Raw genomic sequence first — 57,671 nt, forward strand, 5'->3', positions numbered from 1 at the left:
GAACGGTCCGTCCGGCACGACGTGGAAGTCGAAGGCACCGCTTTAGCGGCGCGAGGACGGCCCAGAGGGGGCAGTAGTGGCGGCAGAGCCCGCACAGAAAAGAAAGGACACTTATCAATAAGCAGCCTGAGTTCTTAACTAAAGAGTATTACGCCACTTATGGCGACCTTCAGACAGGTGCGTCGTGATACACACCCGTCAATTTCAACCCCGGCGCTTCTTCACCAGTGGCCACGCCAGCAACAGCAGCACAATCCAGCCAAAGCCCGCATACAATGACACGCGCGTATCCGGGAAATAGCCAATCAGCGCGATGATAAACACCAGAAACGCCACGCCGATCCACGCCGTTGCGCTGCCGCCTGGCAGGGCAAACTGCAGCTTACCGGCCTCCTGCGCACCAATTTTGCGGCGGAACGCAATCTGCGACAGCAGAATCATGATCCACACCCACACCGTGGCAAAGGTCGCCAGCGAAGCGATCACCAGGAACACTTTTTCTGGCATCAGATAGTTGAGATAAACCGCCATCAGCAACGCCACCATCATCACTACCACTGTCACCCACGGCGCACCGCGCTCGCTGGTATTAGTGAAGACTTTTGGCGCATGGCCCTGCTGCGCCATACCGTGCAGCATACGTCCGACACCAAACACATCGCTGTTAATCGCCGACAGGGACGCGGTGATCACCACAAAGTTAAGAATGGATGCCGCCGCCGCAATGCCGAGATGCTGGAAGGTCAGCACAAACGGGCTGCCCTGCGTACCGACCTGGTTCCAGGGATAGATCGACATAATGACGAACAACGTACCCACGTAGAACACCAGAATACGCAGCGGTACAGAGTTGATGGCACGAGGAATCGACTTCGCCGGATCTTCCGCTTCACCGGCGGTGATCCCGATAATCTCAATCCCACCGTAAGCGAACATCACCATCTGCAGTGACAGCAGCATACCGATGATACCGTGCGCGAAGAAACCGCCATTGGTCCACAGATTGTGAATACCGGTTGGCTGACCGCCGTTGCCGATGCCCCAGAAAATAATGCCGAAACCGGCGAGAATCATGATGATGATGGTGGCGACTTTGAAGAAAGAGAACCAAAACTCCACTTCGCCAAACACCTTCACGCTCATCAGATTAATACCGCCGATGATCAACACCACGCTGAGTACCCAGATCCAGTGCGGCACTTCCGGGAACCACACGCCCATGTAGATGCCGAACGCCGTGACGTCGGCAATCGCCACAATCAGGATTTCAAAACAGTAGGTCCAGCCGGTGATGTATCCCGCCAATGGGCCGAGATAATCCTGCGCATAACGCGAAAAGGAGCTGGCCTGCGGGTTATTCACCGACATCTCACCCAGCGCACGCATGATGATATACGCCACGGCACCGCCGATAATGTAGGCCAGCAGCACGCTGGGTCCTGCCATCTTGATCGCATCCGCCGAGCCGTAAAACAGCCCGGTGCCAATCGCCGATCCCAGTGCCATAAACCGGATGTGGCGCGTGCTCAGTCCGCGTTTGAGCTTGTTGGTTTCTTGCATAACCACCTGTACCTTGAAAATGAAAAACCACGGGCAAGCCCGTGGTTGAAATTAACAGCAATGTTGCTTACTGATGAACAGCGACCTGTTCGCGTCCTTTTGCGCGATCCACCACCGCAGCAATCACCAGCATCACCAGCGATGGCGGCAACCAGGAAAGTCCCTGATCCGCCAGCGGCAGATGCTGACTAAACAGCGGCAGTGCATCTTTAAAGTTAGTAGTTTTAATCGCATCCACAATACCAAACAGCAGGCTCACCAGCATGGTTGGCGCAATGATACGGGTGCTTTTGTTCCACCACTTCAGCGTAAAGCTCAACACCACCAGCACGATGCACGGCGGATAAATGGCCGTCAGCACCGGAATGGAGATCTGAATCAAATGGCTCAGGCCGAGGTTCGACACCACCATGGAGAACAGACCCAAAATAAACACCAGCGTCTTATACGACAATGGCAGGTATTGCGCAAAGAATTCGGCACAGGCGCAGGTCAGGCCAACTGCCGTCACCATACAGGCCACGAAAATCAGCGCCGCCAGGAAGAAACTCCCCATACCGCCGAAGGTCTGTTGCACATAGGCGTGCAGAATCGCCGCACCGTTCGCATTCTGATCGACCAGGCCCGCACTACCGGAACCCAGTTTAAACAGGCTGAGGTAAACCAGCGTCAGGCCGACACCGGCGATCACGCCCGCCAGCATGGTGTAACGCGTCAGCAATTTGGCATCTTCCACACCGCGAGAACGCGCGGCATTGACAATAACGATACCGAACACCAAGGCGCCCAGTGTATCCATGGTCAGGTAACCATTGACGAAACCGCTAGAGAACGCAGCACGCTGGTAATCAGCTGTCGCAGGTGTAATACCGCCCGCAGGCCACAGCAGTGCAGCCACGCCCAGAATAGTGAGCGCAACGATTTTCAGTGGTGCGAGGAAATGACCGACGGTGTCGAGCAATTTGCCTGGGTACAGGGAGATACCAATCACCAGCGCAAAGTAAATCAGGCTGTAAATGAACAACGGCAGCGCGCCATCACCAGTCAATGGCGCAATCCCGACTTCGAAGGAGACGGTCGCAGTACGCGGTGTGGCGAACAGCGGGCCCACGGCCAGATAGCAAACGGTGGCTAACAGCAGACCTGCCGCCTTGCCAATCGGTGAGCTCAGGGCATCAATGCCGCCGCCAACACGTGCCAGGGCGATAACGGTCATCACCGGCAAGCCAACAGCCGTGATCAGAAAGCCAAAAGCGGCAACCCAGACGTGTTCGCCAGACTGAATCCCCACCATCGGTGGAAAGATAATGTTTCCTGCGCCAACGAACAGGGCAAACGTCATGAAGCCCAGCGCCAGGATATCCTTGGAGGTTAAACGATGTGTCATAAACTTCTGTACTGCCTGTAGCTGATGTTGCGGTGGAAGTTGAGTTCGTGTTGTCCTCTGGATACGCGTAAACAAGGGCTTAACTGATGGAATCAGTGTGTTATGCGGGCCTAATCGTTAAAGCGCAGGTGATTTAAACTACTTTTCTTCTGTTCACAGAGGGATAAATCGACAACGGCGCAAATTAAAACGTTTATAGCGAAGAAAGGCAATACGGGATCGGAAAACCAGAAGGATATAGCAACAAAGTGACACAAAGCAGTTAATCAGCGGGGAATAGGCGTAAAACACCTCAGATGATTTGCTTAAAGTTTCCGCATCGCGGGAGATCTCCTTGCAAAAATTGTCTTATGGATGCACAAAAGGCGCGATTTACGCGCCTGTTTGCACAAGTTTACAGCATCACCACACTTGTTTAGCGATATCGACCACCAGACGAATCTTCTGCCACTGCTGCGCTTCGCTCAGGCTGTTGCCCTCTTCGGTCGACGCAAAGCCACACTGTGGGCTCAGGCAGATCTGGTCAAGGCTCACGAACTGCGATGCTTCTTGCAGACGGGCTTTCACCTGAGCAGGATCTTCCAGCTCACCGTTTTTGGTGGTGATTAAACCCAGTACCACTTGCTGATGACCCGGCTTAATAAAGCGCAACGGCTCAAAACCGCCTGAGCGCTCGTTGTCATATTCGAGGAAGTACGCATCGATATTGACCTGACCAAACAGAATCTCGGCCACTGGCTCGTAGCCGCCTTCGGAAATCCAGGTTGAGCGGAAGTTACCGCGACAGACATGCAAGCCAATGGTCAAATCGGCAGGTTTATCTTCCAGCGCTTTATTCAGCACCCCGGCGTAGATACGTGCCAACTCTTGCGGATCTTCACCGCGTTCACGGATCTGCTGCTGCTGATCCGTCGAGCAGAGATAGGCCCACACGGTGTCATCCAGTTGCAGGAAGCGACAGCCTTCGGCGTAAAACGCACTGATCGCATCTTTATAGGTCTGTGCCAAATCAGCGAAGTACTCTTTTAAATCAGGATAGACGGTGGCATCAATCACCTTACGCCCACCGCGAAAGTGCAGCACGCTTGGGCTTGGAATGGTCATTTTCGCTACCGCATCACCGGCAATGCTCTTCAGAAAACGGAAGTGTTCCAGCATCGGGTGGTTGGGATTGAAACCCACTTTGCCAGTGACTTTGACGCCGTGCGCTTTGGTCTGCACGCCATTAAATTGAATGCCCTGCTCGGCTTCAAACAGCTCAACGCCCTGCAGATCGCCAAAGAAGTCGAAGTGCCACCACGCGCGACGGAATTCACCGTCTGTCACCACCTGCAAACCGTTGGCACGTTGCTGTTCAACCACATGACGGATCTCAGTGTCTTCCACCTGACGCAGCTGCTCCGCGGAGATCTCACCGTTGGCAAACTGCACGCGCGCCTGCTTGATGGCCGCGGGACGGAGAAAACTGCCGACGGTATCGGCACGGAACGGATGATGATGTGACATATGCACTCCTGGCTAAACGCATAATTGCGTCAGGGTATAATTTCGCGTGGTTATTTTTAGCCATCTGGACGGCTACATGTCCATGAGAGTGACACGCTATGCCCCGAAGGGCAATGGAAGAAAATTCAGCTGACGTGAATATAATTCATGATCGGCGACTACTGCTTCAATTTCCTTCGATGGCGGCGCGTGCCTGCGCCATTTGGCTTTCTGAAAGCGGCAGGTAGCCCGCTTCAGTGACGCGTCGTTGCCCTGCTGGCGATAACACCTGATGCAGGAAAGCACTGACCAAGGGTGGCAAGGGTTTGCCTGGCGCTTTATTCACATAAATGTAGAGAGGACGAGACCACGGATAGTGGCCGCTACGAATAGATTCGGCATCGGGCATCACGCTCGCGCCGCTGGCCGTCTTGATCGGCACCATTTTTACGCCGCTCAGATGGAAACCGAAGCTGGCATAGCCAATGCTGTTGGGGGTACTCGCCACCGCTTGTACCACGGCAGCCGAACCCGGAAATTCCGCGACGTCAGCGCGAAAATCGCCTTTACACAGTGCCTGTTGTTTAAAGAATCCCCAGGTGCCCGAGGCTGAGTTACGACCAAAGCGCTGAATGCTGCGTTTTGCCCAGCCATCCTGATTCAATCCGAGATCGCCCCAGCGCTGCGGTACACTGTGCGCGCCACATAAGCGGGTGACGGAGAAGAGTGCATCGAGTTGCGGTTGATCAATATCGGGCAGCGGGTTGTCCTGATTCACCACCACCACCAGCGCATCCATGGCAACAGGAACAGCCAATGGAGGATAACCATAGCGCGTGGTGAACAGTTGGCGCTCATCAATCTGCATCGGGCGGCTCATCGCCCCCAACTGGGCGGCACCGGCCGCCAGCGCGGTGGGCGCGGTGGAGGAGCCCGCCGCCTGTACCTGAACGTTAACGCCAGGTGACTGACGGCTAAAATCCTCGCCCCACAGCGTCATCAGATAGCCGAGGGTATCAGAACCCACGCTGCTCAAATTGCCGGTGAGCATGGTTTGTTGGCCCTGCGCCAGCGCAGAGCACAACAGCAAAGTGAACAGCAACAGCGATTTCATCAGGTTATCCGGTGGCGTTTACTGCGCCACATTCTCGCGGATTCCCTTTGCCACAATCAACCGTGGCGGCAGAAGAAAACTAAAACAGGTTTCCTGATGCGGGATACTGGTGATCTCCAGCCGCGCATTGTGATGGCTTAACGCATGTTTCACGATCGCCAGCCCCAGCCCACTACCACCTGTGGCGCGTGAGCGGGCTTTATCCACCCGATAGAAGCGCTCTGTCAGGCGTGGCAAATGCTCTTCACTGATCCCCGGCCCGTTATCACAGACCTTAAACTGCGCGCCCTCTTTCGTGCGCAGCCAGCTGATGTCGAGACGCGTGCCATCTGGCGTGTGATTCACCGCGTTGTAGACCAAATTGGAAATGGCACTCCGCAGTTGCTCATCATTACCAAACACTTTGAGATGCGGATCGGTGTGGAAATGGATACTGTGACGGCCCTGGCTCAGGGTTTCTGCCTCACGCTGCAACAACAGCAGCATACCTGGCACATCCACGGTTTCTTTCAAATCGATGGCCGGTGCCGCTTCGATACGCGACAGCGTCAGTAATTGTTTCACCAGGCTATCCATACGACGCGTCTGTTCCTGCATGGTGTGCAATGCTTTGCCACGCGTGCGCTCGTTCATCGTCGCATCGTCCATCATCTCCAGATACCCCTGCAACACCGTTAACGGGGTGCGCAGTTCGTGGCTGACGTTAGCGAAGAAGTTACGCCGCGCGCCTTCCAACTGGTGCATCTGGGTCACATCACGCGCCACCATCAGCCACTGCCCTTCACTGTAGGGCATCACGCGGAATTCCATATGATGCTGGTTGTTAAGCACCAGCGTCAGTGGCTTATTAAAATCGCGCTGACGGATATAGCGAGAAAACTCAGGATAGCGCAGCAAATTGAGGATGTTCTGACCGTTATCCTCCGGCCAGCGCAAGCCCAAATGCTGTTGAGCCAGTCCGTTACACCAGAAAATCGTGCCCTCTTCGGTGGTCAACACCACCGCATCGGGGAGCGATTCCGCACCGCTGCGAAAACGCTTAATCAGATTACCGAGTTCACGACGGCGACGTCGGTTACGCAGTTGCATCTGGTACAGACCGTAAAACAGCGGCTCCCAACTGCCGCGCCCGGAAGGCGGCGTCATGGAGCGATCAACCCACAACCAGTGCGACAGACGCATCAGGTTTCTGAAGTGCCAAAACAGCACGCTGGATACGGCAATCAGCAGCAGCCAGGGCAGATAACCGAACAACAGACCCAGCACCAGCGCAGGCAAGCAGACCAGCGCCAGCTCGGTCATTAATCTCTTCCAGGAGAGTCGTTCCAGCACGGTAAAAGACTCCGTTTAGTAGCGGGCAGAGAAACGATACCCTGTTCCGCGTACGGTTTGAACCATGCGATCGTGACCAGAAACTTCCAAAGCTTTACGTAAACGACGGATATGCACATCAACCGTACGATCTTCGACGTACACGTTGGTGCCCCAAACGTGGTTTAACAGCTGCTCACGGCTGTATACACGCTCTGGATGCGTCATAAAGAAGTGCAGTAATTTATATTCCGTTGGGCCCATTTCCAGCGGGGTGCTCTCGGCCATCACACGGTGTGAGGAGGGATCCAGGCTCAAGCCCTGCATCTCAATCACCTCTTCCACTGCCATCGGCGAGATACGACGCATCACCGCCTTGATACGCGCCATCAGCTCTTTCGGTGAGAAAGGCTTGGTGATGTAGTCATCCGCGCCCACTTCCAGACCGCGTACGCGATCCTCTTCTTCACCACGCGCCGTCAGCATCATCACCGGGATATCGCGCGTCATCGCTTCACGTTTCAAATGTTTAATAAACTGAATACCGCTGCCACCCGGCAACATCCAGTCCAGCAGAATCAAATCAGGCCACGGCTCGATCAGCTTACCAATCGCGCTGTCGTAGTCTTCGGCCTCAATAGGCTGGTAATCATTCTGTTCCAGCACGAAACATAACATTTCACGGATGGGAGCTTCGTCTTCCACAACCAAAATGCGCTTAGCCATTATAACTCCTGCTGTTGTGACGGCTTGTCACGGGGATTTGCGGCGTCATTATGCGTCAGTTTTATGACACTTTTATGAAAAACCCGACCTATGATAAATAGTTAAAAAACAGAAATGTGACAACGATTAGCGCTTTTTTTTCTTTGCGATCTGAAGAGGTTATACTTCTCGCTCGCTTAACTAAGCACGGAGTTTTCATGCGCATCATACACACGGCGGATTGGCATCTCGGTCAGTTCTTTTACAGTAAAAGCCGCGCGGCAGAGCATCAGGCCTTCCTTGAGTGGCTACTGGACCAGATCCAGCAGCATCAAGTCGATGCACTCATCGTCGCCGGAGACCTGTTTGATACCGGTTCGCCACCCAGTTATGCGCGTGAAATGTTTAACCGCTTTGTGGTGGCATTGCAGCCCACTGGGTGTCAGTTGGTGGTGTTGGCAGGAAACCATGATTCCGTTGCCACCCTCAATGAATCGCGTGAACTCCTTGCCTGCCTGAATACCCGCGTGATCACCAGCGCCACGCCACAAGGCGAGCAGCAGGTGCTGACGCTGCATCAGCGTGATGGCACGCCGGGCGCGCTACTGTGCGCCATCCCTTATCTTCGTCCACGGGATATTCTGCGTAGTCAGGCCGGGCAATCAGGCCGTGAAAAGCAAATCTCATTGCTGGAGGCGATAGAGCAGCACTACCAGCAGTGTTACGCGGCAGCCCTCACGCAGCGTGGCGATCAGCCACTGCCGATCATCGCCACCGGGCACCTCACCACGGTGGGGGTCACCAAAAGCGACTCGGTACGCGATATCTATATCGGCACGCTGGATGCCTTCCCGGCGCAGGCTTTTCCCCCTGCGGATTACATCGCGCTTGGCCATATCCATCGGGCGCAACGTATCGCCGATAGCGAGCATATCCGCTACAGCGGTTCACCGATCCCACTCAGTTTTGATGAACTGGGCCGCGATAAGAGTGTGTTCCTGCTGGATTTCAGCCGCCAGTTAGACGCCGTTACCCCGCTCACCATTCCGCTGTTCCAGCCGATGCAGATGCTCAAAGGATCGATGGCGGAAATTGAGCAACAGCTGACGCAATTCAATGAGGGCGATGGCGAAAAACCGGTCTGGCTGGATATTGAAATCACCACGCAAGAGTACCTTAGCGACCTGCAGCGTCGCGTCGAACAGCTCACCGAAGCGCTGCCCGTGGAAGTGCTGCTGGTACGACGTAGCCGTGAGCAGCGCCAGCGCAGCCTGGCACGCATGGACAACGAAACCCTGAGCGAGCTGAAAGTAGAAGAGGTGTTTGCCCGCCGTCTGGCGCAGGAAGATCAGCTGGATGCCGAACAAGCCGATCAACTCACCCAACTGTTTCGCACCACCCTCGCCGCGCTGGAGAACCCGTCCGCATGAAAATTCTGACGTTACGCTTTAAGAATCTCAATGCGCTGCGCGGTGAGTGGTTTATTGATTTCCGCCGCGAGCCCTTTGCCAGTAACGGTTTGTTTGCCATTACCGGCGCCACCGGCGCAGGAAAAACCACGCTGCTGGATGCGATTTGTCTGGCGTTGTATCACCAGACGCCACGCCTCGGCGTGCTATCGCAGACGCAAAATGAATTGATCACCCGTGATACCGCAGAGTGCCTGGCTGAAGTGGAGTTTGAAATCAAAGGTGAAGCCTGGCGCGCGTTCTGGAGCCAAAACCGCGCACGTGGCCTGGCCGATGGCAAATTGCAGGCGCCGCGTGTCGAACTGGCCCGCGTGGCTGATAACCAAATTGTTGCCGATAAAGTCGGTGACAAACTCAAAGCGATTGAAACCCTCTCCGGGCTGGATTTCGCGCGCTTTACCCGTTCGATGATGCTGTCGCAAGGGCAGTTTGCCGCCTTCCTGAATGCCAAACCGGGAGAACGCGCCGAGCTACTGGAAGAACTCACCGGCACCGAGATTTACGGGCAAATCTCGATGCAGATTTACGAGCGTTGGCGCAGCGCCCGCAGCGAGTTAGATACGCTGCGCGCCCGCGCGGGCGGTATGCTGCTGCTGGATGAAACCCGTCGCGATGAACTTACCCAACAGCTACACACGTTAGCCACCGAGGAGAAAACCCTCAGCGAACGGCTGGAGCAAGCGCAACAGCAGCAGCAGTGGTTAACGCAATCTCAGCAACTGACGCAAGAGCAGCAGCAAGCCGAGCAGGCAGGACAGAGCGCTGAGCACGTATGGCAGCAGGCCGAAGGGGATCGCCAACGCTTGTCACGCGCCGAGCCGGCAGAAAAACTGCGCGATAAGCTTCAGCAGCGCGAGCAACTGCAACGTGATCAACAGGCGTTGACGCAGCAGGCTCAGCAGTTACATGCCCAACAGCAACAGGCTCAGGCGGCGCTGCAGCAGGGTGAAACACAGTATCAGGCGGCGCAGCAGGCACGTGAGCAGGCCGTTTCCGACCAGCAGCAGTTGGAAACCTTGCTGACCGAACAGGTTATCCCGCTTGATCAACAGCTTGCCAGCGGTGCGCGGCAAATTGCCGATCAACAACGCCTGCACACCCAGCAACAGCAGGTGGTACAACAGAGTCAGGCCGCGGTGAGCCAGCATCAACAAGCGAGTGAACGCTTACAACAGCAATTCGCGCAGCAGCAGGATTTTCGAGAACGCGAAGCGGCGGTGGCCAGCTGGGGAGCGGAACTGACGCGTTGGCAGGCGGATATCGCACGCCTTGAAGAGCGTGAGCAGTCGCTGGCACAGCTTACTGCCCAGCAGAAACAGCAGCACACGCAGGTCACGCAGCAACAACAGGTGATTACCGAACATGCGCAGGCGCTGCAACCCTTGCAGCAGGCTGAAGCACAAGCCAGCCAGCAACGCCAACAAGCGGAGCAGGCACTCACTTCACTGGAAGCCGAGGCCGCGAGTAGCCAACTGCGTGAAGCCCTGGCTCTGCATCAACAGCAGCGCCCTGCCCGCCAGCAACTCAGCCTGCTGGCGGCACGCTGGCAATCCCTGCAACCGCAGCGTCAACAGCGACAACAGAAACTGACGCAGTTGCAACAGCAGCATCAGCAGCAGGAATCGGCTTTACAGGCGCTGCGTGACGACTACAAGCGTGAAAATCAAACGCTGCTCGATATCCGCAAGATTTGCGAACTTGAGCGCACTATCGCGCAGTTAGCCGACGAACGCGCCAAACTGCAACCCGACCAGCCCTGCCCGTTGTGTGGCTCCTGTCAGCATCCGGCCATCGCGCAATATCAGCAACTGCAGCCCGGTGAAAACCAGCAGCGACTGGCAGCACAGGAAGCATTGGTCGCCAAACTCAAAGAGGACGGCACCGCCCAAGGCGAGCAGCAGAAACTGTCATTACAGCAGCAGCAGGTTTTGCAGCAGGAGATCGATGAGTTCGACCAGCAAATTGCCACCGCCAACCAACAGTGGCAGCGTTTGAGCAGTGAGCTGGCACTTACCTTCACGCTGGAGCAGCAGGATGATTTCACCGCCTGGCAGCAGCAGCAAGACACACAGGAGAACTCACAGCAGCAGCAACTCCAGCTACGGGAACAGGCGGCGCTGGCACTGCAACAGGCAAAAGAGGCTCATCTGCTTCAGCAACAGCAGCTGCAACATCAGCAGAATGCCCAGCAGCTGGCACAACAACGGTTGCAAAGCGCGCAGCAAACACTTGAAGAGCTCAATCAGCGTGAGGGGCGAGAACGCAGCGCCTCACAGCAATTGGCACAGCAGCTGGAAAATCAGCTGGCCGCACATCAGCTTGCACTACCCGCGCGTGATGTGCGGACTTCATGGCTGGAAGCGCTACAACAGCGCTGGCAAGCCTGGCAGCAGAGCGAAAGATTACTCAGCGAGTTGCAACCGCAATTAGCCAAAGCGGAGAGCGAGCAGGGTAACCTGCAACAAAATTCGTTGCGTGAGCAACAACAGCTGGATGCATTGCAGCAGACTCTTCATACCCTGCAACAACAGCAAAGCGAGCAGCAGCAACAGCGCCATCGGCTGTTTGGCGATCGTTTGGTTGCAGATGCCCGTCAGCAGCAACATGCCGCGCTACAGCAAAGCGAACAGAATCTGGCGCAGCACCTGCAACAGTGGCAGCAGGCGCAAAGCCATTTACACAGTCTCAACGGACAGTGCGAGCAGATAGACAGCCAACAGCAGAGCAAGCTGACGCGGGTGCAGACGGCGGAAACCGCGTTCCTCACCGCGTTGCAGCAGAGTGATTTTAGTGACGAACCAGCCCTACGTGCTGCGCTGCTGGATGAACAGGCGTTCCTGCAGTTACGTCAACGTCTGCAAACGCTGGAGCAACAGCGCCAACAGCAGCAGACATTGCGCCAGCAGCTGGCACAGCGTGTTGCCGCCCATCAGCAGCAACGTCCTGCCACCTTGAGTGATGACGTTGCCGCCGGGCTGGTTGAACAGTTAGCCTCTCTGCGCCAGACACTGCGCGAGAATGCCCGCCAGCAGGGTGAGGCGCAGCAGCAGCTTCACAGCGATGCACAACAGCGTCAGCAGCAGCAATCCTTGCTGACACAAATTGCAGATGATGAGGTGTCACTGGCGCAGCTTGGGCGGCTGAATGATTTAATCGGTTCAGCCAAGGGCGACAAATTCCGCCGCTTCGCCCAGGGATTAACGCTGGATCATCTGGTGTGGTTGGCGAACCGCCAACTGGACCGTTTACACGGCCGTTACCTGCTGCAACGGCGCGCCAGTGAAGAGCTGGAGCTGGAAGTCGTCGATACCTGGCAAGCCGATGCCACCCGCGACACGCGCACGTTGTCAGGTGGCGAAAGCTTCCTGGTGAGTCTGGCACTGGCGCTGGCCTTGTCCGATCTTGTCAGCCATAAGACGCGCATCGAATCCCTGTTCCTCGATGAAGGCTTCGGCACCCTTGATGCCGAAACCCTCGATACCGCACTGGATGCCCTGGACGCGCTCAACGCCAGCGGTAAGACTATCGGAGTGATCAGCCACGTTGAGGCCATGAAAGAGCGCATTCCGGTGCAAATCAAGGTGCGTAAGATGAACGGGTTGGGCTACAGCAAGCTGGAATTACCGGGGGAATAAACCTGGGGGTGCGATAAATAGCGCCGTTAGTAGGGTGCGCATTTATGCGCACTTTTTGCTGGGGTTGCTGTGAATCTCGTGCATAGCCCCATAAAGGTCAGCCCGATCGCAAAGGAATCACGCATCCATGCAGATCGGCCGCCGCATCCCTGCGGCGGACGCTTTGCTCTTCGGGCTGACCTTCACGGGGCATTTAGCATGATCGCTGCTGTTGTCCGTGATGGCATCAATATTTTCTTTCAGCGTAGCTACCGTCATGAACGTCCAGCCATAGGGGCGCAATTTATTGCGCAAGTTAAGAGTCAGAGAAATGCCATAGCATTCCCCTGCCCGCCAGGTAAACTGGCTGCAACTCCCTGAACAGCCAGGCAAATTAATGAACTTCTTAACCCGCATCGCAGGTTTGCTCGCGTTAGTGACGCTGCTCAGCGCCTGCCAGCACGCAACTTCTTCTGCCCCCGCCCCTGTCGCTAACCTGTGTCAGCCGCAAACTCAACCCGGCAGTGCATCCTGCAAATGGGCTGATGAGATGCAGCATCACCTTAATCGGCAGTTTCAGGACGCTGAACGTTACGCGGGTCAACAATGTCTGGTGCAGTTGGAGTGGCAAAACAGCGGACGTTATGCGGTGACGCAAACACAAGGTGACGAAACCCTGTGCCTGCGCGCCTGGCAGTTGATTGGTCAGTCGAAAGGTTTACCGCCCCCGCCGGATCGGACGCAACCGGCGTGGTTCGGTTTTGCACCGCGCAAGGCTAGCTCGCCAGCCCATCCTGCCGCCACTGGCGCGGGCTGATGCCGAACCAACGGCGGAAGGCGCGGGAAAAGGCGCTGACTTCGGAATAGCCCAACAACAGCGCCATTTCGGAAATCGGTAGCTGCTTCTGCTGCAAATAGTGCGTCGCCATCTCGCACCGCACTTTGTCCACCAGCGCGGTGAAACTGATGCCCTCTTCACGCAGTCGCCGTTGTAGTGACCAGCTCGACAAGCCCATTTTCTCCGCGATCTCTTCCAATACGGGTTCGCCCTGCATCAGCGACAAATTCACCTGTGAGCGCGCCTGTTCCACCACACTCTGAACGGATGCATTGCTGTTCAGGCGTCGGATCGCATCCTGCATCACCATCAACAGCATCGGGTCCTGTTCCGGCATGGTCCGCAGCAGGTCACGTTTGGGGATCAGCAGCGAATTAAAAGGTTGATCGAACCACACCGGTGCATCAAACACTTTGCAGTGCTCATGCCACTGTTCAGGGCGCGGGTGCTCGAAATGCACTTCGCGCGGTGCCCAGTTTTTCCCAGCAACGTGGCGGATCAGATTGAGGAACATGCCCAGCGTCAGTTCGGCATCCTGGCGGCGTGAAAGGATCGCGCCATGCCGCACCTGATAATCCAGTCGCCAGCAGTCGCCTTTATCCACCAGTCGCGTCAGGGTATCGTGCTGATGCCACGGAAAGGCGTTCACCAAATTATGCAACGCCTGTTCAAGCGTGGGTGAACACAGCCCGATGTAGCCAATCAGACCTAATGACTGCGGTTTGAACTGCCTGCCGTAGTGCAAACCGAAGTTATCAAAACCTGAGTGACGCGCCGCCTCTTCCATCACACGGCAGTAGTTGACCAATCCCAGGCTGAGCGTGGGACTCGCCAGCACTTCGGAATCAATCCCGCTGATGCCAAAGATACGATCGACATCACCGCCCTTGTCAGTGATAAAAGTGCTCAAACCTGTCGCCGCAGCCGCCAGCACGCCGCGATTGTTGGCCTGAGCCGAGAGCGTGCTCAATGCTTCAGAAGGGGTTATCAGTGATTGCATGGGAACCTCACAAGGAACGCGCGAGTGGAACATAGGGAGGGATCCAGCAATTTTCGTACCAGGCGTGGAAAATGATAATAATTCGACACGAGGTTGTAGCGGCGCGATTTATCGCGCAATACATTGCGCCGCTACGATGCATAACTGATCATTCGTGGTGCAAATACACCCCAACCGGCAGCTGATTAGTTTCCAGATAGCGGCGACACAGACGCACAGAGTGATCGGCCCAGCGCGGCCCAAGACTCTGCGCCATCTCTGTCTCCGCGTGCGTGCCCATCCACGCGGTCATTTGAATACGGCGCTGAATCAGCAACGTCGGCACCAGCGCCATCTCCTCATCGCTAATGTGCGCGACGCGCTCGTAACCCTGGATCCAGTTATCAACCCATTCAGCGGCACGTGGATGATGCTCGACAAAGCTGATCGCCGCCGCCAGATCGTGCAGATACCAACCCATGCCGCAGTCATCAAAATCGATCACTCGGGTTTCGCCCTTGTGCAACAACAGGTTGGTGAGACGAAGATCGGCGTGGATCAGGCCATAGCGATCGGTGCCTTTGCCGAAGGTTTGCAGCTCTTGCCCGACACGTGCCACCGCTTCCGCCACGATGCCGTGATCGGCTGGATTGAGGTTAGGCGCATCCTGCCAGCGCCCCCAATGGCTGTGATCGCTCACCATGGTGTGATGATCCCAGATGATGCGCTGAAAACCGGCAGGTTTCTGCCAGTTGCGGCTGTGTTGATGCAAGCGTGCGGTGATGTGCCCCAGTTGCTGAAACGCTTTGGGATCGACATCGGTGGTCGGCATGTCACCTTCGATCCAGTGGAACAGCACCGCATGACGCACGCTCCCTCCCGCCATGCTCAGCGACAGCACGGTTTCGCCATCTTTGGCGGGAATGGCCTGCGGTACCATGATGCCAATATCACGCAGCGCATCCAGCCACAGTAACTCACTCTGAATATCGGCTTTGCTGTGATAGTTAGGACGATGCAGACGCAGCGCGTAGCGTTGGCCGCCCGCCAACAGCAGGAAAGTGGCGTTTTCGGAACGGCACAGGAGTTTCAACTCGCCCTGCAATGGCGCGGGATAACAGGCCAGCGCCTGCTGCGCCAGCACGGTGATTTCTACGTCAGTAAGGGTATCGGCTTGTTCGGCGCTCATTCATCAATCTCCAGCATCAATCTCAAGGGTAGCAAGTGTTATCAGCATGGGATGACCTCGTCCTGGCTGCTTGACCGCAGACAACCCAAAGTTGACCGCAGCGTGCATCTGGCACTTTTTTTGCCTGTAAGTTGACAGTGGATGACAAAACTCACTGCGCTCGCGTCAAGTTTTCCCGCCACCGGCAGCGGCATTATCCATTCACTGTAGTGCATAGAACAAAACAGCGCGGTGCAGCCGCCGCATAACAATCACGACGGGGAGACGATTATGACGAGTAAGCTCAAACCCACGCTGGGCACTCTGCATTTGTGGGGTATCGCGGTTGGTCTGGTAATTTCCGGGGAGTATTTTGGCTGGAGTTATGGCTGGGGCGTGGCGGGCACGCTGGGGTTTCTGATCACCACCGCGCTGATTGCCACCATGTACACCTGCTTCATTTTCAGCTTTACCGAGCTGACCACTGCTATCCCGCATGCCGGTGGTCCGTTTGCTTATAGCCGTCGCGCCTTTGGTGAAACCGGCGGTCTGATTGCCGGCCTGGCCACGTTAATTGAATTCGTGTTTGCCCCACCGGCCATCGCCATGGCCATCGGTGCGTATCTCAATGTGCAGTATCCCGACCTTAACCCGAAAACGGCGGCAGTTGGCGCTTATCTGGTGTTTATGACGCTGAATATCCTCGGAGTGAAGCTGGCCGCGATGTTTGAGCTGGTGGTTACGGTGCTGGCGGTGCTCGAACTGCTGGTGTTTATGGGCGTGGTTTCGCCAGGCTTCAGTATCGCGAACTTTGCGGCCAATGGCTGGGCAGGCAGCGATCATTTCGGTATGCCTGCACTCTCAGGCATCTTTGCCGCGATCCCGTTTGCCATCTGGTTCTTCCTCGCCATTGAAGGGGCTGCCATGGCCGCTGAAGAGGCGAAAGATCCGAAACGCACCATTCCAAAAGCCTACATCACCGGGATTTTGACGCTGGTGGTCCTGGCGATTGGTGTGATGCTGCTGGCCGGTGGCGCTGGCGACTGGCGCAAACTGTCGGATATCAATGATCCGCTGCCGCAGGCGATGAAGATGATCGTGGGCGAGCACTCAAACTGGATGCACATGCTGGTGTGGATTGGTTTGTTTGGTCTGGTCGCCAGCTTCCACGGCATTATTCTCGGCTATTCACGCCAGTTTTTTGCTCTGGCTCGCGCCGGCTATCTGCCGCCAGGCCTGGCGAAGTTGTCACGTTTCCAGACACCTCACCGCGCGATTATAGCGGGTGGCGTGATTGGCATCGCGGCGATCTACAGTGATGGGCTGATTAACCTGCAGGGTATGACACTGACTGCTGCGATGATCACCATGGCGGTGTTCGGGGCCATCGTGATGTACCTGATGAGCATGCTGAGCCTGTTTAAGCTGCGTCGCACGGCACCGGATATGGAACGTAGCTTCCGCGCACCAGGTTATCCCATTATCCCAGGTATCGCGCTGGTTCTGTCACTGGTGTGTTTGATTGCCATGCTGTGGTTCAACCCGGTGATCGGCGGGCTGTTCGTGGCGATTATGGTAGTGGGATATCTTTACTTCCTGGCCACGAAGACCCAGCGTGAGAACGCACCGCAGGATGCCATGTTGATGGGAGAGTAACTTTCTCCCTCACCCTAACCCTCTCCCACAAGCGGGAGAGGGGATTTATCCAGCACCGTTCACCTCTGTCATTTACCCTTGGCAGCCTTCTGCCGTGCGAGAGGACTGCGGCGAGGGCATTAGGCCTCACACTATCCCTTCAGCGGCCATAACCACGCCGCGCCGCGCACGCCGCTGGAATCACCATGAACCGCTTTCAACACTGGCGTTTCACATTCGCGACCAAATACCCACTGCTTCATCAGGGCAGGCACTGTCTGGTAAAGACGGTCGTTGTTGCTCATGCCGCCGCCCAGCACTATCACATCGGGATCGAGCAAATTCACCACCTGCGCCAGCGATTTCGCCAGTCGCATCTCGTAGCGGCTCATCGCCAGTTCTGCCACGGGATCCTGCTGCTCAATCAACTTAATGATCTCCGCCCCTTTCAAGGTTTTGCCACTCAAACGCTGATAATCGATAGCAAAGCCGGTGCCCGAAACAAAGGTCTCAATGCAGCCTTGTAAGCCGCAATAGCATGGCACTTCAGCCCGATGGCGTAGCTCGTCTTCGTCCATCCATGGCAGTGGATTATGGCCCCACTCGCCGGCGTTACCGTTGCCACCAATCCGCGACTCACCGCCAATTGCCACGCCCGCGCCGGACCCCGTTCCAATAATCACGGCAAACACCAGCGGCTGCCCTGCTCCAGCACCATCCACCGCTTCAGAAACCGCTAAACAATTCGCGTCGTTGGCAATGCGCACGTCACGATTCAGCGCCTGTGCCAAATCCTTGTCCAGCGGCTGACCATTCAGCCAGGTTGAGTTGGCATTTTTTACTCGCTGGGTATAGGGCGAGATCGTCCCCGGAATGCCGATGCCTACCGTGCCCTTTTCGCCGGTTTTCTCTTCTGCCAGCAGGACTAAATCGACAATCGCCTTTACGTTGGCTGCGTAGTCATCGCGCGGGGTATTGACGCGGTGGCGAAACAGCTCTTGCCCCTGATCAGAGAGCGCAATCACTTCAATCTTGGTACCGCCTAAATCAATCCCAATACGCACGATTTATTCCTCATTATTCGTTCAGGTGACAGATACAGTAGAAGGCTGAATCGGGAAAGGCAATGAAACCAATCCGATGTTTCGCTATCATGCGCGCTGACTTTGAGACTTGTGCGCCCGATCGCACCCACGGTAAGGAATCCCGATGTTGTGGTTTAAAAATATGATGGTTTATCGTCTGAATCGTGACATCCCGCTGTCCGCAGACGATCTGGAAAAACAGCTCGACGCCTTCACGTTTTCGCCGTGCGGCAGTCAGGATATGGCGAAAACCGGTTGGGTGTCGCCGATGGGCAACCGCGGTGAAGCGCTGACGCATGAAATCAACGGTCAGATTGTGATTTGCGCACGCACCGAGCAGAAGATTTTGCCCTCGCCGGTGGTAAAACAGGCGCTGGAAGCCAAGATCGACAAACTGGAAGCAGAACAGAGCCGCAAGCTGAAAAAAACCGAGAAAGACTCGCTGAAAGATGAAGTGCTGCATAGCCTGCTGCCACGTGCATTCAGCCGTTTTAGCCAGACTTTCATGTGGATCGATACCGTTAACAACCTGATCATCGTGGATTGCGCCAGCGCCAAAAAAGCAGAAGACACCTTAGCGCTGCTGCGCAAAAGCATCGGTTCACTGCCGGTAGTGCCGCTGACGCTGGAAAATCCGATTGAGTTGACGCTGACCGAATGGGTGCGCTCTGGCGAACTGCCAGCCGGTTTCGCCTTGATGGATGAAGCGGAGTTGAAAGCGATTCTGGAAGAAGGCGGCGTGATCCGCTGTAAAAAGCAGGATTTGATCTCCGATGAAATCGCCACCCATATTGAAGCCGGTAAAGTGGTCACCAAACTGGCGCTGGACTGGCAGGAGCGTATTCAACTGGTGATTGCGGACGATGCGTCCATTAAGCGTCTGAAGTTCAGCGACACGCTGCGTGAACAGAATGATGATATCGACCGCGATGACTTTGCGCAGCGCTTTGATGCCGATTTCATTCTGATGACCAGCGAACTGGCCGCGTTGATCAGTAATCTGGTAGAAGCGTTAGGCGGCGAAGCGAAGCGCTAACACTGGTCTGGAAAGTCATCTGCATTCCTGTTTAGGATTACAGATAACCGTTGTACTTGCGCTCAAACATTTACCCTAAATAATTCACGCTGCAGGAAGGCGGCAAGAGTGGGAATCCCCAGGAGCTTACTGAAGTAAGTGACTGGGGTGAGTACTCGTAGCCAACGCCCCTGCAGCGCGAAGTATGACGGGTAAATTAAAGGTAGCGGCACAAATAAGATGTCGGCTCTGCCACCTGCAGATGGAATTCGCTGTGGCCCGGCACGTTGAATACGGAGCCAGCTTCGTACCATTTCCACTCAGACTCACCTGGCAGCAGCACTTTCAGCGCGCCACTCACCACCGTCATCTCTTCCGGCTGTCCTGTACCGAAGGTGTACTCACCTTCAGCCATCACGCCAACGCTGGCACGGCCAATGGTTACGCTGTCGAAACCAATGGATTTTACTTTTCCGTCGAAATACTCACTTACGTTGAGCATGTTACTTCCTCACAGCACAATAGGGTGACAGGCAGATTACAAGGGAACTCGCTGATCTGTCACGCGAAAAAGCAGCGCAAATCACGAGTTGTGATCGGCCTCAGTCACAGGATCAATTCAGCCGCCAGCTTCGCCACCAGCACATTCGATAACAGGACCGGAATACCCAACATTTTCTGCAGGAAATCACGGTGCTTCTGGTGGTAGCCAATGCAGTCGAGCACCACCACATCAGCGCCCTGCTCTTGCAGCGATAAGCCCGCTTCAATCAGGTCATTCTGCTGCGCCAGATAGGGGCTGGCGACGGCAAAGCACGGCGCACTGTTCAGGTTACGCCACTTGCTGGCTTGCTCTGCAATCTGCTCTTCCACCGGTACCACAATACCGATCTTATGATCCTGCACAATGGCACTGACCAACGGCGGAATAATTCGGTCCGGCTCCAGTAACAGCGCTTTTTGCGTTTTCAGCGTGCCAAATTCACCGGTGCACAGCAGCAGGATGGTGTCGTAGCCCTGCTCTTCCAGCGCATTAATTTTACGCTGCAGTCCCTGCTCAACTTTCGGTCCCGACAGGCGCACTTGCTCGCCGCTGTTCATCCGTGAGACCAGCACCTTCTCAGCGGCATCCGGCGCATAGAACTGCTCCACTTCGGCCAATGTCAGGCCATCCAGTAAGCCAGCGTGAGCGACCTGCTCTGCGGGCAGATGATCCTGTAGCAGCGGCAGAATGTCGCTACGCGGGGATTGACCAATCGTTAAGGTAACCAGGGACTGTTTCATACTTAGGCCTTCCGCGAACGCAGGTGACTGAGACTACCATACAAAGATAGCAGCAACGCGTACTCTTGCTGATCATAGAACTGACAGGTTTCACGCCCGAACTCTTTCGCGACTTCCACGGCAAACTTCACCGTGGCAGCAATATCGACTTCGTGGCTGGCACCCGTACCACAACCCGGCACCACTGACTCGGCGCAGATCGCCACACCCACCACCGGCACATCGGTCGCGGTTGAGGGTTGCAGGATGCTGTTCAGGTGATACACACCGTTGCCGTATGGCGTGATGTCTTGGGTGGTGATCGGGAAGGTCACCGCAGGCTGGCCGCTGGTCATCTCCATAATGCGCAGCAGATCTTCTGACACGCGCAGGATGTAACCCTCTTTCACCGTCGGCGAAATCGCATAGCCTTTATGATTCAGGATGCGGTTACCTTTGGTGGTATCGATGGAGAGAATCGCGTCGACGCCGTCGATCACTTCGTTATCGTTCATGGTGATGTCGTCGCAAGGCGAATCCATGAAGTCCACTGGCTCATGCGGGCGCGTTGGGGCATCCGGACAGATGTGCGTCGTGATGATCACGTCACCCGCCAACACATCCCCTTTGGTTTGCATCTGCGCCAGCTTAAGTGCACTACTCACTGCAGCCACGGCACCATCGGCATCTGAGACCATACCAATACGCGTTGGACGCGCACCGATGCCGCCCAAACGACCGACAATACCTAACGTCGGCGCTGTGCCACCTTTGCTCTTGCCCTGCGCACCGGGAATATCGATGCGCACGAAATCGGTACGCCCTTTTGGACCGGTGACGCGTTTGAAGCTGGCGGTCACGCCTGGATAGCCGGCAAAGAGATCCACCACCTGCTGGCCATCCACATAGGCGCTGTCGAGTAACTCAAAAACCTGCAGTGTCTGCTGTAAACTCATATTGAATTCCCTGGGTTATTTCTTGGTGCTACTGGCAAAAAGTGAATGGAAGAAGCTATACAGCGCGTCGCCCGCAATAAACCCTGCGGCCATCACCTCCATCGGTGAACGTCCACGCTCGCCCCATACGCGAATGATCAGGATACGCAGTGCGATCCCCACCATCACCGCCCAACCCGCAGCGGCGTTATTGATTAACAAACCGGTGGCCAGCAAGACGCCCAACTGACGTTTCGGCCCACCGATAAACTGGATGATGGCACCCGGAATCGCCCACATCAGCAAGCTTCCCGCAATGCCTGGTTCTGCACCGGCCTGAATGGTTTTCGCATAGACACGCGCCACTGGCGGCAACAGGTTTTCGGCGAAGAACAGGTTGTGCGCGTACCACACCACCGGGATACAGATCACGAACGCAATCATGGCGGCGATCAGCTGAATGCGACGCCCCCACAGCTCTTGCTGCATGTCCGCACCGTTGCCGCGCAGGATAAACCCGGCTTTCAGGTCGTAACCCATATCCGCAAAGGCCGGCCCGGTGGCGGCAGTGAAACCACACAGTAAGCACAGCGCCAGCGGCGGGAAACCAAGCAAAATACCGAGAATCAGCGTAATCAGTGCAACGGCAAAGGCCGGGAACCAACCGGAGTGCATCGCAGCGATACCGACAATCAGCTCATGCACAAAGGCAGCAAACGCCGCGTAAACGATAAACAGTACCAGCATCGGCAGGCCCATCTGGCTCCACAACCCGCCCGCCAGCGCCAGCAGCGTTGAGATGACGATGTAACCCACGGTACCGAATCCGAGTGAACGCTTCACTTCGCTGTCGCTGCGGCTGACATTGAGCTGCTCGCTACGACGGCTGACAATCACCTGCACCACCTGGATCAGCGCCACCAAACCTGCGCCGACCATCATGCCGTGTGGGATATACAAGGCATTGATATCGATACCCGCAACCGGTTGCGCATAAGCGCGTAACAGGAAACCAATACCGAGCATGCTCAGAGCCCAGATGTTGCCGATAAAGGCGGTGCCAAAAGCAGACATTGGGATTTTCAGCATAGAGCCGGCGATACCGCCCACAATACCGACCACCAGCAACCACGCCTGACGACCACCCTTGTCGCCCGCTTTAATCGCTTCCGCCGCGGCAACGCCCGGTGGCCATGCATTACTGGCTGGGAACACGCGGGTATCAAACAGACGGTAAAGCAGATAAGCATCCAGCAGCATGGCCGCACTGACGCCAACAAACAGCGGCAGCACCAGCTGTGGCTCGCCCAACGCCCACGGCACTGCAATTGGCATTAACAGGCTGTTGGCGGCACCAAAGGTGGCTGAGGAGATAGCGGTTTGCGCCAGGTTCTGCACTTCGATCGAACGATAGCGACGGAACCATTGCAGAGGAATACGCGCCAGGAGCATGGCAAACAGCGCGCCGATAATAGAGGTATTGGGTGTCACCCCAATGGTGGTAATAAGTTGAACCCCGATGATGGCCCCCGCTACGGATAGCAGAACCAGCATTAAGCCCACGCCGAAACTTTTTATTGGATTATGTTGACGCATATTATCCCCGTATTTTCACCCTGTAGAAAACGCGAATACGTTTAATGCCCGTCACGCGGGACACTAACGTTTTTTATAAATCGTTCCCTGATTTTTGAAATAGGCAGGTCCGAAGACCTGCTATTTCCCTGGTGTGGCGCGAATAAACGCCTTTAAATCGAAAATAGTTAAGCGCCGTATTTTTCGGCCATCAAGGCAGCCGTTGTGCGCAGTTCGCTGAGCAGCGCTTCCGGATAACCCGGGGCCGCCTCTTGCGAAAGAAACGAGAGACAGAGCGCGGCACTTTCACCGCGATGTTTATTAGTGACCGCAACCGCTAACGAACTGATACCCGGCAGCGTCTCATTGCGCGCCAGTGCCCAGCCTTGCCGACGGATCACCGCTAATTCTTCACAGAGTGCATCAAGGTTGAGCGGAGAGTTCACCGAAGCGGCTTGCCAGTTATTGGCAAAACGCGCACGCACCTCTTCATCACTCAATTGCGCCAGCAGCACACGCCCGGTCGAGGTACCGGAAAGGGAAACGCGCGAGCCTGGCGGTGTCACTAACTGCGTGAAAAAACGACCGTGATACATGCGCATCACCAGTACATCATCACCATCCAACACCGAGATATATCCCATGCAGCCACTGCTGGCCGCGAGGCGTGCCATGGCGGCCGAAGCACTATCGACTAGCGGTGTCGATAAATAATGCCCAGCAACGGAGAGCAGCACACGACCAATCTGGAAACAGCGACTCTCTGGATCACGCTCAAGCAATCCTTCACTTTCCATGGTCGCCAGCAGGCGAGAAACCGTACTTTTCGGCAAAGCCAACGCCTCAACCACCTCGGTAAAGGTCAGGCCCGGATGGCCCTGCGTTACGCCAAAACGCTGGAACAGCTTAAGAACGGCGGCAGCATTTTCGAGTGTGGTCATGGCATTGGTTTCACTATGTGGAACTGAGTTCCTATATCAATACCCCGAAAGTAAATCGTGACGTTTGCAGGGTCAAGCGCAAATTTTGAACCGGCTAAAATAACGTCGATTTAACGCAGCATAAAATACGGCACACAAAGAAAATTAGGCGATGTTATCAGGCAGGATTTCACTATTTCAGCGTGGGATATAACTTTATGTCGGCTTATTAGGCTTTCTGTGGGAGTTGGAAATTAATATTTAATCACGGGGAGTCATTAATTGGCGTAAAGCTCGTAAGTTATGAATTCCGGCTGCTGCCTTTCACTTCAGTGCGGGCTCTGCCGCCACTACTGCCCCCTCTGGGCCGTCCTCGCGCCGCTAAAGCGGTACCTTCGACTTCCACGTCGTGCCGGACGGACCGTTCGCGGATGACCATCCATGGTCGGCCGCGAACTGCCCCACGCCTCCCCGCGTGGGGCTCCTGGCCCAACGTAAAAGTCTCAGCGCTGCGGATAACCCTGAGGGGGCAGCAGAGGCGTCATAGCCTCAGACAATGTGCCCTTTTTGACAAGTCGCACTGAAGCTAATGAGCAGGCTGGGGCCGCACCGGGGCTGGCATTCCGCAGCGCTGAGCTGAGCGAGTATGCCAGGAGAGCCCGCAGGACGCGGGCGAAAGGTGGCGCTGGAACATGGATGTTCCATCGGCACCGGTCCGTTAAGGCAGACGAGTGAAGTGAAGGTACCGCGTAGCGGCGCGAGGGCCGCCGGCCCCGGTGCGGCTCCAGACGGCGTTAGCGTCAGTCGCTTAACTGACAAGCATTAGCCACTCCATGGCGTGCCTGTGGTCATTAATCTTTGTCAGCATCTTCATAACGCGCTTTGGCATCCTGAGCTTCGGCTTGCGTTTTATGTTCACTGATTAATGAATCGGGTTTCGGATGGTCGGCACGCAACTCGTACCAAGTCACCGTGTTGCCTGCTGCGCCTTTTTCGACAACAACAATGCGCGCCTCTCGCGGATAGGGTGGTTTAGTTGGCATAGATTTCCCTCTAATGTCAGATTTCCACACGGACAGCGGCGATCCCCCTGTCTCTACTCAGTATAGACAATGGAGGATCACAGGAAAAAAGAGGGAGTTATCTGAAGGCGTTAGCTGGCGCGCGCGAGTGACAAAGATTGCAGAATCTGATCAACAACCTGATCGGGCGCCTGCATTGCGTTTACTTCATGGTGCGCGGTCTGGCGATAAAGATGTGCACGTTCACGTAGAATATCACTCATCTCTTCCGCAATCGGGCGGCCGGTGAGGGTCGGGCGCTGGCCCGCTTCGGGTTGACGCTCAAGACGCTCAGCAAGCACGGTGGAAGGCGCATTCAGCCAAATCACCTGACCATGCTCGCGCATATAGCGACGATTTGCCTCAGCCAGCACCATTCCGCCACCGGTGGCGATAACGGTACCCGGCGCTGTGACGGCATGCAGCGAGTCACTTTCACGTGCACGAAAGCTATCCCACCCTTCAGAGGCGACAATTTCCGCCACGGTGCGTTGCGTGGAGAGTTGCAGATGGTGATCGGTATCGCTAAAGGCATAGCCCAGCGCTTGCGACAACGCCTGGCCGATAGTGGTTTTACCGCAACCGCGTGCGCCGATCAGATAGATGGGTAATGACATCCGGGCTCATCCTCCGCCGTATTTCTGCCGCGCGGGCAAAGTCATCAGGTCAATATTGCGTCGCATGATACCTGGATTTTATTTTGTCAGCCACCCGCGAAGCACGAATTACGCGTGTTTACCGCCATCAATTTACTACCACTTTGAAATTGTTGAGGAAAATGATGCGCGATCCGTGCATCCCCGGATTTGTAAGTCCAGGCAACATTTCCTTACCAGGCCGTTGATTTACTTTCTGTCACGTTGCCCACATATAAGGGGGTACGAATCATTGGAGGTTCACACCATGCAAAATGAAGAACAGCAGTTAATCGAAAATCTGTTCAGCCGACTGAAACAGGCTGAAAACCAGAGTGGACCGCGCGATGCCGGTGCCGAGCAATTGATCAAACAGCATTTACAGAGCCAGCCTGGCGCGCCCTATTACATGTCGCAGGCCATTCTGATTCAGGAAGCCGCATTGAAAAAACTCAATGCGCAGGTGACGGATCTGGAAAACCGCTTGGCTCAGGCGCAACAGCAGCAAGCGCCGCAGCAGAGTAGCGGCGGTTTCTTGTCGAGCTTATTTGGTGGCGGTTCACGTTCGGCTGCGCCACAACAACAGCAGCAACCGGCGTGGAACAGTGCACCGCAGCAACCTCAGCAGCCATACGCTCAGCCACAGCAGCAATATGCCGCTCCGCCTGCGCGTGGGACAGGTTTCCTCGGTGGAGCCCTGCAAACTGCCGTTGGCGTGGCGGGGGGTGTGGTGATGGCGGATATGCTCACCAGCATGTTCCACCACTCTCAGCCGGAAGAAATTGTGAACATTATCAATGAGCCAGCGCTGCCACAGGTGGATAATAATCTCGATACCTTCAACGGTAACGACAGCAACAATGCCTTCCTGAATGACAACGCCAGCTGGGATAACAATAGCTTTGCGGATAATAACGACTTCAGTGATTTTGGCGGTGGCGATTACGACGACGATGACAGCTTTGTCTGATCAACGCTGACGTAGCCACTTATCCAGTTCATTCGCAAACAGTTGGCGGTCGCGTTGGTTTAATGCCGACGGGCCGCCGCTCTGCACGCCACTGGCGCGCATCGTTTCCATAAAATCACGCATGGTTAAGCGCTGACGAATGGTATCCGGTGAGTAGCGTTCACCGCGCGGATTCAACGCCGCTGCGCCCTTCTCCAGCACTTCGGCCGCCAGTGGAATATCCCCGGTGATCACCAACTCACCCGGCTGCACGCGTTTCACAATTTCATTGTCCGCCACATCAAAACCCGCTGCGACCTGCAGCGTCTTCAGCCAGGGCGATGGCGGCACGCGCAAAGGTTGATTCGCCACAAAAGTGATGGTGATGTTGGCGCGTTCTGCGGCCCGGTACAGCACTTCTTTGATGACGTTAGGGCAGGCATCGGCATCGACCCAAATTGACATGTCTTATCCTTTTTCTCAGGGAATTGCAGGCGATCTTGCCCTTCTACCGCAGAATGGCAAATGTTATTTACCTGGGTTGTTATTCCGCACGGCTGACGTAAGCTAACCGGCACGAGAAAATGAACCACTTAAAGGATAGAGCGATGCTGGAGAAGAAAATCGGGTTTATCGGCTGCGGCAATATGGCGAAAGCCATCATCAGCGGACTGGTTAACAGCGGGCTGATTGCCCCGGCTAATATCTGGGTGTTTGACCGTAAACCGGCCACCAACCAGGCAATGGCACAGCAATATGGCGTGACCGCCGCAGAGAGCGCGGAAAGCCTGGCGCGTGAGGCCGATATTCTGTTCGGCGCGGTCAAGCCTAATGTGATTCTCAAAGTCCTGAACGATCTCGCCAGCCTGTTAAAGAAAGATGTGCTGGTGGTGTCGATCGCCGCGGGCGTTACTCTGGATTCGCTGGCTGCCGTACTGGGCCACGATCGCAAGATCATCCGCGTGATGCCAAATACGCCGTCTTTGGTCAATGAAGGTATGACCTCGATAACGCCAAATGTGCTGGTGACATCGCAGGAAGTGGACGAAGTGGTGGGCATTTTTGAGAGCTTCGGCAAAGCTGCCGTGGTGAATGAATATCTGATTCACGCCGTAGTGGGCGTCAGCGGTTCTGCACCGGCCTACGTATTCATGTTTATTGAAGCTATGGCTGACGCAGCGGTGCTGGGCGGCATGCCACGCGCGCAAGCCTATCAGTTCGCGGCACAGGCGGTGAAAGGTTCTGCGCAGATGGTGCTGGAAACCGGCAAACACCCAGGCGAACTGAAAGACATGGTTTGCTCACCGGGCGGCACCACCATCGAAGCGGTAAAAGTGCTGGAAGAGCAAGGCTTCCGTGCGGCAGTGATCAACGCTATGCAGCAGTGCATGGCGAAGTCAGAGGCATTGAGCAAGCAATAATTCAATGAGGTGCGCATGAATGCGCACCTTACAAATGCAGTTTAGCCTTGACTGGCCTCGTACATTTCAATGCCTTGCGCCAGTGTCATTGGCTGTTGCATCGCTTCCACCAGTGATGCCGTCAGCGTATACATGCCCGCAGAGCACACCGCTGCAATGATTCCCTCGCGGCAATAGAAGGCGATAAAACGTTTCTCCTGTAATGATCCCAGCAAATGGTAGTCATCCCACTCTTGCGCATGCCCGAGATACTCGTAGCGCGTGCCGTAGTGTGCGGTCCAGAAGAAGGGCACGCGATCGAAAGCGATCTCTTTATCCAAGATATTCAGGGCGGCGATACGCCCCTGCTGTTGAGCTACGCGGTAGTGTTCAATGCGCTGCGGCCCTTGCGGCGTAGGGTAGGTAGCAATATCCCCAGCCACCCAAACATTGTCTGCGACGCGCAACTGATCATCAGCCAACAAGCTGCCGTCATCCTGAAGGCTGAGATCATGAATAAAGCCAGTCGCGGGATGCACACCGGTGGCGAATAACACCACATCTGCAGACACCGCTTTCCCGCCTTTCAACTGCACCGCACTCACACGCCCTTCACCACTCAGCGCTTTCGGCTCACCTTCAATAAATTTCACACCGTTACTCCGGTGGAGGTCGTAAAAATAACGCCCAATCTCTTCACCAAACGTCTTCGCGAAGGGCAACGAATGGCGGGCGATAACGGTGACATCGACATCCCGATTACGCAGCGCACCCGCCATCTCCATACCAATAAAACTATTGCCAATGATCACGGTGTGCTGTCCGTCATCCACTTCTTTCAACAATGCATCAGCCTGATTCAGCGAACGCAACACATGTACACCCTGCAACGCGTTACCAGGAACATTCAGCGGCTGAGGTGTCCCTCCACTGGCAATTAGCAGTTGATCAAAGTGAATTTTTTGCCCCTCTTCCAACAGCAGCGTATTTTTCTCCGTATTCAGTTCTGCCACATTGCCCTGAATACGATCCACTGTGCCCAACACGTCGGGTTTTAGCAGTTTGGGCACATCCTTGATCGCCATCTTACCCGAAGGCACAAACTTGCTCAGGGCTGTACGGTCATAAGGAGCGGAGGACTCTCGTTCCACTAACACAATACGCCCTTTGAAACCTTCATCCCGCAGCGTCCAGATAGCCGCGCTCCCTGCTGCCCCCGCGCCCAGAATCACACAGACCGGTGATTCACCCTGCGTTGTCGGTGCACTGGCTGGTGACATCGGTTGTGGGTTCACCAGCACTTTTCCCGCTTCGATACGTACCGGATAGCGCTTAAGATTGGCCAGCGCCAGTGGCTCACACATCTTGCCATCACCCAGTTGGAACGCCGCTTTGTGCCACGGGCATACTAATCTGTCCCCGCATATCGCTGCCTGCTCCAGCGGTGCGCCCGCATGTGGGCATTTTGCTTGCAACGCCTGCACCCGTTCCCCGTCGCGAACCAGGATGACATCGATATCGTTCACGGTGAATTTGGTCGGTTTACGCTGCGCAAGTGATTTGAGTTGCACGACAGATTGATAGCTCACCTTCAGCCTCCTGCGTTGTGATTGGATTGATGACTTTAAATCCCTACAAACAGTAAGCCTGGCAAACCGTGAGAATTTCGCTGGAAAAACAAAGCGTAACGGCGGACAAGCTGTTGTTTTTCACACAGTTAGCCGAAAAAATAAGTGCTGCCTGGGGTAGAGAGGGTATTAATTCCATCGTCATTGCAAAAAAAGGGTTCATGCAAAACATGAACCCCATGAAGGTGTGCAAGGATGATTACGATTTTTTCAGACAGGAACTCATATAAGTTTTACGCGCATCACCGCTGAGCTTTTTATCACCCGCTTCGGTGTTACAGGTTTTCATCTTCATTTGCTGCGGCGTCATACTGCCCATCTTGCTGTCTTTTTTCAGACAGTCGCTCATAAAGGATTTACGCGCATCCCCTTTTAAATCCTGAGAGGATGCATGCTGATTACACACCGTCATTTTATTTTGCTGCGCAGTTTTCTCTGCCGCACCCGCACTGCCCGCCAACAGCAGGCCTGCTGCCACCATTGCCAAAAGACACGATTTCATTGCCGGATTCTCCATAGAATTGTTGCCCATTAATCATGGCAGGAAATAAGCAAAGCAGAAAAAAATATATTCGCCGTCAAAGGTCGCTTTTTTAACACGCCGGTGGTTTGTACCATCGTGCAGCACTTTATAGAGAGAAATTAAATAAAAGATTTATACGCGGGGATGGTTCAGCAATTTTTCAACGTAATTGCGCAGCAGAGTGGTATCGGGCGTTTCTGCCGCGGGGGCAACAGGTGGCATCGCGCTGGCAATGCCGGCTGCAATCTCCTGAAACTGTTCAGGCTCCAGCTTGCGCAACATCGCTGTCAGCACAATTTCTAATGCCTCAACCTGGACCACTAATTCTTTAGACTCTTCTTCTTTTTCAGCCAGCTTCAGCAGAAGTTCCGCGATCAGGTTTTTCATGCGACGGGCTCAATAAGAGATGGAAAACAGACGTTAGCACTGAGGCGTTTAAAACAACAGGGATTTTTCAGTGTTTGAGGAAAATAAACAATAAGCGCAGCGCAATAAAAGAAACGTAATTTCAATATGTAACGGCGAAACGTTTCTCTCAACAAATAACGTGTTTTAGAAACGTTTCGCGCGCCTCAATACATTAACGGTCGGCGCTAATGATTAAGGCCCCATAAAGCCACGGCCCGGTCCACCAGGACCGCCACCGCCGCCCCAGCCACCACCGTGACCGCCACCGCCACCCGGTGGTGGGAAGATACAACCGCTCAGCGCGGTCACCAATGCCACAACGGCAGCGAGTTTAACAATACGGACCATAATTACCTCAGGATGGTGAAATCGGGCTGAGTGTATGAGGCCGTAGTGCCAGCGACAATACAGAATTCTCCGCAACCTCGCGCTATTCATCCCTGCTCACCATGCTTAACAATTTACTGGCACTACACCGGCAAAAAACCCACACAGGCCATCTGAGAATGAACAAAAATTCATCCATCGATCTCGGCGAGGCACTTTACAGTGGCCGTAAAATCGCGCAATGTGAGCGCATTACAATTAATGAGATCTTGCCATGACCCTACCAACACACGCCTTAAGTGATATTCTCGCCCGCCGCGACTGGGAAAACCCGGTGGTAACCAGCCTGAACAGACTGGATGCGCACCCGCCGTTTGCCAGCTGGCGCGACGAAATCAGCGCACGCGACGATGCCCCTTCACCCTCGCGCCAGTTGCTTAATGGTCAGTGGACCTTCAGCTACTTCAGCCAGCCAGAAGCGGTGCCGCAAAGTTGGCTGCTGCAAGACTTAGCGGGATCACATTCGTTACCGGTGCCCGCCAACTGGCAACTGCATGGCTATGACGCGCCGATTTATACCAATGTGCAGTATCCCATCCCGGTGAATCCACCTTTTGTCCCGCAAGAGAATCCCACTGGATGTTATTCGCTCACATTTAAAGTCGACGATAACTGGATCGCTCAGGGCCAGACTCGCATCATCTTTGATGGCGTAAATTCCGCGTTCTATCTGTGGTGCAACGGGCAGTGGATTGGCTATTCACAAGATAGCCGGCTGCCAGCCGAATTTGATTTGAGCCAGTCACTGCAAGCCGGCCAGAACCGTCTGGCGGTGATGGTGCTGCGCTGGAGTGATGGCAGCTATTTAGAAGATCAGGATATGTGGCGCATGAGCGGCATATTCCGCGATGTGACATTACTGCACAAACCCGAAACACAGCTGGCTGATGTGCAGATCGAAACCGCGTTGAGCCCAGAATATATTCGCGGCGATCTGCGTGTCAGCGTGAAGATCAACGCGGGTATACGTCCGCTGACGCAGTGTCGCCTGCGCGTGACGCTGTGGCAAGGTGAAGACTGTATCGGCAGCCAGCAGCAGGCACCGGGCAGCGTCATCATTGACGAACGTGGGCACTATCCGGAACGCACGCTGCTGGTGTTGCCGGTACATAACCCCCAATTGTGGAGCGCCGAGACACCGCACCTCTACCGTGTCGTTGTGTCTTTGCTGGATGACCATGACAACCTGATTGAAGCCGAAGCCTATGATGTCGGGTTCCGTCGCGTCAGCATTGAGAACGGGCAACTGTGCGTCAATGGCAAAGCGCTGCTGATCCGTGGTGTGAACCGCCATGAGCACCACCCGGAAAACGGTCAGGTGGTGGATGAAGCCAGCATGCGCCGCGACATTGAGCTGATGAAGCGCCATAACTTCAATGCGGTGCGCTGTGCGCACTACCCTAATCATCCTCTTTGGTATCGACTGTGCGACCAATACGGCTTGTATGTAGTGGACGAAGCGAATATCGAAACCCATGGCATGCAGCCGATGAACCGCCTGTCGTCAGACCCACGTTGGTTTGCGGCCTACAGCGAACGCGTAACGCGCATGGTGCAGCGCGATCGCAATCACGCCTGCATTATCATCTGGTCACTCGGCAATGAATCCGGCCATGGCAGCACGCACGATGCGCTCTATCAGTGGGTGAAAAGCAGCGATCCTACGCGCCCCGTTCAGTACGAAGGCGGCGGGGCCGATACGGCCGCTACGGATATTGTCTGCCCGATGTATGCACGCGTCGATCAGGATCAACCCTTCCCCGCCGTACCAAAATGGTCACTGAAAAAATGGATTGGCCTGCCGGGGGAAACTCGCCCGCTGATCCTGTGTGAGTACGCACATGCCATGGGCAATAGCTTCGGCGGCTTCGCTAAATACTGGCAGGCTTTCCGCCAGTTCCCGCGCTTACAGGGTGGCTTCGTTTGGGATTGGGTAGATCAAAGTTTAACGCGCCATGATGATCAAGGTCAGCCGTGGCAGGCTTACGGTGGCGATTTTGGCGATACGCCTAACGATCGCCAATTCTGCATGAACGGGTTAGTGTTTGCCGATCGCTCGCCACATCCGGCGCTGTTTGAAGCGCAGCGGGCGCAGCAGTTCTTCCAGTTTCAGCGTGATGCCCACTCCCCTTTCCGCTTCACTGTCAGCAGCGAGTATCTGTTCCGTCACACGGATAACGAGATACTGCGCTGGTCGATTGAGCAAGATGGCGTGGTTATCGATAGCGGTGAAGTGACCTTAGCGCTGGAATCTCAGGGCACCCAACACATCAGTGTGCCCACAACAGAGGGTTTACAGGGCAACGCCTGGCTTAACCTGGCAGTACATCAAATTGCCGCTACCCCGTGGTCTGAGGCCGATGCACGCGTGGCGTGGGATCAGTGGCCACTGCCCGCTGCCCTGGCGACACGTCGCGTGGAAACCAGCGCCACCGCACCAGAATTGATTGCCAATCACGATCTGGTTGCCGTGGTCGTGTCGCAGCAGCGCTGGCACTTCTCGCGTCGCACCGGAGAGTTGCTGCAGTGGTGGGTGAATGATGAAGAAACCATGCAGACCCCCTTGCAGGAGTGTTTTATCCGCGCCCCTATTGATAATGATATCGGCACCAGTGAAGCGGCGAATGTCGATCCCAATGCGTGGGTCGAACGCTGGAAGCGTGCGGGATATGACCAGTTGGAAGCGGAGCTGGTGGATATGCAAATCGATAGCCTGAAACACAGCGTACTGATTGAAACCTGGCACCAATGGCACGCCAACGGCCAGCTGATTTTCACCAGCCACAAGCGCTATCAGATCAACGGTGAAGGTGAGCTGTCGGTGAGCATCGACGTTGAACAGGCCCCCGGTTTGCCAGCGCCAGCACGTATTGGTTTACGCTGTCAGTTAAGCCACAGGCCTCAGCAAGTCAGTTGGCTGGGACTGGGTCCAGATGAAAACTACCCGGACCGCCAGCTGGCTGCGCAGTTCTCGCGCTGGCAGCAGCCGCTCGCGTCAATGAGCACAGCGTATGTCTTCCCAGGAGAAAATGGATTGCGTTGCGGCACGCGCCAGCTTGATACCGGAAGCTGGCAGGCCAGCGGGGATTTCGCCTTCTCGCTTGGCTACCATAGCCTTGAGCAATTGCGTGAGACCTCGCATCGCCACCTGTTGCAGCCAGAAGCAGGCTGTTGGCTGCATCTGGATGGCTTCCATATGGGCGTCGGTGGCGATGACTCGTGGAGCCCCAGCGTCAGCCCGGAGTTTTTGCTTTCCCAGCAGCGCTGGCATTACGCGTTGACGTTACGTCAGTCGCGGGCTTAGCCGCCTGACCACGCGGGTTCACCGGTTGTTCCAGCGTGGTTTTTGGCCGACGATAGAAGCGACGCAGTAGCAGTACATTGAGCAGTACCACCACGGCGGTGGCGAAGAACACCCAGCGGTAACCGGTGGCGGCAGACACCGCTGCACCCAGCAGCGGTCCTGCCACGTTACCCAGATACATAAATGACTGGTTGTAACCGAAGATACGGCCGGTCACGTTATCGCGCGAGTGACGTACCAGCAAAGTCTGCACCGCAGGCATCATGGCACCGTCGGCAAAGCCCAGCAGAAAACGCAGCACACCTAACTGGGTAGCACTGGTAACAAACGACATGCACATCAGGAGCACCAGTGAAAACAGCATGGTGCCTATCAGAATACGCTGCGTGCCGATGCGATCGCCCAGTTTACCCAAGCGCGGCGCAGAGATCAGCGCCGAGACGCCCGGCAACGCCGCAATCACGCCACTGAGAAACGCGAGGTTTTGCGCATCCGGTGCTAACTCACGCACGAACAGGGTCAAAATCGGGTTCACTGAGCCGTTACACATCTGGATCACCATGGTGGTGACGAACAGACAGATCATCAGGCGTGGATTGTCGAGGCTGCGAAATACCTCCCGACCACTCATTTTGTCCTGTTTGCTTACTGGCGTGTAGCCAGTCTCTTTAATCAGGAACAGCGTGACCAGGAAACTCACCATCAACAATACGGCAGTGACGATAAACACCATACGCAGGCCAAGCCAGTCCGCCAGCAGTCCGCCAATCATCGGCCCGAGGATCACCCCGCCAATCTGCCCGGTTGAAACACAGCTGAGCGCCCAGCCGCTGCGTTCGCGCGGAACCTGCGCCGCCACCAGTGCCATCGCGTTGGGAATGTAGCCAGAGGTGAGCCCCATCAGCGCACGCAGCAACAACAGTTGCCATGCTTGCGTCACGAATGCCTGCAGCAGAATAACGGCTCCCATACCAAACGAGGCGCGCAGCAGCATCAACTTGCGGCCCTTACGGTCAGCCAGACTTCCCCATAGCGGCGCAACGGCAGCAGAAACGATGAAGGTAATACTGAAAGTCAGACCCGACCAGATGCTCAGCGCATTACCGCCATGAATGCCGAGTTCCTCAACATACAGCGGCAGGAAGGGGATAATCTGACTGATGGCCAATCCGGTAAAAAAACAGCCAAACCAGACAGATATCAGGTTGACCTTCCAGGACTCGATGGAGCGTAGCATGGGCGTGTACGTCAGAAAAAATGAAATGAGGGTTCAGTCTAACAACCTCATAACATTGCTGGACGGCAAAACATGGCATGGGGGTAAAAACGCAGTTTTCCGCTGCCGGGCGTGATTCTGCTCACAGCAAATAGTGTAAGGGGCACGATTTGTAGTGTCTTTATGTGCTGAAACAAACAACTCAGCAAGATAAGCGCATCGCGACGCCGGGCAAACATGAAAAAATATGTCTACTCGTTACTGACAAGATTCGACACCGCATCTATGTTTAAAAAATCACCGGCCTTCGCTGGCGAGGCGCTGCCCGTTCTGGACAGTTCCCATGCTTAACCAAAATATCCCAATGCTGCCTGATCAGGTGGCGGGCATTGTTGTCTCTGCGGAGGTCAGCCATGAGAACGCATCCTAATAGCGCCGGTCGGGCGATTACCGACTACTTCAACACCCCAGCCTGGCATGCACCGCACGAAAGCGATCTGCTGGCGGCGATCATGCGTGAACTGATGGATGACGGCCAACCCGCGACCAGCAAGGCGATTATTACCCGTGTGATAGCCAAACTGGAGTTCGAAGGGGATGAGCAGCGGTTGCAAAGCTATCGCAATCTGCTGGCGCAGTTGCTAGAGTCTGGTCAGAAGAAATAGCACGCCATCGATGCAAAATACGCGATTTTCGTAGGGTGCGCATTCATGCGCACCGCCACGTTAAACGATTATTTCACCACGCGTAACTGGTCTGCTTCACTGACGCTGGCTTTGCCGCTCTGACGTTGATACAGGCACAGTTCGCGCCCGGTTTGATTCTTCATGTGCTTTTGCGGGTAGCGGCCTTCTAAGAGCAGCGCGTCATAGCCCACGCTATCGTCATATTGAATCGGCTTGCCGATAATTTTAACCGACGTCAAACCGCTGGCTTTCAGGCAGGCTTGCTGCCTGTTGCTGCTATTTTGTTGCCACGCGGCCTCGCTCGAAGCGTGCGCCAGTGGGCTTAATAACAGGGTGATGAGCAGAAATTTACCTGTCGTTCTCATTTTCTCTCCTCATTCCATCGTGCATTAATCGATAGAAAAAAAAATTCCCGCCGAGGCGGGAAGAAACAAGACGAGCATTGCATATTTGAGAGTGACGAGGAAATCTCCGTAATGCGCAGCTATCCTCGCCCGGCGCCATGACAGCCCGATGACAATGCGATGTCCGTTTGAATTTATCCGCAGTAAACACGGGTAATTTTACCACTCTGATCGGCGGTGAAATTCAACCGACGCAGATTGAAATCCATGGTGACGGCCCCGTTCCACGGAATAGCACGCACAGGCACGTCAAAACGCTTACCTTCCACACTGCTCAGCGGCTGGCCGAGCATGTTTTGATATTGCGATGCGCCACATTGATCGGCTTCCGGATCGTGGCTGACGGCAGCGGTGCTGTCAGGTTTAGTGGCAGACTGGCAGGCGGTCAGGGCAAAAAAGGCGGTGGCCAGTAGCGCTTTTCCATAATGGGTCACAAGTTTATCCTCCTGGATGAATAGACAACTGATTCCTGAGAGTAACAAAGGGTGCCCATGATGTGAAAAAAAAGCCAGCAGATTAGTCGTGTAAATGTGTTTTATGGCGCGATCTTCCTCTCAATTTTTAGGATTAATCGCACGCTGTGTCTAAACCTCAGCCTGTCAGGCGCTACAATTACCTAAGACTTTTCTGAGGTAATGATTATGGAACTGGCTATCTTTATCGGCTTTGCCATTCTGATGACCGTGATTGCTGTCCGGGTGCGCTAATGTGTCGTTGTAACAGGGCGAACCGCAATGTGTTCGCCCTAAGACAACGCATCCGCCTGTTCCGCCAGACGCGCGTTGAATGCCTCGAGCGGCATTGGCCGTCCCAGAAAATAGCCCTGCCCTTCTTCACAGGAGAGCGCCTTCAGCTCATTTAACTGCGCCTCTGTTTCTATCCCTTCCGCCGTAATGGTGAGTGCGAAAGCGCGTGCCAGCCCAACAATCCCAGCCACCACCGATTGCGCCTGTTTCGACTCAGGGAACTCTTTCATCCATGAGCGATCGATTTTAAGTCCGTTGAACGGGAAGGTCTTCAGATACCCTAACGCAGCATAGCCGGTACCAAAATCATCGACCGTCAAGCGCACGCCCAGCGCACGCAAGCCCTGCATGATCTCCAGCGCACGATCCGGATTTTCGAAGGTGACGTTTTCGGTAATCTCCAGTTCTAACCGGGTCGCCGGAAGACCACTCACCGCCAGAGCATGCGCCACACGATCAACCAGATCGATGTTGCGAAACTCCATGGGCGAAATGTTGACCGAGACGTAGCGATGTTCGCCCCAATGGCAGGCATCGCGGCACGCGCGCATTAGCACCCAGTCACTAATGGCCGCAATTAACCCGTTCTCCTCTGCCAATGGAATGAAGCGATCGGGGGTGATCCATTTATCGTCAGCAACCTGCCAGCGAATCAGCGCTTCGGCGCCCGCCAACTCACCGGTTTGTAGCTGATAACGCGGCTGGTAATGCAGCATGAATGCATCCTGTTGCAGTGCCTGCTCAATGGCCTGCACCAACTCACGCTTTGATTCCAGTTGGTTTGCCATATCGGTGGAGTACCACGCCCAGCGCGCTCGCCCTGCGCTGCGCGCCTGTCCTAGCGCAATATCCGCGAGACGTAACAGGGCTTCGGGTTGGGTCGCATCCTGCGGAGCGCAGACAATACCCATGCTGGCGGTCAGGCTCAGTTGGTGTGAATCATTGATGATCGGTTGGTGCACGGCACGTTGCAATGCGCGACAGCGATATTCCACCGCAGCACGAGTCGTCTCACGTAACAATAAAATAAACTCGTCGCCGCCAAGACGCGCCGCCAGTTCATTAGGCGCGATCAAGTTTTTCAGCCGCTGCGAGATTTCGTTCAATACCAGATCCCCCACGGTGTGGCCCCAGGTGTCATTGATCGGTTTGAACTGATCCAGATCGAAACTGACAACGAACAGCGGATCTTCATCGCTCGTCGTTTCCAGATGGGTGGTGAGGAACTCCTGCAACTGGATGCGGTTGGCCAGACCGGTGAGCATGTCATGTCGGGACAGGAACTGAATTCGCGCCTCAGCGTCCACTTCATGCGTGATGTCTGACACGGTACCGCGAAAACCGGCGCGCAGCCCGTTGCGGCGAATGGTTTTAGCCGAAAGCTCACCGATGCGACGCTCACCGTTGGCCGCCATAAACTGGCAGCGCAAAGGCACATGCTGTATTTCATCGCCCTGACGCAGTAACCACGCCACCAGCGAATGGCTGGGATGGCTCAAAAGCTGATCGAGTGGACGTCCGATCCAGCTTTTCACATCATGCCCGGTTCCCGCCGCAAAGCGTGAAGAGAGATAGCTAAGGCGACCGTGATCGTCCACTTCCCAAATCCAGTCCGACGCCGCTTCAGCCAGATCGCGAAATCGTTCTTCACTGTTGGCCAGTTCACGCTGGCTAATGGCGAGCATTTCATAGCGACGGTCGGAAATCACTGCATTGTGCAGTGCATGGCGAATCACGCGGCGTGTCACCAGCGCGACAGCCAGCACGGTAAAGAGCAGCAGCGGCATCATCAACCAAATGACACCAAACCCAGGGTTTTTCGCTTCCCAACGCAATACCAGCGGCTCGCCTTGAATCACCGGTTCAACCAGACGCGGCTCTTCCAGTGCATCGTCCAGGCTGCTGGCGATGCGTGGGGCAACGACATTGAGGGATTTACCCAGTACTTGCAATTTGCCCGGCGTCAGGATGTTAACGAAGATCATCACGGATGAGGGACCGGGGATGGTGGGGAGATTGGGGACTTTACCCGGTGTAATCGGCGCAGCCACCACCAGTGCGGGCTGTTCATTGATAATCACATTGCGGGTGATACCCTCTTCTGGCTGTTTGCGCGCCGCCGCCAACAACAAGGGCGTTTGTCCGCCCAGCCAACTCTCTAATGAGGTATCGGATAATTTTCCGTCGACGATGGCGTAGCGCGTTTTACCATTGCCATCTATGACAAACACGCCGTCATAGTGATATTCCTTGTAAAGGCTGGGACCAAAATTCTCCTCATCCCATGCCCAGACTTTGTTCACCGTCAGATGCAGGTTTTTCCAACCCTCACCCCAGTTGGCATAGTCACGCACGTCGATGATCATCTGCTCTTGCTGCTGCTGCCACGCACGGCGCATCAGGTTGACATCCTGCTGCATCGAATCACTGTTTTGTCGATGGGCAATCACCAGCACCATCACAACCGAAAGCAATAGCACGCCAAATAGCAGCGAGGTTAAGGTGCGCAGACTGCGCCGCGTTACCCGAACCGTGTGCGCTTCCATGTTTGCCCTGGCTGGCAAGGTAGCGTGTCGGTGATACTCAGAATTCATGCATTATGCTCGCAAAACAGAAGCAGCAAAAAGAGAGGACCGGTGATGCCCGGTCCCTGTAATGGTTTTTTCGATTATCGGCGCAGAGCGCTACAGATTTAGCCCTAACGGTGGAATATTTGAGCGATGCAATTCTCTACCGGGCTATCTCGACAGCGATGATCGGCATTGCTACTATGCGCTTTCTTCTGCCCATTGAGCCGACTATGGACACCCAATCCGACAAGGTTACGTTGACGCTGTTCTACGCTGCCAGCTTTGTGGTGTATTACATCGTGACCATGCTGATTACGCTGTTTCCCAACTACGGGGCGCTGCGTAATAACGGTTTGCTGGTGCCGGTGCTCTGCCTGTTTGAATTTGCCGTGATTTATCCGCTGTACCGTTTCTACTGCCAGCGCCGTACGGATATTCCGCTAGGGTATTTGCGCCCCGGTCAGGCGCTGCTTTTTGTCGGCGCCTTGGTGGCGTTGATGGTGGCGCAAACACAATTCTTACAGCCCGAAGGGTGGTTGATTGCGCAAAGCCAGCAGGGCCGCAGCTCTATGCTGATTCTGCTGCTGACTGCCGTATTATTGGCGCCGGTGTTTGAAGAAGTGTTGTTCCGTGGCTTCCTGCTGCAAGGATTTCTGCTGTGGGCCCCGAAAAGCCGCTTCGCCTGCATGTTACTCACCTCGCTGCTGTTCGCCGCCATGCATACCCAGTATGTGCACTGGGAAACCATCGTGGCACTGACGCTGTTCTCGCTGCTGTTATGCTATGCGCGTTTGCGCAGCAACAGCCTGGCGCTGCCGATCTTTCTGCATACCCTCAATAACCTGATCGCTATCCTGCCCGCCTGGTTTTACGCCTGATCTCGCTCACTGTTTCTTAACGTTCCCTTCAATTTTTTCAGTGCTTTCAGGTAGTATCGCTGTTTATGCGATATGGATTGATGGTCTGGAAAGTCGATGATTACCATGCTGGATGTGGCCCGAAAGGCCGGTGTCTCCAAAGCGACCGTGTCACGCGTGTTGGCGGGCAATCGTTACGTTAGCAAAACCACGCAGCAGAAAGTGTTCCAGGCTATTGAGGAGACGGGTTATCGGCCCAATCTACTGGCACGCAGCCTGGCGACGCAGAAGTCGCAGAATATTGGCTTGATCGTCACGCACTCTCTGTTTAACGGTCCCTACTTCAGCGAATTGCTGTACCAGACCGCGACGTTGACCAATAACTATGGCCGCCAGCTGATTCTGGCCGATGGTAAAACCTCCGCTGATGACGAACGGGCGGCAATTGAGTTTCTGCTCGATTTGCGTTGCGACGCCATTATTATCTATCCGCGATTCCTGGATACCGCCGCGCTGGAAGCCATCATTGAGCAGCACGATGTGCCCATTATGGTGGTCAATCGCCAGCTACAACGTCATGCCGACCACTGCGTGTGGGCGACACACCAACAAAACACCTTTGATGCCGTGAGTTATCTGATTGCGCGCGGCCATCATGAAATTGCCTTTATCACGGGTTTGCCGGGTTCGCCGACTGCCGCCGCGCGCCTGGCTGGATATCAGCAGGCATTAGCGCAGCATGGATTAGTGCCTGATCCCGCGCGCGTGATAGCTGGCGCATGGACGCCGAACAGCGGCCAACAGGCGGCACAGCAGTTACTGGCAGCGGGTGTCTCTTTTAGCGCCCTGATGGCGAGTAATGATGATATGGCGATAGGCGCCGCGCTGGCGCTGAATGCTGCGGGTAAGAGGCTGCCGCAGGATGTATCGCTGATGGGATTTGATGATATCCGCATGGCCGAATTTTTCCTGCCACCGCTGACCACCGTGCATGTGCCGGTTGCCGAGATGATTCAGCATACCCTGGCGCAGTTAGTGGCGATGCTGGAGGGGGAAGCGATCCATCCCCTGCCCCCGTTCAGCGGCCGGTTGATTGAGCGCGCTTCCGTGGCGGATGGCCCGTATTTATAACGGCGCCACCTTGCGCCCGCGTCCTGCGGGCTCTCCTGGCAGACTTGCTCCGTTCAGCGTTACGGACGCCTGCCCTGGTGCAGCCCCAGCCGGCTCATCAACGTCAGTACGTGTTGTCAAAAAGGGCACATTGTCTGAGGCCATGACGCCGCTACGTTTAGTACTCCACTTGCTGGTCTAATGTTGCGCCGTTACTGCGAATCAACTGCTGGTACCAGAAGAAGCTTTTTTTGCGATAACGCGCCAGATCCTTCAAATCATGCTCATCGCGGTTAACGTAAATAAAGCCATACCGCTTGCTGATGCCCTGATGCGTACTCACCAGATCAATCGCTGACCACGGACAATAGCCAAACAGCTCAACCCCATCCGCAATTGCCAGCCGTAGCTGCGCAATGTGCTCACGCAGATAGGCGATGCGGTAATCGTCATACACCTTATTGCCCGCCTCTAAGGTATCGAAAGCGCCTAAGCCGTTTTCCGTCACTATCAGCGGCAGCGCATAGCGGGCATAAATCTGCCGTGCGGTGATGCGGAATCCCACCGGGTCGATATACCAGCCAAACTGGTTCTGTTTGAGATGCGGATTGTTGCAACCGACATATACCGATTGATCAATGCCAGCCATCTGCTGATCGGCGCGTTGTTTACTGTTGAGTTCACCCCGATCCACGTCTGGCATGTCGGCGCTCACCGTGGCTGATGCATAGTAGTTGAAGGCGATAAAATCGGGCTTCCCGGCGGCAATTACCGCCATATCATCTGCTTCAATCGTCGGCAACCAGCCACGCTGCTGCAGGAAGGCCCACACCACGTGGTTGTAACGTCCGTGCACCGCCAGATCGAGATAAAGCCAGTTACGGATCGCTGAAAAGTTGTCGGCCGCCAGCACATCTTCAGGCCGTGAGCTGGCCGCATAGATGCAGGAGATATTCGGTGCCGGGCCAATCTTCGCTTGGGGTAATCGTTGATGGCAGGCAATCATCGCTTTGGCTTGCGCCAGCATCATGTGATGGTTTTGCTGATACAGCGTTTTCTGCGGATCCGCTGTGCCTGGCGGCAACGTACCAATCACCTCACCCTTTAAAATCATCATGTTCTGTTCGTTAATCGTCAGCCAGTATTTCACCTGCTTGCCATACTGCTCGAAACAGGTGATAGCAAAACGTTCAAACGCTGCCACAGTACGACGATTGGACCAGCCGCCTTGCTGTTGCAACGCCCACGGCAAATCAAAGTGATAAAGTGTCACCAACGGTTCGATACCGTGCCGGCAGATCTCATCAATCAACTGCTGATAAAAGGCGGCGCCCGCGGCGTTAAGCTCACCATCGCCCTCAGGGTAGAGACGACTCCAGGCAATCGAGAAGCGGTAAGTCTTTAATCCCAGCTCCGCCAGTAGCGCGATATCCTGTTTAAAACGATGATAGTGATCGCTGGTGACGGTGAAGTCGGTAATATCTTGATGGAACTGAGCTTTATCAATCACCGAGGGCCCTTTGCCATCCTCGTTCCATGCGCCTTCAACCTGATAAGCTGAGGTGGATGCGCCCCAGAGAAAACCGTCAGGAAACGCGCCCAATGTTGGATGTTGCATGTCTACCTCCTGTTAACGTGCGGCCAGTTCGCGCCGCAGTTGGATAATTTCCTCCGCCAACTCACGACACAGCATGGCGTTCATTAAGTGATCCTGCGCGTGTACCATGATCAGGTTCACGGGAATTTTGCCGCAGCCCTCGTCAGCGCCAATCAATTCGGTCTGAATGCGGTGCGCGGCCTTAGCTGCCGCTGTGGCGTCGGTTAACATCGCATCGGCTCGTGCCCAATCTTGCTTGCGCGCCGCGCGTAGCGCTTCCATGGAACAGGAGCGCGCTTCGCCCGCCTGAATGATCAGCTCCATTACCGTGCTCTCATCAATCTCCATTTATGACTCCTTAATCGGTTGTGCGGTGGCGCTTTGCTCCAACTCCTGTTGCAACAACTGGCGCTCGTACATTTTGAAAAACGGGTAGTAGATCAGGGTGGCAATCGCCACCAGCACCGCGATCAGCACGATCACACGCCAGTCCCAGCCGGTAGACCAGGCAGCACCAATCGGGGCGGGTGTCGTCCAGGGTGCCAGTGAGATCACGTGATTGATCAGGTGAGTTTTGGTGGCCATCCAGGCAATCACCGCATTGACCAGCGGCGCACAGATAAACGGGATAAACAGAATGGGATTCATCACCACCGGCGAACCAAAAATCACCGGTTCGTTGATGTTGAACATGCTGGGCACAATGCTCAGTTTGCCAATCGAACGCAGATGCGCAGATTGACTGCGCAGGTAAAGCAGCACCAGGCCCATGGTTGAACCCGAACCGCCAATCACGATAAAGAACTGCCAGAACGGCTCGATAAAGACATGAGTGATAGGCTGGCCCGCGTTCAGTTCCTGCTGGTTAAGGCCAAGGTTGGTCAGCCAGAATGCCTGCAAAATACCGCCGACGATCACCGCGCCATGGATACCGGCAAACCACAACATATGGCACAGCAACACTGCCACCAGCACCGCAGGCAGCGAATCAGAGGCGGAGATAATGGGGGCGAAAATCGCCATGATCGCTTGGGGCAGCAGCATGCCGAACTGGGCCTGCACCCATAAGCTTAGCGGAAACAGCGTGATGAAAATGGCAATAATTGGGATCAGCAAATCAAAGGACTGACGGATTTTCGGTGGCACCTGCTCCGGTAGTTTGAAGCCGATGTTGTGCTTCTGCAGGAAGTGCATTAACTCAGTGGCAAACAGCGCCACCAGGATGGCGGTGAAAATGCCCTCACCACCCAGCGATCCCACTGGCAAGGTTTTACCGCTTTGCGGTGCTGCGACCACCAGAAACGCCATCAGTGACAGGCTGGCAGCCATGAAACCGTTCATCTTGTAACTGGTGGCGAGGTTGTAGGCGATAGCGCTGGCGATGTAGAGCGCCATAATGCCCATGGTCATGTTGTACGGCATCATGATCTGCTCTTCATGCGCTTGCACCATACCGAGCCACCACTGCGCGAACGCCCATGAGCTGTCAGCAGAGAAAGGCGGATGGGCAAACAGCAGCATAAATGAGCCGACGATCAGGAAAGGCATGGAAGCGATAAAGCCATCACGGATGGCGATCACATGACGCTGGCTGGAGAGCCGCCCTGCGAGTGGGCTAATACGGTTTTCAATCACACCAAATACTGATTCGCTTATGCTGCTCATACGCGAGCTCCTTGCATCAGGCAAACAGAGAATAAGCCTGCGCACTGAGTCGCAGGCGATGACTATTATTTTTCGTGCAGTTTAGCGATCAGGCGTGAATCAGTTTTAGTGAATCATTTAATATTTTCTCGCCATTCATCATGCCGTAATCCATGCTATTTATTACGGATATTGGCTTATTTAATTGCTGAGCCAGCGGTTGGAAGTCAGCGAGCTTGTATTTGATTTGTGGCCCTAACAAGCAGCAATCATAGTGAGCAATTTGTTCATTAAACTCTTCAATACCAACGGCTTTTATCTCCACTTCTACGCCTTGCGCTTTGGCGGCTTTCTCCATCTTCTGCACCACCATGCTGGTAGACATCCCAGCGGCACAGCACAGTAAAATCTTTGGCATTGTTCAATCCTCCATGTGGGGTTTAATTAACGAATACACACAGCAAAGATTTTCTGCAACCGGTTTCAGATTTGGTTACAGGAACTGTGAGAAATATCAAAACTCAGAAGGGAAAAATAAATGGGAATTTAATAGTGTAGCGGCGCAATGAATGGCGAATACCGGAGAGGCTATACGCCATTATTCGCGTGCGCGATAAATCGCGCCGCCACAGGAAGGAGTGGGAACGAGCTGCGTTACGCCTTCTCTGCCTCGAAATGGGCTTTGAACTGCTCGTAGATTGAAATCATGTTGGAAGCATCGCCATGCAGCGGGCTTAATTTTCCGGCACGTACCAGCTCAATCACCAGTTGCAGCGCGGCTTGTTTCGGGCTGCTGTCCGGATGGGCAATTTCGTTCGACATCGGTTACTCACTCATCATTTTTGTCAGGGCCGCACAGTTTAGCCCAAATCGTACTGATGATGCGCGTCCGGTTGGGTATAATCTCAGCGCTCAAAACAGAAAGCCGCTCAAGGAGATAATTGACTCCCGTTGCGTTTGGCTATACTGGATCAAAAAAAGGAACAAACAGCCACCGATTCCGTACCATCAGGAACGTGTTAAAGGAGTCCGATCATGCTGATTGGTTTTGTGTTGTTAGTGAGCGCGTGTGGACACGATGCCTGTGACGCTTTGCCGGTGTCAGAACGCATCTACCCAACCAAAGTGGCCTGTGAACAGATGGCCGACCGTATCCATAAAGTGCGGCCTAATGTGGTCCTGCTGTGCGGTGAAGTGCACCGTTAATTCGGTGCCATTTTATTTATGTTGTACAAAAAATAAGCCAAACGGCATTGCAACATTGGCGTATCGCGTCCAAAATATAAGCTGCTTTACACTATTATCGTTGTGAATCCCATGAAGACTACTCGCCCCCGTCGTCCAAACGGACGTTGGGTTTATTACATTTTGTATGATGGCATTCTCTGGCCCTGCCCGGTGCGGTGGGAGTGGGAAAGCGGCTTCGGCGGCTGGTTGCCATTCTACTACTCGCCCACTTTTGAGTTCGTGGCGGGAGACCCACGCAAGGCGTATCGCATTGCGCGCAGCAGTGTGCGTAACGTTCGTCAGCCGGACAACGAATACGCGTAATGGATTAGCCCAGCTGCCACGGCAGCCATGACGCCGTTAACAGATAGTGCACGCCTTCCAGTACCAAAATCACCATCACTAATACCCCGAGCTTATGGCGGCATACCCAATCTTTTAGCCCCATATCATCGCAGCCCAGCGAATCAGCATCAGCGCGCCGCAGATGCACAGCAGCACCACAATCATCTTCCAGTGTTTTGTCGCAGCCAGTTTTTTTGCCACGCATCCTCCAGACGGCAGAAAGCAACGATGCGCCCTGAGGCGCATCGCTATTCTAGCGCTGGTAACTCGTAAGGGCGACTAATTATTCAGCGTATAATCCAGACTGATTTCTGCATTCAGCACTTGAGAGACAGGGCAACCCGCTTTGGCTTTTTGAATAATCTCATCAAATTTCGCGCTCTCAATGCCCGGTAGCGCGATGGTACTGGTGAGCGCGATTTTGGTTATGGCAAAACCTTCGCCCTTTTTATCCAGCGAGACATCCGCCGTGGTATCGATACTTTTCGGAGGATGGCCAGCCTGACCGAGCATCAGTGACAACGCCATGGAGAAGCACGCTGCGTGTGCTGCACCGATCAGCTCTTCCGGGTTAGTCCCCTTTTCACCTTCAAAGCGAGTATTGAAACCGTAAGGCTGATCGCTCAGCACGCCGCTTTCCGTACTCACTGTACCTTTTCCTTTGATATCGCCTTCCCAATGGGCCGATCCTTTCTTATGAATGGTCATGTCATTCCTCCTGTTAGTCAGACAGGTATTCAGTATAGACAAGACCACTCCTTTTGCTTTTTCAGCTCACCGCACGCGGGCGTGCTGGACTCAGTCCCGCTTCACTCAACAATGCATTCGCCTGCACCAGCGAATCGCGCGTGATCTCAGCAATGGTCTTCGCGCCGGTCAGCGTCATCGCCACTTTCATCTCTTTCTCGATCAGATTTAGCAGGTTCTCGACGCCGCGCTGGCCGTGCGTGGCTAACGCATAAATAAAGGCGCGTCCCAGCAGCACGGTGTCAGCACCGAGGGCGATCATACGCACCACATCTAAACCGTTGCGGATGCCGCTGTCCGCCAGTATGGCGATATCGCCCTTCACTGCATCGGCAATCGCCGGTAATGCACGTGCAGAAGAGAGCACACCGTCCAACTGACGTCCGCCATGGTTAGAGACCACAATGCCGTCCGCACCAAAGCGCACCGCATCACGGGCATCTTCCGGATCCAGAATCCCTTTAATAACCATCGGGCCATCCCAGAACTCGCGGATCCACTCCAGATCTTTCCATGAGATGGAAGGATCAAAGTTATTCGCCAGCCACCCGATGTAATCTTCCAGTCCGGTGGGTTTGCCGAGATAAGCGGAGATATTCCCCAGATCGTGCGGACGCCCGTGTAAACCGACATCCCACGCCCACTGTGGATGCGTAACGGCTTGCCAGTATCGACGCATCGCGGCATTTGGACCGCTCATGCCCGAGTGTGCATCGCGATAGCGTGCGCCGGGCGTAGGCATATCCACCGTGAACACCAGCGTAGAGCACCCGGCCGCTTTGGCGCGTTCCAGCGCATTCCGCATAAAGCCACGGTCGCGCAACACGTAGAGCTGGAACCACATAGGACGGTTGATAGCCGGTGCCACCTCTTCAATTGGGCACAGTGAGACGGTGGACAGCGTGAACGGAATGCCTTTCAACGCCGCCGCACGCGCCGCCTGCACTTCCCCCCGACGTGCGTACATACCGCACAACCCCACGGGTGCCAGCGCCACCGGCATCGACAGCGTTTCATTAAACAGCTTGGTTTCCAGGCTGAGATCGGACATGTTTTTCAGCACGCGCTGGCGCAGCGCCACGTCCGAAAGGTCTGACACATTGCGCTTTAAGGTGTGCTCGGCGTACGCACCGCCATCAAGATAGTGAAACAAAAACGGCGGCAGGATGCGTTGCGCCGCGGCGCGGTAGTCACTGGCTGCAGATATGATCATCAGTTTTTTTCCTTACGATTATCCGGGGACTCGCCCGGCAGACGGGTAATACGCGCCTGCCGCGCTTCATCTTCATGGAGCGATTTCAACGTGGTGTGCACAAAGCCAAGGTGATCCATCGCCGCCTGACGGGCCGCTTCGGCATCACCGGCCATCACCGCATCGAACATCGCCTGATGCTGTTCATTAAGGCGATTAAAAATCACCGGCTGGGTATACATACGCTGGCGGCTATCCAGCACTGAAGACTGCAACAGATCAAAAAAGCCGCGCATGGTTTGCAGCAGCACGACATTGTGTGAGGCTTCCGCGATAGCGAGATGGAAGCGTAGATCCGCCTGTGCGGCGAGGTCGGGATCGTCGCAGTCGTGGATTTTTAACAGCGCGTCAAAAGCCAGACGCAGTTTCTCTTTGTCGGCTTCGGTGGCACGCAGTGCGGCGTGCCAGGCGGTGCTGGCTTCGATGGCGTGGCGAGCTTCCAGAATGTCCCATCGGTAATCAGGATCGTCAGCCAGCAGTTGGCGAATCGGCTCGACAATACGCTGTTCCGACCAAGGCTCCTGCGGTTCACACAGCCAGGTGCCGCCACCGCGTTTACTGATCAACACGCCGCTGCTGATTAACTGCTGGATCGCCTCTCGCAACGACGAGCGCGACACCCCGAACTCTGCAGCCAGCTGGCGCTCGGCCGGCAAGCGCATGCCGGGCTCCAGTTGGTGTTCGTCAATCCAGGCGCGCAATCGCGCCCGCAGCGTATCCGCTAAGCGCGGCGTGTTTTCTGTCATGGAATCATCCAGGTTAAAACATAGGCCTGAAGCGTGGTGATAACGCCCACCATGCAGGTGAAGATCAGGCTATGTTTGACGGTAAAGCGGAACAGATCCGATTCCTTGCCGACCAACCCTACGGCGGCACAGGCAATCGCGATCGACTGTGGCGAAATCATTTTTCCGGTCACACCGCCGGTGGTGTTCGCCGCCACCAGCAGCACATCGGATACGCCAATCTGTTGCGCGGTGGTGGCCTGCAACGCAGCAAACAGCGCATTTGAAGAGGTATCAGATCCGGTGAGGAACACGCCCAACCAGCCGAGGAACGGGGAGAAGAAGGTAAAGGCATTACCGGTGTGCGCCAGCGCTAATGCCAGTGTGGCAGACAAACCGGAATAGTTAGAGATAAAGGCAAACGCCAGCACCATACCAATCGAGTAAATCGGCAGCGCTAACTCCCTCAGCGTTTCGGCGAAAGTCTGGACCGCCGCAGCGGGTTTCATACGCAGCCATATCACCGACAATATCGCCGCCACCAAAATAGCGGTACCGGTGGCTGACAGCACGTCGAATTTGAAAATTGCCGGATACGGCGTGGCGGCACTCACCACCGGCGGCATACGCGCCACTAACTCATGCAGTAACGGCACTGGTACGCTGAACACCCAGTCATACATCGCGCCGCCTTTCGCAAACAGCGCTTTGAACGGCGGAATGCTCCACAGTGTCACCGTGGCGGTAAGGAACAGGAATGGCATCCACGCACGCACAATCTGGCCCAACGTGTAACGCAGAGGCGTTTGTGTGGGGTCAACAGCCGTTTTCTCATCAAAGCGGAAGATACGTACCGGTTTCCAGCGACGCAGGAATAGCGTCAGACAGATCAGTGAAGCCAGCGACGAAATGATATCCGGCAGTTCTGGACCGAGAAAGTTTGAACTCAGGAACTGCGCAATAGCAAAGGAACCACCGGCCACGATTACCGCAGGCCAGGTCTCTTTAATCCCGCGCCAGCCATCCATGATGGCCATGATCCAGAACAGTACGATGATGGTGAGAAACGGCAGTTGGCGACCGGCCATCTGGCCGATCTGGAAGCTATCGAGTCCGGTGACCTGACCCGCGACAATGATCGGAATCCCCATTGCGCCAAATGCCACCGGCGCGGTATTAACGATCAGGCACAGACCCGCCGCATACAGCGGATTGAAGCCCAATCCCACCAACAGCGCAGCGGTGATCGCGACCGGCGCACCAAAGCCCGCCGCCCCTTCCAGGAAGGCACCGAATGAGAAGCCAACAATCAGCATTTGCAGGCGCTGATCCGGCGTGATCGACAGGATGGAGGCGCGGATGATGTCGAACTGGCCGGTCTTTACCGATATTTTATAGACAAACACCGCCGCCACGATGATCCACGCAATCGGCCACAGACCATACAGAAAACCATAAACCACGGAGGCCAGCGCCTGGCCCAACGGCATACCATACAGGAACAGCGCCACCAACAGCGCAATGGCAACCGTAGCGGTTCCCGCCTGATAGCCTTTCAGCTTGAGCTTAATCAGGGCGAAAAAGAAGAATACGATGGGGATCACCGCCACCAGGCTGGAAAGCCACAGATTGTTGAGCGGATCGTAGTTTTGTTGCCACACCAGCATGCCATTTTCTCCAGAGGTTACCAGATGAGTACGGCGCAACGGCAATGCAGGTTTGCGCCGCAGGTCTTGCCCTTCTGCTCACTGAGATTGGTAGGACCAATATGCAGTGGGGGGCTTTCTGGTGCCAGATGTTTAATGTATTGTTAACCTAAAGCAACGGAGATGGCGTGATTATTCGTGTTATGTGACGATGCGGCAACATTTCAATTCATTTGGTAGGACCAATCAGCATACTGTCTGACCAAAAGCCCGACCATAACTGTGGGGATGAAAACGCAGGTTGAGCACGATCAGTCCGAGCGTTACCGCACCTTGCATCATCCACACGCTGTTAAAACTGCCGGTCAATGCCTGCAACTGCCCAGCGATAAACGGCATGCAACCCGCGATAATAAAGCCAGCTCCCTGCATAAACGCCACCAGACGCGCACCAGCCTGGGGATGCGGTAAATGATCCAGCGCCAGCACCATGGCAAGAGGAAATGCAGCGCCGAGGCCGAAACCGGCAATCGCCGCCCACAACCAGGGTGCCAGCAGCGGTGCAAACAGGAAACCGCATATGCCCACCAACTGGCAAACCAGACTGATGATCAGTTGAGGTCGACGATCCGCCTTCCGCGCCAGCAGCGGCATCAGCAACGCGCCCGCCACCTGACACAGGATCATCGCCCCCAACAGTGAACCACCCGCCTGTGCTGACCAGCCAAGATGATGATAGGCGTCCGGCAGCCAGGCGACACAGGTCGCGTAGCCACCATTTACCAGGCCAAAACTCAACGCCAGCGACCAGGCGCGCGGTTGACGCCACAGCGCAGGCAGTGCGATTTTTTCCACATTTTGCGCCGCAGGAGCGCGCACGGTTAACCACAGCGCCATTGCCAGTATGGCCGGGAATGCCCAGCCAGACAGCGCACTCTCCCAGCCAAAATGCGCGCTCAGCCAGGGTGAGAGCGCCGCCCCCAACCCACCGCCGCCCATCAGCGCGCCTGCCCATAATCCGGTGATTGCTGCACTGTGTTTTGCAAAGCGCTGGCGAATCAATCCCGGCATCACCATCTGCACAACACCCACCCCAAGGCCGGCGAACAGCGCACTGATCACTAGCTCTGTGCCCGTTTGAATGCTGCTGCGTGCCAGCAGTGCAACAAACAGTAAAGCCAGACCGGCAATCAATAACCGCTGGAGAGGAAAACGCTGCATCAGAGACGCACCGGCTAATGCCACCGCACCCATCATCATCATCGGTATGGCGGGTAACAAAGACGCGGCCAGTGAAGAGAGCTCCATAACCTGACGCAACTGACCGAGTAATGGGCTAAGAGAAGTGAGAAACGGACGCATATTCAGCCCAGCGAGCACTAAAGCGCCGAGTGTTAGTCCGTAATAATGTCGATTCATACACAATCCTGCTGAAAATAGGTTGTCAGGGTCGCAGCAATCGATACTATTTGGAAATGAAATAACACCATAGTGAACAGTGGAAAAATGAATCGTCAGCCGATGTTTACCCCGCAGCAACTGCTGAGTTTTGTCGCCGTATGTGAAACGGCCAGCTTCACCCGCGCCGCTGAGCGGGTGCACCTGTCGCAATCCACCGTCAGCCAGCAGGTACGTCGGTTAGAGGAGATGGTCGGCAAAGCCTTGCTGGAGCGCACTTCGCATCAGGTGGTACTCACGGAAGAGGGCGAAAAACTGCTCGGCTATGCCCGTCGAATTATTGCCCTGAATGGCGAAGCGCATGATGTGCTGAGCGATAAATGGCGCGACGGCGTCATGCGCCTGGGCGTACCCGAGGATTTTGCTGCACCGACCGCAGGGTTGTTGGCGCAGTTCAGCCGTGAACATCCGCAACTGCGCCTCGATGTGATGAGCGGGATGTATGTTGATCTCCATCGCGCCTGGCAGCGTGAAGAGCTGGATATCATGTTGATCAAGCAGCCCGGAGGTGAACGCCCTCTCGCCTCGCGCCCGGAGCCACTGCTGTGGCTGGACAGTGCCGAACATCCCTGCTTTGAGCAAACGCCGGTGCCTTTAGTGGTGTTTCCGCAACTGGGGCTGTATCGCGAGGAGATGTGCCAGACGTTGGATACGCTCGGCCGCAGCTGGCGCATCAGCTACAGCAGTGCCAGCTTAGTGGCGCTCGCCAGCGCCAGCGCCGCTGGACTGGGCTTGACGTTGTTGCCTGCCAGCTGTCGCCTGCCAGGGCATCGAGTGCTCGATGAAGCAGAGGGTTTGCCACCGGTTAATCATTTCGAGCTGGCGCTGTTCTGTCGCTCACCTCAGGACGACCTTCAGCAATCGCTGGCAGCCGCACTCGTTGAGTTTTGCCATTTGACCTGGCAGTGATTTTTCCACTGCTCAGCAGTGGGAAATATCGCAGCGCAGCGGCCCAGGTTTTGCCAGATTAGCTTTTTCTTTATTGACTGGAGCCTCTGATGCCTTTCACTTCTCCCAGCCGTCGCGATTTTATTAGCCAGGGTGTGCGCCTCACAGCCGCCGGTAGCCTGTTGGCTGCCGGTATGAGCGCGGCCGCACAAACAGGTTCAACCGCCACACCTCAGGTAAAGACGCCACCCCCTCGCGTTTCCCATTACCAAATCCTTAACGTCCGCCTCGAAGAGGGCTTTGAGCGCGACGGTAACGACATTATCGCCACGCACACAGCGCTGTATGACATCACCATAAAAGACGGCAAATTCGCCGCCATTGATGCCGCCAGCAAAGTGCGTAACAGCGCTATCCCGCAATGGGATGCCAACGGCGCACTATTGCTGCCACGCACTCGCGATATGCATATTCATCTGGACAAGACCTTTTACAGTGGGCCGTGGGAAGCACCGCGCCCGCGCCAGGGCAAAACCATCATGGATATGATTGCCCGCGAGCAGGTCCTGATACCGCAATTGTTGCCCACTTCCCAAGCGCGCGCCGAAGCCCTGATTGGCCTGCTGCACAGCAAAGGCACCACGGAAGCGCGCAGCCATTGCAATATCGATCCGGTCAGCGGCCTGCAAAGCCTTGAGCACTTAAAACTGGCACTGGCTAATCACCCTGAGTTCCCCTGCGAGATCGTAGCGTTCCCACAGCACGGCTTGCTGCACTCGAAGGTCGATGGTTTGATGCGCGAAGCCATGCAGATGGGCGTGCAGTATGTTGGTGGGCTGGACCCCACCAACGTCGATGGCGCCATGCAGGCCTCGCTGGATGCGATGTTCCAGATCGCGCTGGATTTTAACCGCGGTGTCGATATCCACCTGCACGAAACCGCTCCATCGGGCGTGGCAGCGATTCAATACATGGTCGACACCATCGCCAAAAACCCACAGCTGAAGGGCAAAGTGACCCTCAGCCATGGTTTTGCGCTGGGTACGCTGGAAGGCAAAGCGTTGGATAAGATGATTGCAGGTATGGCCGAGCAGCAGATGAGCGTGGCTTCCACCATACCGATTGGCAAACTGACCATGCCACTGCCGCAACTGCAGGCGGCAGGCATTACGGTGATGACCGGCACCGACAGCGTCATCGATCACTGGTCACCGTTTGGCACCGGCAGCATGCTGGAGAAAGCCAACCTGTACGCTCAACTCTATCGCGGTTCCGATGAGTTTGGCCTGAGCCGCGCGCTACACATCGCCACCGGCGGCATTTTGCCACTATCGAATCAGGGCGAACGCCAGTGGCCCAAGGTGCAGGACGAAGCCAGTATGATGCTGGTTGAGGCGAGCTGTTCTGCCGAAGCCGTGGCCCGCATCTCACCGGTGCGCGCCACTTTCCATAATGGCACGCCGGTGTTCAGTGCCTAAAAGCAAAAAAGCCTCCCGAAGGAGGCTTTATGAGCGTAAGACATGGGCGACACGCGCCCCATGCGAGTGGCTGGATTTACGATAACATCTGAATGGCCAGCGCATATAAGCGCTGGTTTTCATCGTCGCTAACAGGCTCTTCTTCCGCGTAGCAGGCAATCATGGAACTGACTTTATCAGATGATAAGGTCTCTCCATGCAGATGCAGCGTTAACACGGCGCGGCCGACGATTTTCAGAATGTCTTCGTTCTGTCCCTGGACGTAATGACTCAAAGTCAGACCTCTGAATGTATTATTGTTTGCCAAATGGCGCGCTAAATATAAAGCAAAGCGGTGGGTTATTTTAATCGGAATTTTACCCATCTTAAGTGACACATAAGCGTAACATGGGCGAAAAAGGCGCCAATTCGACGTTATATAGTCCTTTTATTAACGCTAATTGCACCTTTTTTATCAAGAAAGGCTTTTTAACCTCATCAACCTTTTTTGATGACCACATGAAATTGATTAAAACATTACACCTATTGTCGCTTAAAAAAACCACAATCGATTGCACTGCTAATCGGTTTCCATGGGTTACCAATAACGCAATTTGCATTGCCGATGCCGCCCCTTTCTGCCAGACTGACCGCCGCAATCCTGACCGCTATTCGAGACATTCCCGTGACCGCTTTTTCTACCCTGACGCAACTCCCAGCCAGCCAACTCGACAACCTGCGCGAGATGGGTTTCGACGCCATGACGCCAATTCAGGCCGCTTCTCTGCCCGCCATTCTTGAAGGGCGTGATGTCCGTGCGCAGGCGAAAACCGGCAGCGGCAAAACGGCCGCCTTTGGTATCGGGTTGCTGCAACGCATTGATATCAGCCGCTTCCAGACTCAGGCGCTGGTGTTATGCCCCACGCGTGAACTGGCCGATCAGGTCAGTAATGTGCTGCGTCAGCTGGCACGGTTTACCCGCAACATCAAAATTCTGACCCTCTGCGGTGGGCAACCGATGAGTGCGCAAAGGGATTCACTGGTGCACGCTCCTCATATCGTGGTCGGCACGCCGGGTCGTATCCTGGATCACCTCAAGCGTGACAATCTCGATCTCAATGCATTGCAAACGCTAGTGCTGGATGAAGCCGATCGCATGCTGGAGATGGGTTTCCGTGATGATATGGAAGCGATCATCGGTTTCACGCCTGTCACCCGCCAGACGCTGCTGTTCTCTGCCACCTGGCCGGACACCATTGCCAGCCTCAGCCAGCGTTTTCAGCGCGATGCCCTGGCAGTGGCCACAGAAGATAAAGCGGAACTGCCCGCCATCGAACAGCAGTTTATTGAAGCCAGCGCCCATGAGCGAGGCAACCTGTTAAGCGCCCTGCTCAGCCAGCATCAACCGGCATCCTGCGTGGTGTTCTGCAACACTAAGCGTGAATGTGATGACATCGCCGCTGCGCTAAACGATCGTCAAATCAGTGCCCTGGCACTGCATGGCGATCTGGAGCAGCGCGATCGTGAGCGCGTCCTGATCCGCTTAGCGAATGGCAGTATCCGTGTGCTGATCGCCACCGATGTGGCGGCTCGCGGGCTGGATATTAAATCGCTGGCCTTAGTGGTGAATTTCCAGCTGGCGTGGGACCCCGAAGTGCATATTCACCGTATTGGTCGTACCGGCCGTGCAGGTGAGAAAGGCATGGCGGTGAGCTTCGTTGCCCCGGATGAAATGGCCCGCGCCAATGCGCTGGAAGAGTATCTGAGCCAAAAACTGAACTGGGTCTCCTCCGCGACACTGAAAGGCAAAGCCGCACAGGCACTGCCCGCCACCATGATGACTCTGTGTATTGATGGTGGCCGCAAAGCCAAAATTCGTCCCGGCGATATTTTGGGCGCGCTGACCGGCGAAGCGGGTTTCAGTGGCGATCAGATCGGTAAGATCGACCTGACTCAGACCCATGCTTATGTGGCGATCGATGCCTCGCAGGCGAAGAAAGCGCTGATCAAGTTGAAAGAAGGCAAGATCAAAGGCAAAAGCGTGCGTGCCATTTTGCTGAAGTAAATGTTATTGCGCGAGGGCATCCGTCCTCGCACTAAATTTTCTGCCCTTCCCCCTTCATTTTTTTTCCCCGCTGCCGATAAGTTAATCATTGCCCCTTTACCCCGCCCAGATTCTGCTTGAGGCCATGATGGATAATTTTCAGAAAGAGATCGATGAACGCGCCAACCTTGCGCTTTCCAATAAATTCGAACTGCTGCTGTTCCGCCTGGGTTCCGATCAGCTGAAAGGCAAATCTGAGCTGTACGGTATTAACGTGTTTAAACTGCGCGAAATCGTACCGATGCCCACCATCACCCGTGCCGCAGGCATGCAATCTCCGCTGCTCGGCATGGCCAGCATTCGCGGCCAGTTTATCCCGGTGATCGATCTGCCTGCGGTAACCGGCTGTAAACCGGAAACCGGTCTTAACTTGCTGTTGGTCACTGAATACGCCCGCAGCACCCAAGCCTTTGCGGTGGAATCGGTTGAGAACATTGTCCGTCTTGACTGGAACCAGGTGCACACCGCTGAAGCCGGTATTGGCAGCCGCAACATCACCAGTATTGCCTGCCTCGATACCGACGGTGAGAGCAACAATCTGGCGCTGGTGCTGGACGTTGAACAAATTCTGTATGACATCATTCCTTCTGTACGCGGTGTCGAGCCAAGCGAAGAAACGGCTAAAAATTTCAATCTCAA

The 57,671-nt window shown here is 55.2% G+C and carries 55 protein-coding genes (1 of these 55 running past the window's edge); 17 read left to right on the forward strand and 38 right to left on the reverse strand.

Annotated elements, in window-relative coordinates; translation table 11 throughout:
- Positions 1-204: 204 nt before the first annotated feature.
- From proY to phoB, 6 genes are all read right to left on the reverse strand, one after another.
- A complete protein-coding gene (gene proY, locus ACPUC8_RS15770) occupies positions 205-1,560 on the reverse strand; it encodes a proline-specific permease ProY (RefSeq protein ID WP_494926794.1) in 1,356 nt (451 codons plus the stop codon).
- Positions 1,561-1,627: 67 nt separating this feature from the next.
- Positions 1,628-2,947 (reverse strand): branched-chain amino acid transporter carrier protein BrnQ, encoded by a 1,320-nt coding sequence (brnQ, locus tag ACPUC8_RS15775; RefSeq protein ID WP_494926795.1) that lies wholly within the window; start codon positions 2,945-2,947, stop codon positions 1,628-1,630.
- A gap of 402 nt (positions 2,948-3,349) precedes the next feature.
- The gene (locus ACPUC8_RS15780) at positions 3,350-4,453 is read right to left on the reverse strand and encodes a cobalamin-independent methionine synthase II family protein (protein ID WP_494926796.1); all 1,104 of its coding nucleotides are present in this window, start codon (positions 4,451-4,453) and stop codon (positions 3,350-3,352) included.
- 166 nt (positions 4,454-4,619) lie between these two features.
- Positions 4,620-5,546, reverse strand: coding sequence for a PstS family phosphate ABC transporter substrate-binding protein (locus ACPUC8_RS15785; RefSeq protein ID WP_039334277.1), 927 nt, complete (start codon positions 5,544-5,546; stop codon positions 4,620-4,622).
- A gap of 18 nt (positions 5,547-5,564) precedes the next feature.
- A complete protein-coding gene (phoR, locus tag ACPUC8_RS15790; protein ID WP_039334279.1) occupies positions 5,565-6,878 on the reverse strand; it encodes a phosphate regulon sensor histidine kinase PhoR in 1,314 nt (437 codons plus the stop codon).
- A gap of 15 nt (positions 6,879-6,893) precedes the next feature.
- Positions 6,894-7,583, reverse strand: coding sequence for a phosphate response regulator transcription factor PhoB (phoB, locus tag ACPUC8_RS15795; RefSeq protein ID WP_039334281.1), 690 nt, complete (start codon positions 7,581-7,583; stop codon positions 6,894-6,896).
- Between the two features lie 197 nt (positions 7,584-7,780).
- Between phoB and sbcD the strand changes: the two genes are divergently transcribed.
- Together sbcD and ACPUC8_RS15805 are read left to right on the forward strand one after the other, a co-directional pair.
- Positions 7,781-8,992 (forward strand): exonuclease subunit SbcD, encoded by a 1,212-nt coding sequence (sbcD, locus tag ACPUC8_RS15800; RefSeq protein ID WP_494926797.1) that lies wholly within the window; start codon positions 7,781-7,783, stop codon positions 8,990-8,992.
- On the forward strand, positions 8,989-12,666 hold the full coding sequence (locus ACPUC8_RS15805; RefSeq protein ID WP_494926798.1) for an AAA family ATPase: 3,678 nt from the start codon (positions 8,989-8,991) through the stop codon (positions 12,664-12,666). The genes sbcD and ACPUC8_RS15805 overlap by 4 nt, the downstream gene beginning before the upstream one ends.
- A 117-nt stretch (positions 12,667-12,783) precedes the next feature.
- Here ACPUC8_RS15805 and ACPUC8_RS15810 read toward each other — a convergent pair whose 3' ends face one another.
- Positions 12,784-12,924 carry a hypothetical protein gene (locus ACPUC8_RS15810; protein WP_156138077.1) on the reverse strand — a complete coding sequence of 47 codons (141 nt, stop codon included), beginning with the start codon at positions 12,922-12,924 and terminating at the stop codon, positions 12,784-12,786.
- Between the two features lie 118 nt (positions 12,925-13,042).
- On the opposite strand from ACPUC8_RS15810, the gene ACPUC8_RS15815 reads away from it, so the two are divergent.
- The gene (locus ACPUC8_RS15815) at positions 13,043-13,462 is read left to right on the forward strand and encodes a cell envelope integrity TolA C-terminal domain-containing protein (protein ID WP_494926799.1); all 420 of its coding nucleotides are present in this window, start codon (positions 13,043-13,045) and stop codon (positions 13,460-13,462) included.
- Here ACPUC8_RS15815 and qhpR read toward each other — a convergent pair.
- Positions 13,422-14,483 carry an AraC-like transcriptional regulator QhpR gene (gene qhpR, locus ACPUC8_RS15820; protein ID WP_494926800.1) on the reverse strand — a complete coding sequence of 354 codons (1,062 nt, stop codon included), beginning with the start codon at positions 14,481-14,483 and terminating at the stop codon, positions 13,422-13,424. The two genes, ACPUC8_RS15815 and qhpR, sit on opposite strands and share 41 nt — an antisense overlap.
- Positions 14,484-14,631: 148 nt before the next feature.
- Positions 14,632-15,651 carry a phosphotransferase enzyme family protein gene (locus ACPUC8_RS15825; protein ID WP_494926801.1) on the reverse strand — a complete coding sequence of 340 codons (1,020 nt, stop codon included), beginning with the start codon at positions 15,649-15,651 and terminating at the stop codon, positions 14,632-14,634.
- Positions 15,652-15,921: 270 nt separating this feature from the next.
- On the opposite strand from ACPUC8_RS15825, the gene eat reads away from it, so the two are divergent.
- On the forward strand, positions 15,922-17,286 hold the full coding sequence (gene eat / locus ACPUC8_RS15830; protein ID WP_039334289.1) for an ethanolamine permease: 1,365 nt from the start codon (positions 15,922-15,924) through the stop codon (positions 17,284-17,286).
- Between the two features lie 131 nt (positions 17,287-17,417).
- Here the strand turns inward: eat and mak are convergent, their stop codons facing one another.
- Positions 17,418-18,329 carry a fructokinase gene (mak, locus tag ACPUC8_RS15835; protein WP_494926802.1) on the reverse strand — a complete coding sequence of 304 codons (912 nt, stop codon included), beginning with the start codon at positions 18,327-18,329 and terminating at the stop codon, positions 17,418-17,420.
- A 145-nt stretch (positions 18,330-18,474) separates the two neighbouring features.
- Here mak and rdgC point away from each other — a divergent pair, with 145 nt between their 5' ends.
- Entirely contained in the window at positions 18,475-19,386 is a 912-nt protein-coding gene (gene rdgC / locus ACPUC8_RS15840; RefSeq protein ID WP_039334294.1) for a recombination-associated protein RdgC, read from the forward strand.
- Between the two features lie 196 nt (positions 19,387-19,582).
- Here rdgC and ppnP read toward each other — a convergent pair whose 3' ends face one another.
- From ppnP to aroL, 7 genes are all read right to left on the reverse strand, one after another.
- On the reverse strand, positions 19,583-19,867 hold the full coding sequence (gene ppnP / locus ACPUC8_RS15845) for a pyrimidine/purine nucleoside phosphorylase (RefSeq protein WP_021185889.1): 285 nt from the start codon (positions 19,865-19,867) through the stop codon (positions 19,583-19,585).
- Positions 19,868-19,971: 104 nt separating this feature from the next.
- The gene (locus ACPUC8_RS15850) at positions 19,972-20,649 is read right to left on the reverse strand and encodes an AroM family protein (RefSeq protein WP_494926803.1); all 678 of its coding nucleotides are present in this window, start codon (positions 20,647-20,649) and stop codon (positions 19,972-19,974) included.
- 2 nt (positions 20,650-20,651) lie between these two features.
- Positions 20,652-21,584: a DUF1177 domain-containing protein gene (locus ACPUC8_RS15855; protein WP_283226885.1), complete on the reverse strand. Its 933-nt coding sequence runs from the start codon at positions 21,582-21,584 to the stop codon at positions 20,652-20,654.
- A gap of 15 nt (positions 21,585-21,599) precedes the next feature.
- A complete protein-coding gene (locus ACPUC8_RS15860; protein ID WP_039334302.1) occupies positions 21,600-23,159 on the reverse strand; it encodes an OPT/YSL family transporter in 1,560 nt (519 codons plus the stop codon).
- Positions 23,160-23,326: 167 nt separating this feature from the next.
- Positions 23,327-24,079, reverse strand: a complete 753-nt coding sequence (locus ACPUC8_RS15865; RefSeq protein ID WP_039334303.1) for an IclR family transcriptional regulator — start codon at positions 24,077-24,079, stop codon at positions 23,327-23,329.
- Positions 24,080-24,909: 830 nt separating this feature from the next.
- Entirely contained in the window at positions 24,910-25,101 is a 192-nt protein-coding gene (locus tag ACPUC8_RS15870) for a YaiA family protein (protein WP_039336029.1), read from the reverse strand.
- Between the two features lie 110 nt (positions 25,102-25,211).
- Entirely contained in the window at positions 25,212-25,736 is a 525-nt protein-coding gene (gene aroL / locus ACPUC8_RS15875; protein WP_039336027.1) for a shikimate kinase AroL, read from the reverse strand.
- A 286-nt stretch (positions 25,737-26,022) separates the two neighbouring features.
- On the opposite strand from aroL, the gene ACPUC8_RS15880 reads away from it, so the two are divergent.
- A complete protein-coding gene (locus tag ACPUC8_RS15880) occupies positions 26,023-26,724 on the forward strand; it encodes a DUF2076 domain-containing protein (protein ID WP_058973666.1) in 702 nt (233 codons plus the stop codon).
- On the opposite strand, the gene ACPUC8_RS15885 is transcribed toward ACPUC8_RS15880, so the two are convergent.
- A complete protein-coding gene (locus ACPUC8_RS15885) occupies positions 26,725-27,168 on the reverse strand; it encodes a YaiI/YqxD family protein (RefSeq protein ID WP_494926804.1) in 444 nt (147 codons plus the stop codon).
- A 143-nt stretch (positions 27,169-27,311) separates the two neighbouring features.
- On the opposite strand from ACPUC8_RS15885, the gene proC reads away from it, so the two are divergent.
- Positions 27,312-28,124, forward strand: a complete 813-nt coding sequence (proC, locus tag ACPUC8_RS15890) for a pyrroline-5-carboxylate reductase (RefSeq protein WP_039336021.1) — start codon at positions 27,312-27,314, stop codon at positions 28,122-28,124.
- Positions 28,125-28,165: 41 nt separating this feature from the next.
- Here proC and ACPUC8_RS15895 read toward each other — a convergent pair whose 3' ends face one another.
- From ACPUC8_RS15895 to ACPUC8_RS15910, 4 genes are all read right to left on the reverse strand, one after another.
- The gene (locus ACPUC8_RS15895) at positions 28,166-29,692 is read right to left on the reverse strand and encodes an FAD-dependent oxidoreductase (RefSeq protein WP_494926805.1); all 1,527 of its coding nucleotides are present in this window, start codon (positions 29,690-29,692) and stop codon (positions 28,166-28,168) included.
- Positions 29,693-29,930: 238 nt separating this feature from the next.
- Positions 29,931-30,233: a PsiF family protein gene (locus tag ACPUC8_RS15900; protein ID WP_039336014.1), complete on the reverse strand. Its 303-nt coding sequence runs from the start codon at positions 30,231-30,233 to the stop codon at positions 29,931-29,933.
- Between the two features lie 153 nt (positions 30,234-30,386).
- Complete coding sequence (gene iraP, locus ACPUC8_RS15905; protein WP_039336012.1) at positions 30,387-30,641, reverse strand: anti-adapter protein IraP; 255 nt, start codon at positions 30,639-30,641, stop codon at positions 30,387-30,389.
- A gap of 213 nt (positions 30,642-30,854) precedes the next feature.
- Positions 30,855-31,010, reverse strand: a complete 156-nt coding sequence (locus ACPUC8_RS15910; protein ID WP_167347695.1) for a hypothetical protein — start codon at positions 31,008-31,010, stop codon at positions 30,855-30,857.
- Between the two features lie 253 nt (positions 31,011-31,263).
- On the opposite strand from ACPUC8_RS15910, the gene ACPUC8_RS15915 reads away from it, so the two are divergent.
- Positions 31,264-34,353: a beta-galactosidase gene (locus tag ACPUC8_RS15915; protein WP_494926806.1), complete on the forward strand. Its 3,090-nt coding sequence runs from the start codon at positions 31,264-31,266 to the stop codon at positions 34,351-34,353.
- Here the strand turns inward: ACPUC8_RS15915 and ACPUC8_RS15920 are convergent.
- On the reverse strand, positions 34,283-35,590 hold the full coding sequence (locus ACPUC8_RS15920; protein WP_058973662.1) for a multidrug efflux MFS transporter: 1,308 nt from the start codon (positions 35,588-35,590) through the stop codon (positions 34,283-34,285). The two genes, ACPUC8_RS15915 and ACPUC8_RS15920, sit on opposite strands and share 71 nt — an antisense overlap.
- Before the next feature lie 392 nt (positions 35,591-35,982).
- On the opposite strand from ACPUC8_RS15920, the gene ACPUC8_RS15925 reads away from it, so the two are divergent.
- On the forward strand, positions 35,983-36,234 hold the full coding sequence (locus tag ACPUC8_RS15925; RefSeq protein WP_039336006.1) for a biofilm development regulator YmgB/AriR family protein: 252 nt from the start codon (positions 35,983-35,985) through the stop codon (positions 36,232-36,234).
- A 68-nt stretch (positions 36,235-36,302) separates the two neighbouring features.
- On the opposite strand, the gene ACPUC8_RS15930 is transcribed toward ACPUC8_RS15925, so the two are convergent.
- The 3 genes from ACPUC8_RS15930 to ACPUC8_RS15940 all read right to left on the reverse strand — a co-directional run bounded on the left by ACPUC8_RS15930 (position 36,303) and on the right by ACPUC8_RS15940 (position 39,999).
- Positions 36,303-36,620: a hypothetical protein gene (locus ACPUC8_RS15930; RefSeq protein ID WP_494926807.1), complete on the reverse strand. Its 318-nt coding sequence runs from the start codon at positions 36,618-36,620 to the stop codon at positions 36,303-36,305.
- Between the two features lie 173 nt (positions 36,621-36,793).
- Positions 36,794-37,093 carry an I78 family peptidase inhibitor gene (locus ACPUC8_RS15935; RefSeq protein WP_039336002.1) on the reverse strand — a complete coding sequence of 100 codons (300 nt, stop codon included), beginning with the start codon at positions 37,091-37,093 and terminating at the stop codon, positions 36,794-36,796.
- Between the two features lie 311 nt (positions 37,094-37,404).
- The gene (locus ACPUC8_RS15940) at positions 37,405-39,999 is read right to left on the reverse strand and encodes a bifunctional diguanylate cyclase/phosphodiesterase (RefSeq protein ID WP_052206251.1); all 2,595 of its coding nucleotides are present in this window, start codon (positions 39,997-39,999) and stop codon (positions 37,405-37,407) included.
- 206 nt (positions 40,000-40,205) lie between these two features.
- On the opposite strand from ACPUC8_RS15940, the gene ACPUC8_RS15945 reads away from it, so the two are divergent.
- Together ACPUC8_RS15945 and ACPUC8_RS15950 are read left to right on the forward strand one after the other, a co-directional pair.
- Positions 40,206-40,853: a CPBP family intramembrane glutamic endopeptidase gene (locus tag ACPUC8_RS15945; RefSeq protein ID WP_039336000.1), complete on the forward strand. Its 648-nt coding sequence runs from the start codon at positions 40,206-40,208 to the stop codon at positions 40,851-40,853.
- A gap of 96 nt (positions 40,854-40,949) precedes the next feature.
- Positions 40,950-41,963, forward strand: coding sequence for a LacI family DNA-binding transcriptional regulator (locus tag ACPUC8_RS15950; RefSeq protein WP_494926808.1), 1,014 nt, complete (start codon positions 40,950-40,952; stop codon positions 41,961-41,963).
- A 157-nt stretch (positions 41,964-42,120) separates the two neighbouring features.
- Here ACPUC8_RS15950 and ACPUC8_RS15955 read toward each other — a convergent pair whose 3' ends face one another.
- The 5 genes from ACPUC8_RS15955 to ACPUC8_RS15975 form a co-directional block, all read right to left on the reverse strand.
- Positions 42,121-43,560, reverse strand: coding sequence for a glycoside hydrolase family 1 protein (locus ACPUC8_RS15955; RefSeq protein ID WP_494926809.1), 1,440 nt, complete (start codon positions 43,558-43,560; stop codon positions 42,121-42,123).
- 12 nt (positions 43,561-43,572) lie between these two features.
- The gene (locus ACPUC8_RS15960) at positions 43,573-43,887 is read right to left on the reverse strand and encodes a PTS lactose/cellobiose transporter subunit IIA (RefSeq protein ID WP_494926810.1); all 315 of its coding nucleotides are present in this window, start codon (positions 43,885-43,887) and stop codon (positions 43,573-43,575) included.
- Positions 43,888-45,204, reverse strand: coding sequence for a PTS sugar transporter subunit IIC (locus ACPUC8_RS15965; protein ID WP_494926811.1), 1,317 nt, complete (start codon positions 45,202-45,204; stop codon positions 43,888-43,890).
- 88 nt (positions 45,205-45,292) lie between these two features.
- Positions 45,293-45,601, reverse strand: coding sequence for a PTS sugar transporter subunit IIB (locus ACPUC8_RS15970; RefSeq protein ID WP_058973654.1), 309 nt, complete (start codon positions 45,599-45,601; stop codon positions 45,293-45,295).
- A gap of 236 nt (positions 45,602-45,837) precedes the next feature.
- On the reverse strand, positions 45,838-46,005 hold the full coding sequence (locus tag ACPUC8_RS15975; RefSeq protein WP_167347694.1) for a hypothetical protein: 168 nt from the start codon (positions 46,003-46,005) through the stop codon (positions 45,838-45,840).
- Between the two features lie 213 nt (positions 46,006-46,218).
- Here ACPUC8_RS15975 and ACPUC8_RS15980 point away from each other — a divergent pair, with 213 nt between their 5' ends.
- On the forward strand, positions 46,219-46,389 hold the full coding sequence (locus ACPUC8_RS15980) for a hypothetical protein (RefSeq protein WP_007887091.1): 171 nt from the start codon (positions 46,219-46,221) through the stop codon (positions 46,387-46,389).
- Positions 46,390-46,500: 111 nt separating this feature from the next.
- Complete coding sequence (locus tag ACPUC8_RS15985) at positions 46,501-46,734, forward strand: hypothetical protein (protein WP_039333063.1); 234 nt, start codon at positions 46,501-46,503, stop codon at positions 46,732-46,734.
- Between the two features lie 114 nt (positions 46,735-46,848).
- Here the strand turns inward: ACPUC8_RS15985 and yniD are convergent, their stop codons facing one another.
- The 6 genes from yniD to ACPUC8_RS16015 all read right to left on the reverse strand — a co-directional run bounded on the left by yniD (position 46,849) and on the right by ACPUC8_RS16015 (position 52,544).
- The gene (gene yniD / locus ACPUC8_RS15990) at positions 46,849-46,956 is read right to left on the reverse strand and encodes a small membrane protein YniD (RefSeq protein ID WP_021507251.1); all 108 of its coding nucleotides are present in this window, start codon (positions 46,954-46,956) and stop codon (positions 46,849-46,851) included.
- 78 nt (positions 46,957-47,034) lie between these two features.
- A complete protein-coding gene (locus ACPUC8_RS15995) occupies positions 47,035-47,463 on the reverse strand; it encodes an OsmC family protein (protein WP_494926812.1) in 429 nt (142 codons plus the stop codon).
- A gap of 61 nt (positions 47,464-47,524) precedes the next feature.
- Positions 47,525-48,715 carry an FMN-dependent L-lactate dehydrogenase LldD gene (lldD, locus tag ACPUC8_RS16000; protein ID WP_039333056.1) on the reverse strand — a complete coding sequence of 397 codons (1,191 nt, stop codon included), beginning with the start codon at positions 48,713-48,715 and terminating at the stop codon, positions 47,525-47,527.
- Complete coding sequence (lldR, locus tag ACPUC8_RS16005; RefSeq protein WP_494926813.1) at positions 48,715-49,500, reverse strand: transcriptional regulator LldR; 786 nt, start codon at positions 49,498-49,500, stop codon at positions 48,715-48,717. The genes lldD and lldR overlap by 1 nt, the downstream gene beginning before the upstream one ends.
- On the reverse strand, positions 49,497-51,146 hold the full coding sequence (gene lldP, locus ACPUC8_RS16010; RefSeq protein WP_494926814.1) for an L-lactate permease: 1,650 nt from the start codon (positions 51,144-51,146) through the stop codon (positions 49,497-49,499). Before lldP ends, lldR begins: the two co-directional genes overlap by 4 nt.
- Positions 51,147-51,371: 225 nt before the next feature.
- Positions 51,372-52,544 (reverse strand): cyanate transporter, encoded by a 1,173-nt coding sequence (locus tag ACPUC8_RS16015; protein ID WP_494926815.1) that lies wholly within the window; start codon positions 52,542-52,544, stop codon positions 51,372-51,374.
- Between the two features lie 87 nt (positions 52,545-52,631).
- On the opposite strand from ACPUC8_RS16015, the gene ACPUC8_RS16020 reads away from it, so the two are divergent.
- Positions 52,632-53,492 carry a LysR family transcriptional regulator gene (locus tag ACPUC8_RS16020; RefSeq protein WP_058973874.1) on the forward strand — a complete coding sequence of 287 codons (861 nt, stop codon included), beginning with the start codon at positions 52,632-52,634 and terminating at the stop codon, positions 53,490-53,492.
- Between the two features lie 89 nt (positions 53,493-53,581).
- Entirely contained in the window at positions 53,582-54,949 is a 1,368-nt protein-coding gene (locus ACPUC8_RS16025; protein ID WP_494926816.1) for an amidohydrolase family protein, read from the forward strand.
- 76 nt (positions 54,950-55,025) lie between these two features.
- On the opposite strand, the gene ACPUC8_RS16030 is transcribed toward ACPUC8_RS16025, so the two are convergent.
- Complete coding sequence (locus tag ACPUC8_RS16030; RefSeq protein ID WP_039333073.1) at positions 55,026-55,223, reverse strand: hypothetical protein; 198 nt, start codon at positions 55,221-55,223, stop codon at positions 55,026-55,028.
- A gap of 390 nt (positions 55,224-55,613) precedes the next feature.
- On the opposite strand from ACPUC8_RS16030, the gene dbpA reads away from it, so the two are divergent.
- A complete protein-coding gene (gene dbpA, locus ACPUC8_RS16035) occupies positions 55,614-56,993 on the forward strand; it encodes an ATP-dependent RNA helicase DbpA (RefSeq protein ID WP_494926817.1) in 1,380 nt (459 codons plus the stop codon).
- Positions 56,994-57,120: 127 nt separating this feature from the next.
- A protein-coding gene (locus ACPUC8_RS16040) for a chemotaxis protein (RefSeq protein ID WP_494926818.1) crosses the window boundary here: on the forward strand, positions 57,121-57,671 show its 5' portion. 412 nt of this gene lie beyond the right edge of the window; 551 of the gene's 963 nt are visible here — the first part of the coding sequence; it begins with the start codon at positions 57,121-57,123; its stop codon lies off the right edge, out of view.

This window comes from Pantoea sp. CFCC18177 (assembly GCF_059412425.1).

Bases quoted from the DNA above. Each gene is read 5' to 3' on its own strand.
- lldP (WP_494926814.1), bottom strand. From the start codon at position 51,146: ATGCTGGTGTGGCAACAAAACTACGATCCGCTCAACAATCTGTGGCTT.
- ACPUC8_RS16020 (WP_058973874.1), top strand. From the start codon at position 52,632: ATGAATCGTCAGCCGATGTTTACCCCGCAGCAACTGCTGAGTTTTGTC.
- aroL (WP_039336027.1), bottom strand. From the start codon at position 25,736: ATGTCATTACCCATCTATCTGATCGGCGCACGCGGTTGCGGTAAAACC.
- ACPUC8_RS15985 (WP_039333063.1), top strand. From the start codon at position 46,501: ATGAAGACTACTCGCCCCCGTCGTCCAAACGGACGTTGGGTTTATTAC.
- eat (WP_039334289.1), top strand. From the start codon at position 15,922: ATGACGAGTAAGCTCAAACCCACGCTGGGCACTCTGCATTTGTGGGGT.
- ACPUC8_RS15995 (WP_494926812.1), bottom strand. From the start codon at position 47,463: ATGACCATTCATAAGAAAGGATCGGCCCATTGGGAAGGCGATATCAAA.
- ACPUC8_RS15900 (WP_039336014.1), bottom strand. From the start codon at position 30,233: ATGAAATCGTGTCTTTTGGCAATGGTGGCAGCAGGCCTGCTGTTGGCG.
- ppnP (WP_021185889.1), bottom strand. From the start codon at position 19,867: ATGCTCAACGTAAGTGAGTATTTCGACGGAAAAGTAAAATCCATTGGT.
- ACPUC8_RS15955 (WP_494926809.1), bottom strand. From the start codon at position 43,560: ATGCAACATCCAACATTGGGCGCGTTTCCTGACGGTTTTCTCTGGGGC.
- ACPUC8_RS15815 (WP_494926799.1), top strand. From the start codon at position 13,043: ATGAACTTCTTAACCCGCATCGCAGGTTTGCTCGCGTTAGTGACGCTG.
- ACPUC8_RS15785 (WP_039334277.1), bottom strand. From the start codon at position 5,546: ATGAAATCGCTGTTGCTGTTCACTTTGCTGTTGTGCTCTGCGCTGGCG.
- ACPUC8_RS15915 (WP_494926806.1), top strand. From the start codon at position 31,264: ATGACCCTACCAACACACGCCTTAAGTGATATTCTCGCCCGCCGCGAC.
- ACPUC8_RS15980 (WP_007887091.1), top strand. From the start codon at position 46,219: ATGCTGATTGGTTTTGTGTTGTTAGTGAGCGCGTGTGGACACGATGCC.
- ACPUC8_RS15975 (WP_167347694.1), bottom strand. From the start codon at position 46,005: ATGTCGAACGAAATTGCCCATCCGGACAGCAGCCCGAAACAAGCCGCG.
- qhpR (WP_494926800.1), bottom strand. From the start codon at position 14,483: ATGCAATCACTGATAACCCCTTCTGAAGCATTGAGCACGCTCTCGGCT.
- rdgC (WP_039334294.1), top strand. From the start codon at position 18,475: ATGTTGTGGTTTAAAAATATGATGGTTTATCGTCTGAATCGTGACATC.
- ACPUC8_RS15805 (WP_494926798.1), top strand. From the start codon at position 8,989: ATGAAAATTCTGACGTTACGCTTTAAGAATCTCAATGCGCTGCGCGGT.
- ACPUC8_RS15850 (WP_494926803.1), bottom strand. From the start codon at position 20,649: ATGAAACAGTCCCTGGTTACCTTAACGATTGGTCAATCCCCGCGTAGC.
- ACPUC8_RS15865 (WP_039334303.1), bottom strand. From the start codon at position 24,079: ATGACCACACTCGAAAATGCTGCCGCCGTTCTTAAGCTGTTCCAGCGT.
- sbcD (WP_494926797.1), top strand. From the start codon at position 7,781: ATGCGCATCATACACACGGCGGATTGGCATCTCGGTCAGTTCTTTTAC.
- ACPUC8_RS15870 (WP_039336029.1), bottom strand. From the start codon at position 25,101: ATGCCAACTAAACCACCCTATCCGCGAGAGGCGCGCATTGTTGTTGTC.
- ACPUC8_RS15920 (WP_058973662.1), bottom strand. From the start codon at position 35,590: ATGCTACGCTCCATCGAGTCCTGGAAGGTCAACCTGATATCTGTCTGG.
- ACPUC8_RS15860 (WP_039334302.1), bottom strand. From the start codon at position 23,159: ATGCGTCAACATAATCCAATAAAAAGTTTCGGCGTGGGCTTAATGCTG.
- ACPUC8_RS15960 (WP_494926810.1), bottom strand. From the start codon at position 43,887: ATGGAGATTGATGAGAGCACGGTAATGGAGCTGATCATTCAGGCGGGC.
- ACPUC8_RS15940 (WP_052206251.1), bottom strand. From the start codon at position 39,999: ATGAATTCTGAGTATCACCGACACGCTACCTTGCCAGCCAGGGCAAAC.
- lldD (WP_039333056.1), bottom strand. From the start codon at position 48,715: ATGATCATATCTGCAGCCAGTGACTACCGCGCCGCGGCGCAACGCATC.
- proY (WP_494926794.1), bottom strand. From the start codon at position 1,560: ATGCAAGAAACCAACAAGCTCAAACGCGGACTGAGCACGCGCCACATC.
- ACPUC8_RS15925 (WP_039336006.1), top strand. From the start codon at position 35,983: ATGAGAACGCATCCTAATAGCGCCGGTCGGGCGATTACCGACTACTTC.
- ACPUC8_RS15880 (WP_058973666.1), top strand. From the start codon at position 26,023: ATGCAAAATGAAGAACAGCAGTTAATCGAAAATCTGTTCAGCCGACTG.
- ACPUC8_RS15945 (WP_039336000.1), top strand. From the start codon at position 40,206: ATGGACACCCAATCCGACAAGGTTACGTTGACGCTGTTCTACGCTGCC.
- ACPUC8_RS15910 (WP_167347695.1), bottom strand. From the start codon at position 31,010: ATGGTCCGTATTGTTAAACTCGCTGCCGTTGTGGCATTGGTGACCGCG.
- ACPUC8_RS16025 (WP_494926816.1), top strand. From the start codon at position 53,582: ATGCCTTTCACTTCTCCCAGCCGTCGCGATTTTATTAGCCAGGGTGTG.
- lldR (WP_494926813.1), bottom strand. From the start codon at position 49,500: ATGACAGAAAACACGCCGCGCTTAGCGGATACGCTGCGGGCGCGATTG.
- ACPUC8_RS15810 (WP_156138077.1), bottom strand. From the start codon at position 12,924: ATGACGGTAGCTACGCTGAAAGAAAATATTGATGCCATCACGGACAAC.
- ACPUC8_RS15930 (WP_494926807.1), bottom strand. From the start codon at position 36,620: ATGAGAACGACAGGTAAATTTCTGCTCATCACCCTGTTATTAAGCCCA.
- ACPUC8_RS15825 (WP_494926801.1), bottom strand. From the start codon at position 15,651: ATGAGCGCCGAACAAGCCGATACCCTTACTGACGTAGAAATCACCGTG.
- iraP (WP_039336012.1), bottom strand. From the start codon at position 30,641: ATGAAAAACCTGATCGCGGAACTTCTGCTGAAGCTGGCTGAAAAAGAA.
- ACPUC8_RS15885 (WP_494926804.1), bottom strand. From the start codon at position 27,168: ATGTCAATTTGGGTCGATGCCGATGCCTGCCCTAACGTCATCAAAGAA.
- proC (WP_039336021.1), top strand. From the start codon at position 27,312: ATGCTGGAGAAGAAAATCGGGTTTATCGGCTGCGGCAATATGGCGAAA.
- ACPUC8_RS15965 (WP_494926811.1), bottom strand. From the start codon at position 45,204: ATGAGCAGCATAAGCGAATCAGTATTTGGTGTGATTGAAAACCGTATT.
- brnQ (WP_494926795.1), bottom strand. From the start codon at position 2,947: ATGACACATCGTTTAACCTCCAAGGATATCCTGGCGCTGGGCTTCATG.
- ACPUC8_RS15855 (WP_283226885.1), bottom strand. From the start codon at position 21,584: ATGAGTTTACAGCAGACACTGCAGGTTTTTGAGTTACTCGACAGCGCC.
- ACPUC8_RS15950 (WP_494926808.1), top strand. From the start codon at position 40,950: ATGATTACCATGCTGGATGTGGCCCGAAAGGCCGGTGTCTCCAAAGCG.
- ACPUC8_RS15780 (WP_494926796.1), bottom strand. From the start codon at position 4,453: ATGTCACATCATCATCCGTTCCGTGCCGATACCGTCGGCAGTTTTCTC.
- ACPUC8_RS15970 (WP_058973654.1), bottom strand. From the start codon at position 45,601: ATGCCAAAGATTTTACTGTGCTGTGCCGCTGGGATGTCTACCAGCATG.
- ACPUC8_RS16015 (WP_494926815.1), bottom strand. From the start codon at position 52,544: ATGAATCGACATTATTACGGACTAACACTCGGCGCTTTAGTGCTCGCT.
- phoB (WP_039334281.1), bottom strand. From the start codon at position 7,583: ATGGCTAAGCGCATTTTGGTTGTGGAAGACGAAGCTCCCATCCGTGAA.